The organism is Enterococcus sp. 10F3_DIV0382, from assembly GCF_002140245.1.
GTDB lineage: Bacteria > Bacillota > Bacilli > Lactobacillales > Enterococcaceae > Enterococcus_B > Enterococcus_B lactis.
Genome location: NZ_NGMF01000002.1, coordinates 48941 through 106611 on the forward strand (window position 1 = coordinate 48941; position 57671 = coordinate 106611).

Sequence of the window (57671 nt, forward strand, 5' to 3'; positions counted from 1 at the left end):
TTTAAAAGTTGATTATGTATAATAGAAACAGATGGGAGATTATTATGATCTTCTGTTACAAAAAAGTGATTCTTATCACGAAAAGGAGTGGTGCACGTTGTTAACATTATATACTTCCCCAAGTTGTACTTCCTGCAGAAAGGCTCGTGCGTGGTTGCAAGAACATCAGATTCCATTTGTTGAACGTAATATTTTTTCAGAACCATTGAACAGTTCTGAATTAAAAGCGATTTTACAAATGACAGAAGACGGAACAGAAGAAATCATCTCGACACGTTCCAAAGTATTCCAAAAACTGAACATGGATTTAGATGATCTGCCGTTACAAGAACTATTGGAACTTGTGCAAAACAATCCTGGATTGCTTCGCCGTCCAATCATGATTGATGATAAACGTCTACAAGTTGGTTTTAATGAAGATGAGATTCGTCGATTCCTGCCGCGCGATGTACGACAATTAGAATTGCGTCAAGCACAATTGATGGCTGGATTATAGAAGATAAAATGAAACTTGGAAAAACTATTACGATGATAGTTTTTCCAAGTTTTTTTGTTTTTATAAATAGCGTTCTTTATTGTGGGCACAAAAAAGGGTGTGAGAGTGGTCATGGTATGAAAAACAGAAGTGATTGATTAGCTAAAAAGTCGGCTATATAGTATTCATCTCCCAAAAATGTTATAGTTAAATAAGATAGCTTGAACGATTGAAAAAATCTGCTGGTTTTATTAAATTCACTTAACAGCGGGATTTTTTTTCTTTACATTTAAGCTGATTTCGCTACAATGAATCTATATTGAACATTGCGGCAAAGTGAGGTGTAGCAAAATGGAAATGGAACACATTAATGAAAATACGATCCGTGTACTGATAGGTCATGAAGATTTAGAAGAACGGGGCGTTTCATTTTTGGATTTACTTGGCAATCACAAAGAAATCGAAAATTTCTTTTATAGTATTCTGGAAGAAGTTGATATCGAAGAGGAGTTCCGAGGAAGCGAAGCTGTCACTTTCCAAGTTTTGCCAAAAGGAGACGGATTAGAACTGTTTATCAGTAAAAACCTGCCAGATGAAGAAATTTCTCAATCAGAAGATTCTGCTGTTGATTCAGAAGACGTGAGCGAATTTCTCCGTCAGCAAATTATTGGTAGCGATCCGGAAGAAGAATTATCTGGAAGCGCCCTAGAAGAACAGGAAAGACAAGCAATTTTTGCTTTTGAAGATTTTGAGCAAGTGATCCAGCTGGCAACAGACGTTGAACTAGAGTCTGCTTGGACTGATTTGTACTTATTTGAAGAGCGTTATTACCTAGTCGTTCATTTCTGGATGGAGAATCTCAACCAAGCGGATGTAGAGAATCAGATTGCTCGAATTTTGGAGTTTGCAGAAAAGAGCGATCGTACACCAGAAACATTGAGTGAATATGGAAAGTGTCTGATGGCGCGTAATGCTATCGAGCGTACGAAATTTTATTTTGTATAAATCACTATTATAGTAAGAGCCATATCGATCATATATCGATATGGCTCTTTTTCGTGTAAATAAATGGCTAGACGTAAATAAGTTCAGAGGGAGAAAAATGCTGCTTGCGATGAATGAATATCATGAATGCTGTTCTGCTAAATATGCAGAAAAAGAGAAAATGTATTATTGTCGTAGTTGTCGGAAAAGAGTGGTTTTGAAAAAGGGAAAGAAAAAATGTGCTCATTTTGCCCATCGAAAAACCGAAAACTGTTCGGTTTTTAGTGAGGGGGAATCAGAAGAACACTTGCAGTTAAAGGAATGTTTCATGGATTGGCTGGGACAGTCAGCAGAACCTGTATTTTTGGAAGCTTATTTGCCAAGATTGAGGCAGAGACCAGATATTTTATTGGCTAATCTAGCATTAGAAATCCAATGTTCTAGGTTGTCTCATCAGAGATTTTTTGAAAGAACCAAAAATTATTTGAACAACGGTTACCAAGTATGGTGGATACTTGGTCATTCTTTTCTTGGACAACGGCAATTTTCATTGATAGAAAAAAGTTGCTGCTATTATAATAGAAAAAGGGGAGTACATTGTTGGAAAGCTGACCTTAAGAACCAAAAACTTTATTTATATCATCATATTACAGAGACTGTATCAGGTCACATTTCTTTTTTCAGTAGCTGCTGGACTTTTTCTGGTAATGATCTTAAAAAAATATTTACTAATAATGAGATCAAAATAAATCAGATGAAGAAAACAGACAAGTTAAGCGAGGATGGGAAGAAGTGGTTGGCGCGCCAGCTGATTTACAAACAAAAAAATACAGTATCCATACAAGAACAGTGCTACTTGCGTCACAAGCACCTTTTGTATCTATCACCGTGGATCTATCAAAACAGTCGGTTTTTCTTTTATTTACGAGAACAGGTTTTTCTTTATCGAATGTTGTACGAAGAATCCTTAAAGCAACAGAAAGTACCTGATTTTAGCTCATGGTTTTGCCAAGTAAAAGAATATAAAAGGGAGTGGCTTTTCCCTATGATTGAGGAAGAGATGGTCTATCGGCAATTTTTTGATGAATGCACACATTTATCCTCTTGGAAAATATAGTAAGTATAAAAAATAGAACAGGAACCGGTTTTCTATGTAAAACAAGTTTCAGTTGTGCTAAAATTGATAGAAGCAGACACATAGATTAGTAGAAAAATCAGACGCTGTAACATGTGGATGTGAGACGAGGATCTATTTTGAAAGACCGAGACAAAAGGATATAAAAAGGAGTGGATTTCATGGAAGTAAAGCAGTTGCCAAAACGCGAAGAATTGCCTGAAAATTTAACTTGGGACTTGACCAAGATCTTTTCAAGCGACAAAGAATTTGATGAGAAATATCTAGAATTATCAGAAAAGTTAAAAAAATCTGAAAAATATAAAGGAACACTTAATCAAGGCGCTTCTCAATTTCTTGATGCGATTGAATTTGTGTTGAGTGTTTATCGCCAAACCGAAATCATTTATGTCTATGCACACCTTAAAAACGATCAAGATACTGGGAATACAGAATATCAAGCGCTTTATGCAAGAGCAAGTAGTTTGTTTTCAAAGGTTAGTGAAGCTGTTTCCTGGTTTGAACCAGAAATATTGCAGTTATCAGATGAACGGATTTGGCAATATTTCAAAGAAGAACCGAAGTTAGAAGTCTATCGTCACTATATCCAGCAAATAGTAGATAATCGTGCCCATGTTTTATCTGCCGATCAGGAATCGCTTCTTGCAGGAGCAGGAGAAATCTTTGAGGCTTCAAGTGATACATTTGCTGTTTTGAATAATGCAGATTTAGTTTTCCCAACGATCGAAGGAGAGAATGGTGAAAAAGTCCAATTATCTCATGGTGTGTACGGTCAGTTGCTAGAAAGCACGGATCGAAGTGTTCGCGAAGCCGCATTTAAAGGGTTGTACAGTGTTTATGAGCAATTTAGAAATACGTTTGCTTCTACTTTAAGTACGCATATAAAAGGACATAATTTTAAAGCAAAAGTTCGTAATTACAGCTCTGCCAGAGAAGCATCTTTGAGCAATAATCACATTCCTGAAAGTGTATACGACACTTTGGTAGATGTAGTAAACAAGCATTTGCCTTTGCTGCATCGATATATGGAATTACGGAAACGTTTATTAGAAGTGGAAAAACTGCACATGTACGATCTTTATACACCGGTCTTAGGAGAAGCTCCAATCACCTTTACGTATGAAGAAGCAAAAGAGAAAGCTTTGGAAGCACTGAAGCCAATGGGCGAAGAGTACATGACTATTGTAGAAAAAGCATTCTCTGAACGTTGGATCGATGTTGTCGAAAATAAAGGAAAACGAAGTGGTGCCTATTCTTCGGGAAGCTATGACACAAATCCATATATTTTATTGAATTGGCATGATACATTGGATCAATTGTTTACGCTTGTCCACGAAATGGGACATAGTGTCCACAGTTATTTCACACGATCGAGCCAACCTTATGTATACGGTGACTACTCCATCTTTTTAGCAGAAATAGCTTCGACAACGAACGAAAATATCCTAACAGAATATTTATTGGAAACAGAAAAAGACCCTCGCGTCCGAGCTTATGTGCTCAACCATTACTTGGATGGATTTAAAGGAACAGTTTTCCGCCAGACACAATTTGCTGAATTCGAGCACTTCATGCATACGGAAGATGAAAAAGGTGTGCCATTGACTAGTGAATATCTAAGTGATAGTTATGGTAAATTGAATGCAAAATATTATGGTCCGGCAGTCGAAGAAGACCCAGAAATCAAATTTGAATGGTCACGGATCCCGCATTTTTACTATAATTACTATGTCTTCCAATACTCGACTGGTTTTTCTGCTGCTTCAGCGTTGGCGAAAAGAATACTTAGTCAGGAACCAGATGCGCTAGAGAACTATTTGGCTTATCTAAAAGCTGGTAACAGTGATTATCCTGTTGAAGTGATGAAAAAAGCAGGAGTAGATATGACACAGGCTGCGTATATCGAAGATGCAATGTCGATGTTTGAACAACGACTAAACGAATTAGAAGAATTGATTGATCGTTTATAAGATTTTTGATTTTTTCGAATAGAAACGAAAAAAATACGTCGGCTCTCTTGTAAGGGAGTCGACGTATTTTTTTAATTAGAAAGCAAGTGTAAATGGCTAGTTCGTGAATGGAACTGAGAATCATTTGTATGTAAATGTTCACCATTAAAAACTTGATACGAGTTATCTGTTGTTTTACACAGCTCTTTGATTCTCCAAAGGCTGCTTGTGCCTTCTACTTCTACTAAAACACCAAAATCACGATCGCAAGCGTAATTGTAAACGACTGCGGAAGGATGTTTCGTGATGCCCATTTCTCGAGCAATTTTTTGATCGGAAAAGAATACTTCTTTAACAAAGTCAGATTGCCGATCTTCTTTAAACATATTCAAATCGCCGCCAATCTCTTCAAATATCGATTCAGCAAGTGCATGAGAATATGGTATGTTATTGCAGCCGACTGCTTCTTGCAGTTTGATCAAAAAATGGCGGCCTTTTTTCTTTCCTTGGAATTGAGCCGCTTTGCAGTCTAATGCGGCAGAATAAGTCGTTGAGAATAAGTGGTTGCGTTTCTCAAGATTGTTTTGAGAAATTCCTTTTTGTTGCATGACATCCCCAATTGTCTGCAAATTGACCAAAGGAAGAAAGCGAAATTGCATCTTTTCTTTTGATGGTGTTCCGTACTCTTCTTCAATAAATTGTAATAACTGTTGCTCCATTTTGAAACAATATTCCCCTAAAGGATTAACAAATAAATAGATTTCGATCATATGAATCTCCCCCAAAATAGATTCTATACAACTAGTGACTAGATTCTTTCACATCCTATAACTTAACAGAAAAAAGTAAAAAAATGAACTCAAGTGCCTCGTGAAAATGAAAGGTTTCTAATTTTTAGCCTCAAGCATACGTTGAATCTTGTTCTTAGCAGGACGATAAGGCAAAGAAAAACGTTTTAAAAAATTTATAAAAGCAATTTTTCCCGCAGATGCATCCACTACCTCTAGTTCTAGTTCAAAATCGTGAAGATTGTCTCCCCAGCTTTCATCGATAGCTAAAAGTCCTTCTTTAATGGGGAACTCAGCCCGTTTTGTTGTAAGCTTTCCTGTTTGGATCAATGAAGCAGGATCGATATTCAAATCAGAAAGTTTTTGAAAAACTGCGCCTGAGCGAGGCAAACGTTTTTGAAAGATGAATGCTTCTGCTTCTTCTGTTACAAAGGTATCCGTCGTTTCGAGACGACCTTCCTCAGCAGGTGTTTTTAATGTATATTCAGCTTGATGACCAACGAAACGGATTCGTAGGCCACAATTTTGTTTCTTCAGCTGTTCATCAACGGTATCGAAGTAAATATTAGTCTGTACACGGAAATCATTATCTGTTAATTGATAGTGAGCGATGAATATCTCGTACTCTTGCTTTGTCAGCATAGATTTATATTCGATTTCAAGCATTTGCGTCATTTGATCGACTCCTTTTTGTCTATTTTGCCTAATTTTCTTTTTTTGGTCAATGCATAACTCAAGAGTACGAAAAAACTTTGCATATATGGTAGAATAAACAATGAATGTTAATGAAGTAGAGGTATCAGCTATGGAACGAGATTGGAAAGCATTTTTAGCACCATATGAACAAACTGTATCAGAATTGAAAGTGAAACTGCGGGGAATCCGTAAACAGTTTCGTGAACAAAATCGTCATGTTCCAATTGAATTTGTCACTGGGAGAGTCAAACCAGTTGACAGTATCGTAACAAAGTCACAGTTACGTCATATTCCAATGGGACGCTTAGAAGAAGAAATGTCTGATATTGCCGGCTTAAGGATCATGTGTCAGTTTGTAGAAGATATCCATCAAGTTGTTGAGATTATCCGTAAAAGAAAAGACATGAAAGTTCTTCAAGAACGGGATTACATCACTAATAAGAAAGCAAGCGGCTACCGTTCGTATCATCTGGTGATCGAGTATCCTGTACAGCTGATCAGTGGTGAGAAGAAAATTTTGGCGGAAATCCAAATACGGACCCTTGCGATGAATTTCTGGGCAACGATCGAGCATTCGCTGAATTATAAATATCAAGGCGTTTTTCCAGAAGAAATGAGCGAACGACTTCAGCGTGCGGCAGAAGCTGCGTATCAACTGGATGAAGAGATGTCCAGTATCCGTGAAGAAATCCAAGAAGCACAGCGATTGTTCTCCCATGGAAGAGGAAAATCAGATGATGTCTACTATCGAACGCTTTTGAAGAAAGAAAGCGAAAGAGAGGAGGCAGGGGATGAAAGTAGCGATCGTTCACAATAAAGAAGCAAAGACTATAGAAGTGGCTGAGCGCTTGAACACACTATTAGAACAAGCTGGGATCCAGAGAGATGATCATGAACCAGAGTTGGTCATCTCAATTGGTGGAGATGGCACATTATTATCGGCATTTCATCACTACAGTCATTGTCTGAATGATGTGCGTTTCTTAGGCGTGCATACAGGTCATTTAGGGTTTTATACTGATTGGCGAGATTACGAGCTGGAAGAACTAGTAGACAGCTTGCGAACAAATCTGGAACAAAGTGTCAGCTATCCCTTGCTGGATGTTCGGATCAGTTATTTGGATGAAACGCCTGATCAGCATTTTTTAGCACTAAATGAATCAACGATTAAACGGGCCAATCGTACGATGGTAGCCGATGTATACATTAAAAATGAATTGTTTGAAAGTTTCAGAGGAGATGGATTGACGATTTCTACACCCACTGGTTCGACTGCCTATAATAAAAGTGTCGGCGGTGCAGTGATCCATCCTAGTATCAATGCCTTTCAATTGGCTGAGATTGCTTCGCTGAATAATCGAGTGTTTCGTACTTTGGGTTCTCCAATCGTGATTGCCCATGATGAGTGGTTAGAAATAAAATTGGAAAATACAGAAGATTATCTTGTAACGGTTGATCAATTGAATGTCGCAAAAGCCGATATCCGTTCTATTTATTATCGAATAGCAGAAGAACGGATCCATTTTGCTTCTTATCGACATATGCATTTTTGGCATCGCGTGAAAGATGCCTTTATTGGTGAGGATTAATATGCAGTTTACATGGGATTATGAGAAAGATCATTCTCAGCAGGTAAAATATTTTTTAAAAGAAAAAGGGATCTCAAAAGGTCTGTTAGCGAAAATAAAATTTCAAGGCGGTCAAATCAAAGTCAATGATCAAGTAGAAAATGTCTTGTTTTCTCTAGCCAAGGATGATAAGGTAACCATTGTGATTCCTGCTGAAGGAGAACATGAAACCGTACTTTTGGACGAAACGCCGATCGATATCGTGTATGAAGATGAACATGTTCTGGTAGTAAACAAACCAGCAGGCGTTTCGTCCATTCCTGCCCAATACCATCCAAATGGGACAATGGCTAATCGTGTAAAGGCTTATTACAAAAAACAAGGGTACGAAAACCAAGTAATCCATGTAGTTACACGACTAGACCGTGATACGTCTGGCTTGATGCTTTTTGCCAAGCATGGGTTTGCGCACGCAAAATTAGACACGCAACTTCGTGAAAAGAAGTTTGTAAAAAAATATCAGGCATTAGTCAGTGGGATGCTTTCAAATTTATCGGCACATGGTCATATCGATTTGCCGATTGCCCGAGATTATTCTTCGCTACTGAAGCGAATGGTCTCTGATGAAGGACGTTCTGCACAGACGGAGTACTGGATAGAGAAGCGACTAACAGAAATCGCGTTAGTTGATATCCAGCTGCATACAGGAAGGACACATCAAATAAGAGTTCATTTTTCCGCCATTGGCTGTGCACTGCTCGGTGATGATATGTATAGCGGACGAATGGATCTGGGAATAAAAAGACAAGCCCTTCATTGTTATGATCTGCGTTTTTACCACCCATTTACAGAAGAGCTGCTAGAGTTCAAGCAGCCTTTAGCCGCAGACATGGAGGCAGTTGTGAGACGGTTTGAAGAATAAGGCGAGGTGAGATTGGTTTGGATGAAAATCAAGAATTAGAGGAAAGATTTGCCCAGTTGACTCAAGATTTAAGGGAAAATAATATTCAGGCATTCAGAAACAGTTTTTTAGAGATGCATATCTATGAGCAGGGGCAATTCTACCAATCTCTTACAGAAGAGAACAGGCAGCTGATCTATTCCTATCTGTCGCCTAAAGAATTAGCGGATATGTTCGATGTGATTGAAGAAGACAACGAACATATGAAAGAATATCTGGATGAGATGCGTCCTAGCTATGCAGCAGATATGCTTTCTGAGATGTATACAGATAATGCTGTCGATTTGCTTAATACGTTAGATAAAAAGCAAATTGCTAAATATTTAAGTTTGATGTCTGCAGACGATGCCAGTGAAATCAAGGAATTGCTCCATTACGAAGACGAAACAGCTGGTGCAATCATGACTACTGAATTTGTTTCGATCGTAGCAAATCAAACCGTTCGCTCTGCGATGTATGTGCTGAAGAATGAAGCAGATGTTGCTGAAACAATCTATTACATCTATGTCGTTAATCAAGAAGGTCAACTAGTGGGGGTTATTTCTCTACGCGACCTAATCGTGAATGATGATGATGCTATGATTTCTGATCTGATGAGCGAGCGGGTGCTTTCAGTTCATGTAGGCGACGACCAAGAAGATGTGGCACAAACATTCAGGGATTATGACTTCTTAGCTCTTCCTGTTACCGATTATGATGATCATTTGTTGGGAATCGTCACAGTTGATGACATCATTGACGTTATTGATGATGAAGCTGCCAGCGATTATTCAGGACTTGCCGGGGTCAATGTGGAAGAAATCAATGAAAATCCAGTAAAGGCAGCATCTCGACGTTTGCCTTGGCTAATCACTCTGTTGTTTTTAGGTATGTCTACTGCTTCTTTGATCAGTCATTATGAAGACTTGGTAAGTGAAGCGAGCATTTTAGCGGTCTTCATTTCGCTGATCACAGGAACAGCTGGTAATGCTGGAACCCAGTCGCTGGCTGTGGCTGTCCGTCGACTTGCAATCTCTGATGACAAAGATCACGGGTTTGTCCGACTTGTTTTGGCTGAAGTCTTGACCGGCGTCGTAACAGGAGCTGTTACAGGGATGACGATTTTTCTGATTGTGGGCTTTTGGAAACATAATTTTATCTTAGGATTTGTGATAGGGATGGCCATGTTGTTTGCGATAACAGTGGCGAATCTTGCAGGTAGTTTGATTCCGATGCTGATGGATCGTCTAGGATTTGATCCAGCGGTAGCAAGCGGTCCATTTATCACGACCTTGAGTGATTTGACAAGTGTACTGATTTATTTCAATATTGCCTCTTTATTTATGGGGTATTTTATGTAAAAAGCAAAAACATTGGCAACAAGCAGTATACTTGTTGCCAATGTTTTTTGTTTATAAGATTATGGCTGAAGTTCAACGATTTTAGTTCCGTGGACTTCACTCACGTTTAATTCTTTAGCTACATGTGCTGCATTCGCTGCTGTTACGCCACCACCGGGCAAAATGATCAAACGGCCATCTGCATAGTCAATCAATTCTTTGAGCCGTGGGAAATGTTCTTCAATCGTTTGATCAGCAGGGCCGCCATGCGTTAAGATACGGTCAACACCGTGCGCTGCTAGCCAATCGATTGCTTCAAATTGCCGTTCTTCAGGAATACTGTCAAAAGCCATATGGAAGGTGATCTGTACGCCTTCTGCGGTTTCGATCAATAGTTCCAATGCTTCTTCGTCTAGCCATCCTGAGGGAGTAAGACAACCAAAAACTACGCCATCCGTCCCTAGTTTCTTTGCTTCAATCAAATCAGTATGCATAATTTTCAATTCGATATCGTTATAGACAAAATCGCCCCCTCTAGGACGGATAATCGTCATTACAGGGATATTTTTTTCCCCTGCGTAACTTAATGTTTCTTCGATCACACCAGTACTTGGGGTCGTTCCGCCGACCGCTAAGTTGTCACATAATTCGATTCGGTTAGCTCCTCTGGCAATTGCCAGAGGAATAGATGTGTAGTTTTCAGCACAAAATTCTTTGATCATCTGATCTTCTCCTTTGTCTTTCGCTTTCTTCTAGGCATTGTATCATATTTTTACCAGTTGCCAAAGTGAGCATCTAACGGTAAGATAAAACAGAAATGAGGGGGAACTATGTTAAAAAAAATTGACCGAGGACGCCAGTTTTTGGCAGAAAAACATCAGCTGTTCCGCTGTCCAGTTTGCCAAGAAGAGGTAGAAAAGTCTGATAATGGCTTGATATGCAAAAATAATCATCGTTTTGATCTGTCCAAAAAAGGAACACTTTACTTTTTATCCCACGCGGTTAAAACAGAATATGATCAAGAAATGTTCGTTCCAAGGCGTAGAATGATCCAATCAGGCATGTATCAGCCCGTTATTGAGACTATCGCACAGTATCTGCCTAATGAAATCTCGCTATTAGATGTCGGCTGTGGAGAAGGAAGCTTCTTGAATGAACTTTCAAAATTGAAAAAGATTCAAACTGCTGTTGGATTTGATATTTCAAAAGAAGGGGTCTATGCAGCTACGGAACAATCTGTCGAGGCATTTTGGTGTGTAGCGGATTTGACCAATTTGCCATTTGCTGATCAGACATTTAACACGATCTTAAATATCTTTTCGCCTTCTCATTACCAAGAATTCCAACGTGTACTGTCAGAAGATGGAGAGGTGCTGAAGGTAGTGCCGCAAGAAAATTATTTAAAAGAACTGCGTCAGGCTTTTTATCCGAATCAACCTGAAAAGCAAAGTTATTCTAATGATCGTGTAGTCGCAAAGTTTACTGAATCGATGAAACTAACTGAACGTCAGCGTGTGACTTATGAATTTGAGATACCAGAAGAAAATCGAAAAGATCTTTTAGCAATGTCGCCCTTAGAGTGGCAAGTCGAGGAGGAAATCAAAGCAGACTTGTACAAGAATCCTTTGAAAAAGATTACAATTGACATAGAATTATTAAAAGGAACTAAGAGAAAACGGTTTTCTAGTAGTTTTTAAAGAGTAGAGGTTGCAAAAGTAAGTTGAGGGTGTTATAGTAGCAACAAGTTGTTTTTTCATTGGTTTTTATCAGGTTCCTGTTCTGATAAAAGTTAGTGAGAAGAGCTTCACTAACGTAACGACTCGCAGTGACTGACACCGAGTTGATACGTTTTTTTTTATGCAAAAATCAAATTGTCAGAAAATAGAAACGAACATAAATATGAGAGGAATGATCCTGATGAATCATATCGTTTTATTCGAACCGTTAATACCTGCAAACACCGGAAATATTGCCCGTACGTGTGCGGCCACGAATACGCCGCTTCATTTAATTGAGCCCCTAGGTTTTTCAACGGATGACAAACACCTGAAACGAGCAGGGTTAGATTATTGGAACGATGTAAATATTACTTATCACAGTGATTTAGAAGCTTTTTTAACATTTTTAGGTGATCGTAAACTACACTTGATCTCAAAATTTGCTCATAAGGTATACAGTGAAGAAAATTTTGCTGATGGAGAAGAGCACTTCTTTTTATTTGGAAAGGAAACAACTGGCTTGCCAGAAGCGTTTATGCGCGAAAACGAGGAAAAGTGTTTGCGCATCCCTATGAATGATGAGCATGTTCGTTCATTGAATTTATCGAATACAGCTGCAATGATTGTGTACGAAGCACTTCGTCAGCAAGGATTCCCTAATTTAGAATTAACGCACCATTATGAAAATGACAAGCTGGATTAGACAGTTTATTATAGAGTAAAATAAAAGAAAGACAGGAGTTTGCTGCGTATGGAACTATATTTTACCCGACATGGGAAGACACAATGGAATCAGGAAAGACGTTTTCAAGGGAGCAATGGCGATTCTCCGCTTTTGCCTCAAAGTTACGAAGAAATCAAAGCATTTGGGAAAAAAGTAAAATATGTTCCTTTTAAAGCAATTTATTCCAGTACAGCAAAACGAGCATGCGATACAGCAGAAGGTATCAACAAAGAGCTTGCTAGTCCGGTAGAGATTTTCTATACAGATAAACTGCGAGAACTAGGGCTAGGTACTTTAGAAGGACAATCAATCGATGAAATGTATCAGAAATACCCAGAGAATTTGCCGAATTTGCGTAATCACTTAGATCTATATGATCCTTCTCCTTTTCATGGAGAAACGATTGAATCAGCAATCACACGTATTGAAACTGTTGTAGCGGATGCGGTTGCTCAACATAAAAACGGACCTCTTTTATTCGTAGGTCATGGGGCCTCATTAACTGCTGCCATTCAATGGATGACAGGGAAAGAGCTAAGTGAGTTGCGGGAAATGGGCGGTTTGTTCAATAGCAGCCTGACGATTTTAGAGACTGAAGAGCCTTGCAAATTATTGCCGTATAAACTGAAAGTATGGAACCAAACAGATTTTTTAGGAACTGAAACAGCACCAGAACCTTTACTATAGAAGAAGGAGGCGGCTTCCGATGCAGCCAGAAGAAATGCCTTATTTCGTTGGTACAGTTGCCGCGATTTTTTTTCAAAATCCTAGTAATTTTTACAAAGTGCTTTTGGTACACATCAGCGAAACTACAGCTGATTACCGTGAAAAAGAGATTGTAGTTACCGGAAGCTTTGGCGATATTCAAGAAAATGAGACCTATCGTTTTTATGGAGAACTAGTGGATCACCCTAAATACGGAAGACAGCTTAAAGTCGAAAGATATGAGCAAGAAAAACCAACAACTGCGAATGGGATCGTAGCTTATCTTTCCAGCGAAAAATTCCCTGGGATCGGTAAGAAAACAGCAGAGAAAGTCGTCGAGTTGCTGGGAGAAGATGCTATCGAAAAAATCATTGCTGATCCTTCGGTATTAAAACAAATCGCTGGTTTAACGAAGCCAAAAAGAGAAATGCTTGCTGAAACGATTCGTCTAAATCACGGGATGGATCAAGTAATCATGGGATTGAATCGTTATGGATTCGGTAGTCAGTTAGCTTTCAGTATTTATCAGACCTATAAGAACGAGTCTTTGGATATCATCGAAGAAAATCCGTATCAGCTAGTCGAAGACATAGAAGGAATCGGGTTCAAACGCGCAGATAATCTAGCCGAACAAATCGGTATTGCAGCAGATTCACCTAGAAGAATCCGAGCAGCCATCTTGCATCAGATTTTTCAGCATGCTGTTCAAACAGGAGATACATACGTACCGGCGGAAACATTGCTTCAGCAAACCATCCGTATTTTAGAAACAAGTCGTCCAATAGAAATTCTGCCTGATCAGGTTGCTACTGTGATTATCCAGCTTGTTGAAGAAGGAAAAATCCAGCAAGAAGAAACGAATCTTTACGAAAACAGTTTGTATTTTTCTGAATGGGGTATCGGCAATTCCATCCAACGTCTGCTCAGCCGTAAAAAAGAAATCCATTATCCTGAAAAAGAAGTGCAGAAAAATATTCGGCGTATCGAAAAAATATTTGGTATACAGTATGGACCTTCGCAAGAACAAGCAATCGCTGAAGCCATCCGTTCTCCTCTATTTATTTTAACAGGAGGACCAGGTACGGGGAAAACTACTGTGATCAATGGGATCGTCAATCTTTTTGCAGAGTTGAATGGTCTGGAATTGGATCCGTCAAAATATACCCAAGAAATTTTTCCTATTCTGCTTGCAGCACCTACTGGCCGGGCAGCTAAACGAATGAACGAGACAACAGGTCTGCCTGCCAGTACAATCCATCGTTTACTTGGGCTGAATGGACGGGAAAAAACACCTTCAGTCAGCACGAAAGAATTAGAAGGCGGACTTTTGATCGTTGATGAGATGTCTATGGTCGATACATGGCTGGCTAACACATTATTCAAAGCGATTCCGACGAATATGCAGGTTATTCTAGTAGGGGATAAAGATCAGCTTCCTTCTGTCGGTCCTGGACAAGTGCTACATGACCTTTTGGAAATCGAACAAATTCCTAAAATGGAACTCAATCAGATTTATCGACAAGGTGATGGTTCTAGTATTATTCCTCTTGCCCATGAAATCAAAGAAGGACGTCTACCAAAAGATTTCACAAAGAATCAAAAAGATCGTTCCTATTTCCGAAGCGATGCTTATCAAATTGAACCCTTGATTTCTAAAATTGTGGAAAAAGCGAAAAATAAGGGATTCCGTGCACAAGATATCCAAGTATTAGCACCAATGTATCGGGGACCAGCAGGGATCGACGCGTTAAATAAAATGATGCAAGAGATATTCAATCCAGGGAGACCTGGGAAAAAGGAAGTACATTGGAACGACACCGTTTATCGGATAGGAGACAAAGTACTCCAGTTAGTCAATACTCCTGAATTGAATGTATTCAATGGAGATATGGGAGAAATCACGGGGATTATCTTGGCAAAAGATTCGGAAGATAAAGTGGATGAATTAGTTATCCAGTTTGATGCAAATGAGGTCACTTATAAAAGAAACGAGTGGAATAAAATTACTCTTTCTTATTGTTGTTCGATCCATAAATCACAGGGCAGTGAATTCAAAATGGTCATTTTGCCCATGGTTCATCAATATCAGCGAATGCTTCAGCGTAATCTACTCTACACGGCTGTTACTCGGAGTAAGGAACTGTTGATTTTGTTAGGGGAAGAGCAAGCGTATGCCACTTGTGTAGCGAATGAATCGGCAAGCCGAATGACTACGTTGAAATCAAGAATCATCGATAATGGAAAAATGACTATCACTCTGCGGACAAAACTAGCAGCTTATGAAGATTCTTTGATTGGAAATGATCCATTTGAAGATGGGACCTATACAAAAGAGTCGCAGGACATAAAAGAAAAGTTACCTATAAAAGACGACAGTGGAACGAATGAATCGAAAAACCAAGTAATGGAAACAGTGGAACCAGATCTATTTTCTTCATCGGTTGTAGAAGAAAAGAAAGAAGAGATAGAACCTGCTGTTCCCAAGGAGTTCGTTCTTACTGCAGAAGCGATTAATCAGAAATTAGTAGATCCAATGATTGGCATGGAAAACATTACACCGTATACATTATAAAAGAATCTGACGATACGTATGCGCTATTTGTCGGCAATATTGATCACTTAAAAAGCGGATGTGACACGACTTGTGCCTCATCCGCTTTTTGAAATTATTCTTGGTGACTTGTAGTGAAATTGTAGGCTCATGCCGTCTTGGTAAACGGTGTTCAAAAGACAGTTTCTTGGTATGAAGTCAAATTTTTGCAAAAATGTGAACAGGCATTTCCACAAAATTTTTCTACAAACTCGAAACTACTTGAAAAATAACTGGTTTTTTGTAGAAAATTGCAGATCAAAAGGACGAGGAGCGACATCTTCTCCATCTTCTTGACCATATTGCGGCGTTGGTGAAACGATTCGTAATCTGTTTGTTGTGTAGTGATGGAAATATTTCGATTTCAATTGTTTTTTCTGCATAAGTAAAAGGATAAGCCATATGATTTTAAAAATATTGATTCGTTCGACCATGACAAAATCAATGACTGGTTTAGTCGCATCTGCAGTTGGAGCGATTGCGATTCCTCCTCCAAAAAAAGGATGCTTCGTTGCTGTACATAAAAATGCATTTGAAAAACTTAACTGCTTTCCTCCTGCATCCACTAGAATTGGAAATCCTTTTTGAGTAAATAAAGTCCGGAGAATAGAGAACAAATACGAAAAAGAACCTAAGTTGTATTTGTTCAATCGTTCTTTTGTAGAAGAATGATTTGTCGCGTGGACGATAGCTGCGTCTAATCCAATACCAAAATTATTAACAGCTATTCCTTTTTTTTCACTTATTTTTTCTTCATAAGCCATTATATGGACTTTATCTGGTGATTGAGCTGCTAAAATCAGCTGAAGTGCTTTTTTAGGATTCTTAGGAAGTCCCGCTCCTCGAGCAAAATCATTTCCAGAGCCTGCTGGAATATAAGCGACAGGAAATTCAACTTCCATCTGATAGAAAGTATCAAGTACCTGATGCAAGGTTCCGTCTCCTCCTACGATGATCAAAAGAGGGAAAGTTTCGATTGTTTCCTGTTCTTCTGTCCAAGGTACTAATGTTTCTTTTGCCAGAATTTCAGCAATCTCCGCATCATGTCCTTTGTATTCACTGTAATGAAGGGTATAGTTGACATGTTTGTTTTTTAATATCGGCAAGATTTTTTCTGCTACTTTATGGCCGTTTCCACTGCCTGCCGATGGATTGATCAATAAATGATAATGGAATTTCATATTTTCCTCCTGCTATTCAATAAAACAAGATATTTTAATCATCCTGTTTGCTGGTTAACCAATAATTAGCAAGTTTTTTCTATTTTTGGAATGAAAGAAACTTGTTTTTACAAAAAAACACCTGTTACAAAATTAATTCTTGGTTATTATAGCAGAAGACTAGGAGAATGAAAAAGGTCTGGAGACCGAAACACACAAAAAAGCCTAGCAAGCGCATCATCCATTACTTACGTAAGGAGAAGTTCCAAGGTTCGGTATGTCCACTTAGACCTTCAGCTGCCTGCTAGACTATTCTCTAGTAAGAGGTTGCTCAAATTCCCACATCCTTTTTTATTTATTTAAGTTTCACAACAATTCTGTTCGTGCAGAACCTACTTCGTCTGCTTTACTGGGAATTCTTATGACCCCTTACATTTATCTTATACCATATTTTGAGACTTTTAGCAAACGTTTACATTTTTGCTTGTTTACTTTTTTCAAAAGTAGATAAGACAGATTGAAATAGATGAAAAGTCTGTTATAATTATTGTTTGTTTCACATAATCGCGGTTCATCAACCATCCCGCGTTAAAAAAACTAGGAGAAATGAGGAGAGAAAATGCAAAAAACGAAAAGCAGACAACGGTTGTCCGTAATCGTTGTCAATGGTATCATCATGGCTCTTTATCTAGCGCTAACTATTTTAGTTGCGCCTGTATCCTCAGGGCCAATCCAGTTTCGTATTTCAGAAAGTTTGAATCATTTAGTTGTCTTTAACCGTAAATTACTTTGGGGAGTTTTGGGCGGGGTCATCGTCTATAATGCCTTCTTTGGATTTGGTATCATGGATGTGGTTTTTGGTGGTGGCCAAACATTGCTTTCTTTAGGTCTGACAGCTTTGCTGCAAAACAAAGTGAAAAATGTAAAGATGCGTTTAGTATTGAACACGATCTTCTTTACTATCAGCATGGGATTGATTGCTTACATGCTAGTTCCGACAGGTGGCCAAGCATTTTGGACAACCTATGGTACACTTGCATTAAGCGAGTTCATCATCATGGCTGTTTCAGCACCACTGATGTATTATTTAGATCGTTCGCTTGATTTTGAAAAGCGTGTCTAATTGTAAAAAAACGACAAAAGAAAGCAGCTGAGCTGTATTTCTTTTGTCATTTTTATTATGCTTCTTGGTTTTGCAAATTTTCGATTTCTACCACTTTATAATTCTTTTTCTCTAAGTGGTTGATGATCGTTTCACATACTTTCGGTTCAGTGTTCGCCGGCAGCGTAATCAATGTACGTCGGATGTATTCGTCTTTTTCAATATCAAGAGTAATGCAGCTGGCAATGCTACTGTATTTTGAAATGATTTTTGCGATAGCAGCCAGATCTCCTTGCTTTCCTGTAGAAGCAATTGTCAGCACATAGCTTCCTTGTTCTACGCTCCAAGATTGAGAGAGCATATTAAGTAATGTGCTATGTGTCAAAATACCATAAAAATGATTTTCACTGTCAAGGACAGCAATATAAGGAAGCTCTTTGATCGTAAAGAATACTTTGAAGAAAGAAGTATCCAGATAAATGAACTTTGTGGCATTTTTCAAAAGATGAGTGACAGGAAGCGTCATATCACCGCCGTTTGCTTTATGACGATAGATGTGCATTTTGTAAATATTTCCACGGAAAATATTCCCTGAAGAATCTAAGATCGGTACACAACGGTATCCGGAAGTTTCTAAAATTTTTAATGCTTCTTCTAATGTACTAGTCTCTGTAACGGTTGTCAGATCTTTTTTCTTATATACAAGTGTTTTTAATAGCATCGCTATACCTCCAATTGTCTCATTTTAGCTTAATTTCAAATTAATCATATCATAATTTTATCTAAAACAATAGATAGTTTATTTCACAAATTGACAAGTAAAAAGTTACGTGATACTGTTATTAAGTATAAGTCTGATTCTCAGCAAGGGGGCAGAAGTAAATGGCAAAGAAAAAAGCAGCACTCGCTTGTTCCGTTTGTGGGTCTCGTAACTACACAAAATCAGTCAGTGAAGGAAAAAGCGGTGAACGTTTAGAAATCAACAAATTTTGTAAATATTGTAATCAATATACATTACATAAAGAAACGAAATAAACAGCAAAGGAGGGTGTCTCATGAAATTTCTAAAAAGCGTAAAAGATGAAATCAAACAAGTAACTTGGCCAAACAGAAAACAACTTCGTAAAGATACGTTGGTAGTTATCGAAACTTCTATTCTTTTCGGGTTGATGTTTTACGTAATGGATACAGCAATCCAAAGTTTATTTGGCTGGATCTTAAAATAACTCGCTAGCCACAACGTGCTTTTAGTGCTATAATGAAGCGAAAGAAAAACTTCGGGTGTACTGAGGTTTTTTTATTTTACAATGAAATGAGGAGCCTTCAATGGAATCTTTTGAAAAAAACTGGTATGTCTTGCATACATATTCAGGATATGAAAACAAAGTAAAAGCAAATATCGAATCTCGTGCGCAAAGTATGAAAATGGCCGACTTTATTTTCCGTGTCGTTGTTCCTGAAGAAAAAGAAACAGAAGTCAAAAATGGGAAAGAGAAAGAAATCGTTCATAAAACATTTCCAGGATATGTTCTTGTTGAAATGATCATGACAGACGCTTCCTGGTATGTTGTCCGTAACACACCAGGCGTGACAGGATTCGTTGGTTCACACGGAGCTGGAAGCAAACCAGCACCACTACTTCCAGAAGAAGTCAATCATATCTTGCGTTCTATCGGCATGAGTCTACGACAAAATGATTTAGAAGTAGAAGTTGGCGAAGTTGTGAAAATCATCGAAGGCGCATTTGCTGGATTAGAAGGACAAGTAACAGAAGTTGACGGAGAAAAAGAAAAATTGAAAGTCAACATCGATATGTTTGGTCGTGAAACAAGTACAGAACTTGATTTCGATCAAGTAGATAAAATCGATTAATAAAGAGACTTGAAATGTCGATCATACGATTGACCTTTCAAGTCTTTCTTTTTTCTATATGGAAAGGAAGAGGCGAATGACAAATCGAATCAAAAATGTATGCAAACATGCGGCTACAGCAGCTTTAGTGCTTATCAGCTTGTTTGCGATAAGTGGTTGCCAGACGACGAAGACTACTGCAGTTTCTGATAAAGAAAAAACGGTAGAATCCAGTAAAGTGATAGAAAAAACCACTATTCCAACACTTTTTTTCCATGGCTACAGCGGGACAGAAAATTCCTTTAAAGGGATGTTGCAACGTTTGGAAAAAAATCAAAAAGCAGTAAAAGAATTGGTTCTAATAGTAGAAGCCGATGGACAAATACAAGCAGAAGGAGACTTATCTGGAAAAGCAGACAATCCGATGGTCCAAGTATTGTTTGCAGATAATAAAAACAACGAGTGGAATCAAGCAGAATGGATCAAATCTTGTCTTTTGTATCTGAAAGAAAACTATAGCATAGACAAAGTCAACATCGTGGGACATTCAATGGGAGGAGTTAGCGCGTTACGCTATTTAGGAACATATGGACAGGATACGTCATTGCCGCAAGTTCAGACATTTACGGCAATTGGTGCACCTTTTAATGATTTTGTCGATGACAGTGGGCAATCTCTGACAGAGGAGTTAGCAATGGGTCCTGCTGTTGTTTCTAGCCGCTATCAAGATTATCAGCAAATAATCGGAAATATGCCTACAACTACTCGATTTTTCCTGATTGCCGGACAATTGGACGAAGCAGACTTGAGTGATGGGACAGTACCGTTAAACAGTGCATTAGCTGTCTATGCGTTGTTGAAACAACACGGAAATGAAGTAGAAGAAAAAATAGTAAAAGGCGAAAATGCCGCTCATAGTATGCTTCATGAAAACCAAGAAGTAGATCAGCTTGTTAGTCGATTTGTTTGGAATGAATAGCAAGAAAAGGATCCGAGAGTAAATGTTTGCTTACTTTTTGTAAGAATAGTATGATTTACATGTAATCAAGAAGATGAAAGAAGGATCTACTATGACTTATCATACAAGTAATGAAGAACATCCAATCGATATTGTAAACATTGCTTCACTAGAAGGTCGTGTAAAAGAGCGAATGGAAGCAGGAGCTTTTGGCTATATTCGCGGTGGTTCTGAAGATGAGTGGACGATGAAAGAAAATACGACTTCTTTTAATGCAAAAAAAATCATGCCACGGATATTACGCGGAATCGACTCAGCAGATTTGCATACATCAGTTTTTGGAATTGAATTAGACACACCGATTATCCAAGCGCCATCAGCGGCCCAAGGATTGGCGCATGAAAAAGGGGAAGCTGATACAGCTAAAGGGGTAGCTGCTGCTGGATCAATCTTTTCCATCAGCACTTATGCGAATACGACAATCAAAGATGCAGCAGATGCAGCGCCAGGTGCACCGCAGTTTTTCCAATTATATATGAGTAAAGACGATGGGTTCAATGAGTTCATTTTGAACAAAGCAGTAGAAGCAGGGGCTAAAGCCATCATTTTAACGGCAGATTCAACGCTCGGTGGTTACCGCGAAGAAGATGTGATCAATCAATTCCAATTTCCATTACCAATGCCTAATTTAGCTGCTTATAGCGAACAAAGTGCAAGTGGGAATGGCGAAGGAAAAGGAATTGCAGAAATCTATGCAGCTGCAAAACAAGGCTTGACACCAGATGACATCAAAACAATCAAAGAAATCACCAATCTTCCAGTCATCGTAAAAGGAATACAATCGCCAGAAGATGCAGTCATCGCTATCTCTGCAGGGGCAGATGGTATCTGGGTATCTAATCATGGGGGACGACAATTAGATGGAGGTCCTGCTTCCTTTGAAGTATTGCCAAAAATTGCCGAAGTAGTCAATAAACGTGTACCAGTGATTTTCGACTCTGGCGTCCGTCGAGGAGAACATGTCTTTAAAGCTTTGGCAAGTGGTGCTGACTTAGTTGCGATTGGCCGACCAGTAATCTATGGATTGAATCTAGGTGGGGCAGAAGGAGTAACCTCTGTTTTTGAACACCTGAACAAAGAATTGTCGATCACGATGCAACTTGCAGGAACAAAATCGATCGATGAAGTAAAAAATACGAAATTGATGGATTAATAAAAAAAACGAAGAGAGGCCTAACTGTGCGTCTCTTCGTTTTTTTGTGATAGAAATAACTAATCTCTTAATACTCGAAACTAGGCAGCTTTTTTACGACCTCTTATTTAAAATCTCTTCTGTAAGTCGCTTAGCAGTTGGCGTAACAGCTAAGCCGCCTTCTGCTGTCTCTTTGAAAATCGATGGCATTTGTCGTCCGACTTGATACATCGCAGCAACGACTTCATCCGGTGGAATGACACTTTCGATACCCGCTAATGCCATGTCAGCAGAGATGAAAGCTTGAGAGGACCCTAAAGCATTACGTTTGACACAAGGTACTTCAACTAAACCTGCAACAGGATCGCAAATCAGTCCCATCATATTTTTCAATGTGATGGCTACTGCTTGAGCTGCTTGATGAGGAGTCCCGTTTTTTGCACAAACCAAAGCCGCCGCCGCCATTGCACTTGCAGAACCAACTTCTGCTTGACAACCCCCTTCTGCGCCACTAATAGAAGCGTTGTTCGCGATTACTAACCCGAAAGCGCCAGCAGTAAACAAGAATTCCAATTGCTGTTCATGTGACAAACCAAGCCGATCTCGGACAGCCATTAACACACCAGGAACAACCCCCGCACTTCCAGCAGTCGGCGTAGCACAAATCAATCCCATTTTTGCATTGACTTCGTTAACAGCTACAGCATTGCGTACAGCCTTTAAGATCGTTTCTCCGCTCAAAAAATCTGCTTCGTTCAAATAATCATCTAATTTTTTTGCATCGCCACCGGTAATCCCTGTGACGGAGGTGACACCTTCTTTTCCCTCGTTGATCGATTGTTCCATTACTGAAAGATTTTTTTCCATAATCGCAATGATCTGACTACGGGAACGGCCGCTCATTTCCATTTCAACTGCAATCATCAATTCTGCTACACTTGAATAAGCTTTCGCTTGGTCTACTAATTCTTCAATCGATAAAAACATTTTTTCAGCTCCTTAATCGAAATAGTTTACGCTGTCGATATTTGGCAGATGTTTGAGTCTTCTTACTGTTTCTTCAACTTGAGGATTATCTACTTCAATGATCATGATGGCGCTTTCGCCTTTTGATTCCCGTGTCACTGTCATAGTACCGATATTCGTATTGGTTTCAGAAAGTATACCAGTCACTTTAGCGATCATCCCTGGAACATCTTGGTGAACAACGATCAAGGTAGGTGTTCCCATGCTTAAAGAAATTTTGAATCCATTCAATTCAGAAATCTGGATATTGCCACCGCCAATCGAAATGCCAGTAACTGAAAGCTTTCGTGTTCCTTTTTTTAGAAGCATCTTTACAGAATTCGGATGTTCGGCTTTTTCACTCTTAGGAACAAACAAGACTTCCATGCCAGCCTCATATGCCAATTTCAAAGAATCAGCTAAACGTTCATCATCAGGTTCCATTCCTAATAGACCACCAACTAATGCAATGTCTGTTCCGTGACCTCGATAGGTTTTTGCAAATGATTCATATAGATAAATATCTACAGAATCAGGTTGCTCGCCAAATATACTGCGTATGATCTTCCCAATTCTAGCTGCTCCGGCTGTGTGGGAGCTACTTGGACCAATCATCACAGGTCCAATAATATCAAAGACACTTCTATACCTTAAATCTTTCATTTTCTCCACCTCATTTTGTTATGTAGGAATCTTTGTACAAGGGTCTAAAAAACCGTGTTATTGTTTGCTTTCATCTGTTGAACCATGCTAGCGCAAGTGTAACATAAAAGAAGAAATGGGAACGAAAAATTGTTGTTTTTTTAGAATAAATTTAGCGTTTATTCAAGCAAAATGTAAAAATAGCAGAAAAAAATCTTGAAAAAACAAATAAATTTGCTATACTGTACCAGTGTGCATTGTTTTGCACATTATTTGTCTGGATTTTTTCAGATCAGATAAAACGTGGGAGGAGAAATATGCATCTCCAATTAACCACATCACGGACTTAAGGAGGTATGTCTCGTGGCAAAGAAAGTAGAAAAAATCGTTAAATTGCAAATTCCTGCAGGGAAAGCAACTCCAGCTCCACCAGTAGGTCCTGCACTAGGTCAAGCGGGTATCAATATCATGGGATTCACAAAAGAATTCAACGCTCGTACAGCTGATCAAGCAGGTTTGATCATTCCGGTTGTTATTTCTGTATACGAAGACCGTTCATTCACATTCGTTACAAAAACACCACCAGCTGCTGTTCTATTGAAAAAAGCAGCTAAAATCGAAAAAGGTTCAGGTGAACCAAACAAAAATAAAGTTGCGAAAGTTTCTAGCGATCAAGTAAGAGAAATCGCTGAATTAAAAATGGAAGACCTAAACGCAGCTAACGTTGAAGCAGCAATGCGCATGGTTGAAGGAACTGCACGAAGCATGGGGATCACTGTAGAATAATCTCTATACCCTAAGACAGCAGCTTCTCAGTTGGCTCTATATTGAAAGATATAGAACACGTGGGAGGTACAACCGTTATAACCACAATCAAGGAGGAACCAAAATGGCTAAAAAGAGCAAAAAAATGCAAGATGCATTAAAAAAAGTTGATTCAAGTAAAGTTTATCCTGTTGCCGAAGCAGTAGCTTTAGCAAAAGAAACAAACATTGCAAAATTTGATGCAACAGTTGAAGTTGCATACCGTTTGAACGTAGACCCTAAAAAAGCAGACCAACAAATCCGTGGTGCTGTTGTATTACCAAACGGAACTGGTAAAACACAAACTGTTTTAGTTTTTGCTAAAGGAGACAAAGCAAAAGAAGCTGAAGCAGCTGGTGCAGATTTCGTAGGTGACGACGACATGGTTCAAAAAATCCAAAACGGATGGTTTGACTTTGACGTAGTTGTTGCAACACCTGATATGATGGCTACTGTAGGTCGTCTAGGACGTGTATTAGGACCAAAAGGCTTAATGCCAAACCCTAAAACTGGTACAGTTACAATGGATGTAACAAAAGCAGTAAACGAAGTGAAAGCTGGTAAAGTAACTTACCGTGTAGACAAAGCTGGAAACATCCATGTACCAATCGGAAAAGTTTCATTTGATGATGAAAAATTAGTTGAAAACTTTGCAACAATCCATGATGTATTGCTAAAAGCTAAACCATCAGCAGCTAAAGGTCAATACATGAAAAATGTAACGATCACAACAACATTTGGACCTGGTATCCATGTTGACCAAGCTTCTTTCTAATCAAATATTAGAACGTTGATTGATCCAACTGAAAAATAATTCTTGACTCAACTAGTTTAGCATGCTAAGCTAGTTGAGGTTAATAATTAACTTGTACCGAAGACAGTAGGTGGCGCCAAGCCTTAATTTCCTACCGAGGACGTTTATTGAATATATTCAATAGTCCCTCTATGTCTGCGGTGGCATAGAGTTTTTTATTGTGAATCACTATGAACGAAGAGAATAGATGATGAACAATACTGGTTGAGCAAAGAAACTATACAAGTGATTTGCCTTTTCAGTTCAAAAAACTCTTCCATCAAAATTCAGGAGGTGAAACTCAAAAATGAGTGAAGCAATTATCGCAAAAAAAGCAGCAATCGTTGATGAAGTAAGCGAAAAATTTACAGCAGCTGCATCAGTAGTAGTCGTTGACTACCGCGGATTAACAGTTGATGAAGTAACACGTTTACGTAAACAACTTCGTGATGCTAACGTAGAAATGAAAGTTATCAAAAACTCAATTCTTTCACGTGCAGCTAAAAAAGCTGGCCTTGAAGGCATGGACGAAGTATTCACTGGACCTACAGCCGTTGCATTCAGTAACGAAGATGTAGTTGCACCAGCGAAAATCATGGACGAATTTGCTAAAGAAGCAAAAGCATTAGAAATCAAAGGCGGTATCATCGAAGGTAAAGTATCTTCATTGGAAGAAATCACAGCATTGGCAAAATTGCCAAATCGCGAAGGACTTCTATCTATGTTGCTATCTGTACTACAAGCGCCAGTCCGCAACGTGGCTTACGCTGTCAAAGCAGTGGCAGACAAAGAAGATGGAGATGCAGCTTAATTGCCGCATAAAGTATTAAATAAAAAAGAACATTTAAACGGAGGAAATTATAATGGCATTGAACATTGAAAACATCGTTGCTGAGTTAAAAGAAGCAACTATCCTAGAACTTAACGACCTAGTTAAAGCTATTGAAGAAGAATTTGGCGTATCTGCTGCTGCTCCTGTAGCTGTAGCTGCTGCTGGTGGCGCTGCTGCTGCTGAAGAACAAACAGAATTCACTGTAGAATTAACTGCAGCTGGAGACCAAAAAGTTAAAGTTATCAAAGCAGTTCGTGAAGCAACTGGCTTAGGCTTGAAAGAAGCTAAAGCTGTAGTTGATGGCGCTCCTGCACCAGTTAAAGAAGGCGTATCTAAAGAAGAAGCTGACGAATTGAAAGCTAAACTTGAAGAAGTTGGCGCATCTGTAACTGTTAAATAATTTTTTAACTATTTAAAAGCACTGAGATCCTATCTTGGATTTCGGTGCTTTTTTGTTTTTATGTTAAACTATTATTTAATGAATATAGTTTTTTTCAGGAGGTAATATGAAAAAGAAAAAAATCCGATTGATTTTGATCACGTTGGGAATCGTTCTGATACTTATGGTGGGCTATCGGTTGTATTTGGAATATCAGACAGATATACAATTATTTTTAAACCCTAGAGCAAGTAAGGAAGAGCTGCTTGCACATATTCGTTCTCATGGTTTTTCTGCATCGCTACTCTTGATTGTGTTGACAGCGGTGATGTGTGCTGTTCCGGGTATCCCTACTTCGGTTATTGGTGTCATTGCCGGATTGAGCTTTGGTCCGTTTATTGGGGCAGGTATCAATGTTTTAGGGAATGCTCTGGGCAATATTTCCGCTGTGTTTTTGATGCACCGATTGAAGTTTTTAGACAAGAAAACTGAAAAAAATCATTGGGTGCAATCCATTCGGCAAATGAGACATCCCAAAATAGGCGTCATGTTAGGTTACATGATACCGGTGATCCCATCTTCTATGGTCAATTTTGCTGCAGATGCGATGAAATTGCCTCTTCAGCAAATCGTAATGTCGATCGTGATTGGAGTCATCCCTTCATCTGTGTTGTATGCGTGTGGGGGAGAAGCTCTGTTTCACGGATATAACAAAACTGCAGTCACGTTGGTTGCAAGTGTTACTGTGTTAGTAGGGTTAGTTGTCTTCATTTATAAAGATCGCAAGAAAAAACAAGGAAAACAAAGACAAAAATAATAAGTATGGCGAATAGTTGTATTTTTCTATTTCCAATCTTTTCCATAAGTTGTAAACTAAGATAGGAAATGGGGGAAATCAATGGAGAGTAAAGAAAAAACACCTTTAACAACATCGCTTATTTTATTATTATCAATCACTTGCGGCGTCGTTGTTGCCAATATGTATTATATCCAGCCGATTGGAACAAAAGTAGCAGCTAGTTTATCTGTTAGCACAAGTGCAGTCGGGATATTGACAATGTTGACCCAGTTGGGCTATGCACTAGGGCTACTGTTTTTAGTTCCTTTAGGAGACGTGGTGGATCGTCCAAAATTAATTATACGAATGGCAGCGTTATCTGCTATCTCGCTGTTGGCCGCTTTTTTTGCGCCTTCGTTTGCGTTATTTGCATGCGCTTCTTTTTTAATAGGATTACTTTCGATCGTGCCGCAAATTATCATTCCTTACGGTGCGGTACTAGCAGGACCAAAAGCAAGAGGAAAAGTCATGGGAACATTGCTTAGCGGTTTACTCGTGGGGATTTTGCTTTCTCGGACTGTATCTGGTATTGTTGCCAGTCTTTTTTCTTGGCGGATGATCTATTTATTTGCTTTATGTGCCGTCGGGATTCTTACACTTCTGCTTTACTGGAAGATGCCGCGTTCTGTCCAGCAAAGTAGTACATCTGTTTCATACCTTGATTCACTCAAAAGTTTGCCGCGTTTAGTTGCCTCTCAACGTTTATTAAGAGAAGCGGCAGTCAGCGGATTTTTTATGTTTGGCACATTTTCAATCTTTTGGTCTACGTTGATTTTTTATATCAGCAGTCCCGCTTACAATTGGGGGACTTTTGAAGCAGGGATATTAGCGATTTTTGGGTTGTCTGGAGCAGTCGCTGCACCTATCGTGGGACGACTGGCAGATTCTTATTCTGAAAGAAAAATTGTATATATGGGACTTGTTATGCAAACAATAAGTTTTATTGCTTTATTGGTTGGCGGAAGCCATTTGGCCATTTTGCTTTTAGCTATTATTTTATTAGACGTCGGGAATCAATTTGGTCAAGTCGCCAACCAAACACGAGTACAAGGACTAGGTGAAGCAGCAAGCAACCGAAATAATACTGTATTTATGTTTATGTACTTTATTGGAGGTGCGGCTGGTTCATTGCTAGGGACGACCATGTGGCAACAGTATGGTTGGTTAGGTGTAACGGTTAGCGGACTTGTTTTTCAGGGATGTGCGTTTTTCTTTCAGTTCGTTGTTTTTCGAGAGAAAAAAGAAAACTGAACAACAAAAAAACTGATGATCATGCTATCATCAGTTTTTTTGTCTTTTTGTCTCATTACTTTGGCTCGATCTCAATGACTCGTTGAACAAGATCTTGATAAAATTCTTGTTCATGAGAGACGATGATTACCGTTCCTGGAAATTTCCGAATGCCATCTTGTAAGCTTTCTTTTGTTTCTTGATCAATATGGTTCGTCGGTTCATCGAGAATCAGTAAATTACCTTGGTTCATTGTCAACTGTGCAAGTTTCACCTTGGTTTGTTCTCCACCACTTAGTGTAGTGAGAGGTTCGCTTGCTAATTGATTGACTAGTCCAGCTTTAGCTAATTGGCGACGTAATTCTTTGATAGTCGCTTTTGGAAATTGACTGCTTAAGTATTGCAGTGGTGTTTCTAATGGATTTTCCCAGTATAGATCTTGTGAAAAGTAATTGATTTTTGTGTTATCTGGGAAGTGGAAATCGCCACTTATTTTTTCGATCTCACCAATCAATGTTTTTAACAAAGTAGATTTCCCAATCCCGTTGAAGCCTCGAATGGCAATATTTTCACCAAACCGGATGGTCAAATTAATGGGTGCAAGTAACGGTCGATCATAGCCGATGACTAAATCAGTTGTTTCCACTGCCAACGTCGTGACAATAGGCGAGAATGGAAAATCAAAGACAGCTTTACTTGCTGAAGCGGGAGGCGTCAACCGTTCGATTTTATCTAATTGTTTTTGTCGGCTTTTTGCCATCGTTGATCGGGAACCGGCTTTGTATTTCCGAATATAAGCTTCAGTCTTTTCGATTTGTTTTTGTTGAGCATGATATTGGCGCAAATAGCTTTCACGATTTTGTTCCTTTTGTTTCAATGCTTGTTTTAGATGGCCAGTATACTTAGTAATCTTTCCAAACTCGATGTCTGCGATATGGGTGGTGATCTGATCAAGAAATTCTTGGTCATGGGAAATCACGATATACGCACCGTCAAAATCCTGAAGAAACTGCGTCAGCCATTGGATATGCTGATCATCTAAGTGATTGGTTGGTTCATCTAAGATCAGAACATCTGGGTTTTCTAAAAGTAGTTTTGCTAAAATCACCTTTGAACGTTGTCCACCACTTAGATTTTTTAACAGTGAATCTAAACCTAAGACATCGATCCCCAACCCGCTGCTCATCTCAGCAACTAAGGTGTCGATTTGATAAAACACTCCTTGGTCTAATTCCGTTTGGAGTTTCCCAGCTTTTTCTAGCAAGGAATCATCGAAGGTCTCGCTATATGTTTGGTAAAGAAAAGCAATTTTTTCTTCTTTTTCGTATTCTTTTGCGTACGCAGTTTTTAGAAATTCTTCGATCGATAATGTTTCATCGACTTCTACATATTGATCAAGGTAACCTTTATGAATATTTTTTTGCCAATGGATCTGTCCATCATCTGGCAGGATCTCACCAGTGATGATTTTAATCAATGTACTTTTGCCGGCTCCGTTTTGTCCGATTAGCCCAAGATGCTCGCCAGCGTTTAATTGCAGATCGACCCCTTCGTAGAGGATTTTATCGCCGAACTGCTGGGTGATGTTGTTTAATGTCAGTATACTCATAATAACTCCTTTTTCATAAAAAAACTGCAGACATAAAGTGTCCACAGTGAATCAATTGCTTGGTTTTCATGCAACATGGATTGTTTGATTGAACCATCTTATGAAACCTAACACGGATGCCCTTTTGTTGTCAAGAAAATGAAAAAAATAGAATTTGGTCTATACTGATTATTGTAAAAAGAAAAAAAGAATGCTATAATTGGGCTATACCAAAACACAAAGGAGCAATCACTATGGAAATCATTCGTGTAAAAAACGCTGAAGAAGGCGGAAAAAAAGCATTTGAAATCATCAAAGAAGGTATGAACAAAGGTGCAAAAGTATTAGGATTGGCAACAGGAAGCACACCAGTTACTTTATATAAAGAAATGACTTCAAGCGATTTGGATTTCAGTGAAATGACTTCTGTAAACTTAGATGAGTACGTTGGACTAGGTGGTTCAGATGAACAAAGCTACCGCCATTTCATGGATGTCCAATTATTTGATAAAAAACCATTCAAGGAAACATTTGTACCAGATGGGAAAGCAGAAGATCTGGAAGCAGCATGCAAAAAGTATGATCAAATCATCGATGCTCATCCAATCGATATCCAAATTTTAGGAATCGGGCAAAATGGACATATCGGGTTCAATGAACCTGGTGCTTCATTTGACGGAACAACTTCAGTAGTTGATTTGACAGAATCAACGATCAATGCAAACAAACGATTCTTTGATAAAGCAGAAGATGTACCAACAAAAGCTGTTTCAATGGGAATTGGCTCAATCATGAAAAGTAAAGAAATCGTCTTGATGGCGTTTGGCGAAAGCAAAGCTGATGCAATCAAAGGGATGATTGAAGGACCTGTAACGAATCATTTACCAGCAAGTGTATTGCAAAACCACGACAATGTCGTTGTGATCATCGATGAAGAAGCAGCAAGTAAATTGTAATTTACAAAAGAGGCTGGGACAGAAGCGTTTAACTCCAAGAAATAAGAAGGAATTCACGAAAATTGCTTTTCAAATTTCTGTGAATTTCAGCTTATTTCCGAAGGAGTTGCTTCTGCTTCCGCCGTTTACACATGTTTAGAGCGTGAGACAAAAGTTTTTCTTTACTTTTGTCCCACGCTCTTTTTCGTAAGAGGTAAAAATTGCACTTTTTTTGTCTGCTCCTTTCAGACATGATATATTGGACTGGAGGGTGTTTAGATGAATGATATGGTATTGACAATTCCAGAGATTATTTTACGTTTAGGGATCGCTATGCTATTTGGCGGAGCAATTGGCTTTGAGCGACAATATAAAAATCGTCCAGCAGGGATGCGTACGCATATTTTAGTTTGTATGGGAGCATGTATCATTGCATTGATCCAAGTCGAGATCGCTAGTGGAGCATTAAGAGATGCTTTAGCGTATCCACAGCTTGCTGGAACGATCCGTTCAGATGAAGCAAGGCTGATTGCTCAAGTAGTGAGTGGCGTCGGTTTCTTAGGTGCAGGAACGATCATCGTCACGAAACAATCAGTGACAGGACTTACGACTGCCGCTTCTTTATGGGCTATTGCCGGATTAGGGATCGCCATCGGCATGGGTTACTATTCCATTGCGATCATCAGTTTTATCGGGATTGCTATTGCACTCACAGTAGTGAAACGCGTGATCCATGTACCTACGACTAAAAAGTTAGAAATCCAATTTATCCATAGAAAAGAAACCAAAGATTTTCTTACCGATTATTTTGAAGAGAAAAATATCGTGATCGAAGATGTGAATTTTGATGTGAAATTCGTTGATGACTATCGTGTATATAAAAATATATATACGATCGATCTTCCTAAAGGACTCACTTATGCCGATGTAATCGAGGAATTGTCCGTGCACAAAAATATCACAAAGCTACATTTAGTCAGTATTGCGCAATAAACGATCTGCCCAAAACGATTTTTATTTTGGGCGGATCGTGTTTTTGTTGAAGTACTCTTCTGATCAGTAAAATACCTTTCCTTTTTTATTTTGTTTTTTTTAAGCAAATGAAAATCTCAGCGCGTAATTCTTTGTTAAATGATAGAATAGAAGTATCAAAGGAACTTGGAGGAGAGGTATGCAATCACGTTTTAAACAATCAAAATTATTTTTCTGGACAGTGGAGCTAGTACTCACGATCGTCGGTGTGTATTTCATTTTACAAATGCCGAATATTTTTAGTCCAATATTGAAAATGCTTTCGGCTATTTTTTTGCCGTTGCTTGTTGCTGGTTTTATCTATTATATGTTCGATCCAATCGTTATTTTTCTCGAAAAACATCGGATTCCGAGAGTGTTGGGTTTTTTATTGACATTTTTGGTCGTAATCATTTTAGTTGTTTTGGCTGTCATGAATGTAGTACCTCAGTTAGTGGAGCAGACGATTCAATTGACTCAGAGCCTGCCAATCTATGCAGATGAAACAAGCAAATGGCTAAATGAATTGGCGCAGCGAGAAGAGTTTAAAAATTTCAATTTGGAAGAACAATTAGCATCAGCGAATTTATCTCTCAGTAATTTGTTCAATATCATATTGGTCAGCTTATCTGCAAGTGTCACTAAAATCATTTCATTCATGATGCAATTTTTTATTTTGTTATTTACGGTTCCATTTATTTTGCTGTTTATGTTCAAGGATGGACACAAATTTATTGATGCGTTGTCTCATTTCTTTCCGAAAGCGATTCGTAAAGAGTTGCGACAAACAGTGAAAGAATTAAATGAAACATTATCTGCCTATATCAGCAGTACGATCTTAGATGCTTTGATTATTGGTGTGATGAGCTTTTTGGCAATGAGAATATTCAATCAGCCTTATAGCTTATTGCTTGCGGTCATTTGCGGCATCACGAATATTATCCCATATGTCGGCCCTTTTATTGGAGCAGTACCAGCAATCATTGTCGGTTTGTTTATCTCTCCATTTCAAGCTTTGTACATGGCGTTGTCGATTTTAGTGATTCAGCAATTAGATGGAAATTTGATCAAGCCGTTGTTGTTTGGAAAATCAATGAATATCCATCCACTGACGATCATCTTGGTATTGATTGGAGCAGGAAGTGTCGCAGGAATATTAGGCATGCTGATTTGTATACCTGTCTATGCAGTGATTAAGACAATAATATTAAATATTCGGAAAATCTATTTATTGAGAAAAATGGAACATGTTTCTGAAAAGTTAGATAGTCCAAAATTGCTGGAAGAAACAAGTGAATAAGCCTATTTAAAAAGGGATCTTAGCGTTCATTTTATTTAGATGTACGTTGAGATTCTTATTTATATGATCCAGTTGATGCTTTTTTATAATCTAATCGATCCGTCCTGTTTAGGGTGGACGAATGAGCAAATCATGGGGTAAATATTGTTTACTGGAAATGGCTCAAAGGTATATTAGATTTCTTTCATTTTAGATAGAGTAAGTAAAACGAAGAAACCACAAGAAATGCTTCCAAGAGAAAACAATACTAAGTGTGTTAACATATTAAGTTTTGACTATCCTGTTTTCTCACTCATTTCATTTTCATCTCACTCAGAAGTCTCTCCTGAAACCGATTTTCTACCATGGTATCCTAAAGAAAAAGAATTCGGAGGGTTGTCATGAATCAGTTAAAACAAAATCTATTTTTGACGCGGCGCGATTTTGAAGAAGCACTAGAGGAGATAATTTTGCCTTTAAAACAGGAACTATTCAATAGTGAAAAACCAGGAGTACGTCTAGGGAGTAGCGGCGCGGTTTATGACGAGAAGAGAGCAGAAATGGAGGCATTTATTCGTCCATTATGGGGATTGGCACCTTATTGGATGAACCATGAGACGAAAGATGAGTTGAAAGACGTCTATCGAAAGAAAATCTTGAAAGGGATGAATCCAAAAGATTCTTTTTATTGGGGGGATATTAACGATTATGACCAATATATCGTAGAAATGGCAGCGTTATCTTTGAATCTGTTATTGAATCGAAACTATTTCTTTGATGAACTGTCAGGCACTTCCAAACAACAGTTGATTCATTGGCTAAAACAAGCCTTAGATAAAAAAATACCTAAAAATAATTGGACATTTTTCAAAATTTTGATCCGAATCGCTTTAAAACATTGTGGTGAATCATTAGATAAAGAAAAAATGGAAGCAGAATTACGCTTTATTGATACGATGTATGTAGGAAAAGGCTGGTATATCGACGGTAAATCTTCGCAAAAAGATTACTATGTTCCTTTTGCTTTTCATTATTATGGATTGATTTTTGCCAAGTTAATGAAAGACGACTTTCCTGAATGGTCAGAAAAATTCATCTATCGTGCAAAAGAGTTTACGAAGGACTATATTTATTATTTCGACTCCGATGGAGAAGCGTTACCTTATGGACGAAGTCTCATCTATCGATTTGCACAAGGTGCTTTTTTTTCTGCATTGATTTTTGCAGAAGTGGAAGCAATCCCTTGGGGTCAGATAAAGACGCTTCTTTCCAACCATTTGAAGCAGTGGATGACACACGATATCTTTACTTATGACGGACGGCTATCCATTGGGTATCATTATGAGAACCTTGTGATGGCAGAAGGTTATAACGCACCGGGGTCTCCCTATTGGGCATTAAAAGTATTTTTATTACTAGCAACTAAAAAAGAACATCCGTATTGGGAAGCCAAACCTGAACCAGTCAATACCAAAGAGAAAAGATTGATTGATAATGGAAATATGCTTTTGTGTCAGGCAAAAGAAGGAAAACATGTACTTGGTTATCCACATGGTTTGATGATCGATGGCCAAGCGCATGCCCCAGCGAAATATAGTAAGTTTGTCTACTCTACTAAATTCGGCTTTAGTGTGCCAAAAGCGGGAATCACATATGAAGAAGGGGCATTTGATAATACATTAGCTCTTTCAAGAGACGGTGAATATTTCAGGACAAAGAAAAAGGTACGAAGTAGTGAAGCAACAGAGACTTTTGTTATGTATGAATGGCAACCATTCCAAGAAGTGCTGATCCAAACAGAAATTTACCCATTTGGTGAATGGCATGTTCGATTCCATGAGATATATACGACGATTCCTTTAGAGATAAGAGAAGGCGGATTTAGTCTTTTGGTAAAAGAACCAGAAATAACTTTGTCGAAAGACTGTGCGAAAATAAAAGAAACGCATGTGTCTCAAATCATTGCAATCGAGGGGTATGAAGAAGCAGGTATTCAGGTACTAGAACCAAATACTTCTGTATTCTTTCCAAGAACCAATCTTCCCTATTTGAAAAAGAAAATCGAACCTGGCACCCATCGCTTTATTTGTTTAGTTGGCGGAATAATAAATGGAGGAGCAAAAAATGATCCAAATTGATCTAAAAAATAAAAATAATCAAGTAGTTATTGGCAAAATCGATCACGAGAAAAAAGAAACCGTATTTTCTGCAAATGGAGAAGAAATAGCAGTTTTAGCAATCAAAAATCACACATATGAAGTAGGAGACAAACTGGTCATAACGAAAGAGAAAAATGATTACTATTTTGTTGTGCAATTAGATGAAACATTGGCACCAACACTTCTTTATATTCCAGAGAAGAAATGGGAATATGTGATTCCGCTAGAAGAAACGAAAGCTTCAGTAGAGACGGGATTTCGTTCAAAAAGACATCACATATATGTTCGTAAAGCCTATGATTTTGAAGTGGAAAGCTATCGAAATGTATCTACAAACCCTCATGATCAAAAATTGATCAGTGGAGCATATCCACATGCATACGCTAATGTAGAGACGAGAAATGATGTGACTTTTTTTGCTAAAAATGCGATTGACGGAAAGTTTGGTAATCGCTCACACGGATCCTATCCATTTACTTCTTGGGGAATCAATCAACAAAAAGATGCAACTTTGACGATCGACTTTGGACGCTCAATCCAAACCGATCGAGTAGATCTTTTGTTTCGAGGAGATTATCCACATGATAGCTATTGGACAGAAGTTTCTATTTGTTTTTCTGATGGAGAAACAATAAAAGTATCAACAACAGATACGCTTGAATTTCAATCGTTTTACTTTCCCGAAAAAATGACGAGTTCAGTTACTTTGAAAAATTTGAAAAAAGCAGAAGATACATCACCATTCCCAGCATTAACACAAATTGAGATTTTCGGACGAGAAGTAATCACTTGTACTTGATTAAGAGAAATAATGATAGAAAAGCTATTCACTATATAAGGGAATCCGCTTTGAAAATCGAACAATGATTTTCGTAGGACTCCCTTTTTGTATAAGCTAATTTACAGGATGATTATTTTGGATCATTCATGACAAATCTTTTTTTATTGGTTGATCTGAAAAAATCAATGTATCAATTGATATACCTTCTGTTTCAAAAATAACCACTTCATTTCTGCCTTTTTTTAGTACATCTTTTGGACAATATAGTGATAAAACAGGCCCATGATTCCAGTACCTCCCGAGATTGAATCCATTGACGATGACGATCCCCTTACCATATAAAGAACAATCGATATAAGCATCTGCTTCTTCAGCAAGATCAAACTCAAATTGATAAAAAGAAGGCTGTGATGGGTCTTTGCCAGCGGAATAGTCGATTTTATCTAGTTGAGCTTGTTCGAAAGTCAATGGGTAATGGCGGTATCCAAGATGGAAATGGATATCTTGCATGACACCATTGCGAATCCCTTTTGATTGGGAGGGACTATTCAATTTTGCACCGTAATTAACTCTTCCTAAATTCTCAACTAGAACATCTAATGCGATAGTGGGCTGATTTTTTTGTCCTTCAATCATCATTTCATCACCCAGTGTTTCTTGTGTTTGCGTTTGTTCGTATTTGCCGTCAATATATATTTGTGCACGATCGTTTGTTTCGATTAAACGTAATTTATTTTTATGTCCGTAATTTTTTAAGGTAAGTGAATATAATAAATAGCCGTAGCCATTGCTTGCTTGTTCCATTGTCAAAGGGTAATCTGTTTTGATTTCTTCACAGATCTGTTCTTTTATATGAAATAGAGAAACGCTTCTATTTACCGGATAAGTCCCTAGATTTTTTAACGTTTTTGTTCGGGGCTCTGCTTGCCAAACAGATGGACAAACTTCTTTGATGACCCTTTGAACTGCATAATATTTCTCAGTAGGTTGTCCAGCTTCGTTTAATAGTGCATCGTAATCATAGCTTGTGATTTGCGGAAGATCTGTATTGCCTCGAGCAGAACACCCATTATAAAAACCAAAATTTGTTCCCCCGTGGAACATATAAAGATTCAAGGAACCAATTTCTAACATCTCTTTTACTTCAGTTGCTAATTCTTCGGGATCACGCGTAATGATAGGTTCTCCCCATCGATTAAACCATCCATCCCAATACTCCATACACATGATCGGCCAATTTTTTTGATGATTCTGCATAAATTCTTTTAAGACCTGCGCATTTTCTTTTGAGTGGCTTCCAAAATTACCAGTCACAAAAATGTCTTCATCAATTAATGTACCAGCATCTAACACCTCTAGCCAAGCACCATCGGAGGTAAATAAAGGAACATCAATCGAATGTGCAAGCATCAATTCTTTTGTTTGGCGTAAATAAGATTTTTCCATTCCGTAAGAACCGTATTCATTTTCGAGCTGCATCATGATGACTGGACCACCTTGTGTGATCTGAAGAGGTGCAAGTTTTGGTAGAAGTACTTGATAATAATTTTTCAATTTTTCCATAAATCGAGGATCGGTAGAACGTACTCTTATATTAGGTTCTTTCAATAACCAAGCAGGTAATCCACCAAATTCCCATTCAGCGCAAATGTAGGCGCAAGGACGTAAAATTACCATCAAGTCTAATTCTTGTGCAATTTTTACAAATCGAACGACATTTTTGAATCCGGAAAAATCAAAGGAACCTTCTTGTGGTTCGTGAAGATTCCACGGAATATAAGTTTCAACCGTATTTGCTCCTAGTGCTTTTAAATTATATAAACTGTGCTCCCATTGAGAAGGGGGTATTCTGAAATAATGGATTGCCCCACTAATGATTTTTGTAGGAATACCGTCGACTAAAAATTCGTCTTTTATTTTAAATGTTTGCATGTCTATTCATTCTCCTTACCAGTAAGTGTTCCATTCAGGTTTTGCTAAACGCATAAGCGCTTCTAAATAAAAGTAGTCGCCCCATAGATTTGGCTCATCGACTCCTTTTCCTTCCGCATGAGCATAAACGCCATGTAAAAGAATTCCTTCATTTTCTGGATCATTTTTAGCAGTATAGTGTGTTCCTAATTGATAAATCATTCCTTTTGCTATTTCTTTTGCTTCAGGATACGCTTCCATTTTTTCTGCTTCTAATAATCCACATGCAGCAATCGCTAGAGAAGAACTGTCTTTATCTGATGGAAAATCATCATTGAAATCAAAATCCCAGTAAGGTACAAGATCTTGAGGTAAATGTTCTAAGAAAACATCGACGATCGCTTTGTAGTTCAACGGAAAAGGAGCAGAATGCAAGTATCGCTCGTTTAGTGGAATCCCTAAAATCGCCCAACTTTGCCCTCTAGCCCAGATCGACTCATCACTATGACCTTGATGTGTTGCACCATGTGTTGGAACTCCTGTGTTTGAGTCAAAATAATAGGTATGGAAAGTCGTGGCATCTTCACGAATCACGGTATGCAACAATGTCTGGTAATGCTTGAAAGCCACTTCTTTATAATGTGGGTCATTAGAAAGCGTACATGCTTGGAACAACAAAGGAAGATTGATCAAAGAATCAATAATCAAGCGGTATTCGAGAGGATCACCGTATGCTCCCCAAGCTTGGATAAAATTCCCTTTGTTCTGAAATCTTGCCACTAAAATATTCGCAGCTTGTAAAAGCGATTCTTTACACAACTGACTATCCACGACTTTATACCCGGCTCCAGCAGATAAACTATAAAGAAAACCGATATCATGATGATCAAGGATGAAGTGTTGGTCTAAGCGTTTTTGAAAGCTATGGATATTTTCCATTGCACGTACTAGAAATTTCTCTTCTTTTGTCCATTCATAAGATAACCAAAGCATTCCCGTCCAAAAACCATTTGTCCAATCATCATTTTTTTTGATTCGATATTTTCCGTTTGTTGCACAAGCTGAAGGGAAATCTAACCCGAAACGAACCATATTTTTTTTGATACGCATCATGCACCATTCAAATTGTTCATCCAACCAATTTTTATCTACAAATGTTCCCAATTCAATCAACATTTCCTTTTTTTGTTGAAGATTCATAGCTACCTCCTCTTAAAATGTTAACATATTAACTTGAAAATAGTATAACGTATTTAGAAAAAAAAAGCGAGTATTCAAGAGGATTTAAAAAAGTTTCTTAGAAGAGAGCAAACAAAAAAGTGAAAGCTATTCCGCTTCCACTTCAATTTTTGTTTTAAAGTATTTCCAATGTTTATAACTGATGATATATTCTGCTACACTTTGATCTGCTAAGTAAGAGTGTTTGATTTGTTGTACAACAGGTTCTCGGAAACTTAGATTCAATAGATTAAGTAGTTCTGCATGCTCTGGGAAAACAATTTCATTTGTTTCCACAGAAGCAAGGGAAAAAAGATCAATCCCAAAATCTTTACGAACTTTTTCGTATATACTTGAATAGACAGAAATATCTTTTGCTATTGGTTCTTTCACTAATTTTTTTGGTAAGTGAGTGATGTGGACCAAAAAGGGTGTGTCTTCAAAGAAACGAACACGTTTAATTTTATAGTAAGAAGCATTTGCTGGTAAGCCTAATTCCTTTAAAATATCCATTTCATTTTCTTCCTCAATCGAGAGTACTTTAACTTTTTCTTTATCTAAAGAATGTAGTTCGATATCAGAGAATTTCACACTTTGAGAAACTTTTGATTTTGAAACGAATGTTCCTTTTCCTTGGATACGATAGAGATAGCCTGCAGCAGTTAGTTCATTGAGAGCCTTGACTGCAGTAATTGAACTAACAGAATATTTCCGTTTGATATCTGCTTCTGAGTAAAATTTATCACCAGGAATAAAGTGGTGGTTTTTGATTTCTTCAAGTAAGTCTTGCTTGATTTGCTCGTATTTAGGAATCATACTAGAAGTCTTCCTTTCTTTCATCATCATTATCTAATAGGATAACATGTTAACATATCCAAATCAATTAAAACCCATAAAGTCTGCTATTGCAGAAGTAAATAAAATTATGACGGTAGATAAATTTAGTGGAACTTTATAAAAATAATAGAAGTAAATTGGGATAAAACATCACATTTTAGAAAGCGGATACAAAAATGTCTGATGCAATGGACAAATTTCAGTGAAACAGATGGGGTAAAAATGGTTATGATAAAGATACAAAGGGGGAAGGATCATGACTAGTCAAATGAATCGAGAAAATAAATTAGTGCTACTATTGTCAAAACAAAATCATTACATGACTTCAGAAGAATTAGCTGATTTATTAGATACCTCGACTAAAACGGTCTACCGCTTAGTAAAAAAAATAAATACAGAATTTCAAAATGGTCACTTGATTTTATCAGAAAAGGGGAAAGGGTATAAATTAGACTACGAAAAATTTATTGAACGAAACAAAGAAACAAATAATCTATCAATTAGTCTATCGCCAAATGAACGTCAGAATCGTGTAATGGAGGAACTTTTACTGTCTTCACCAAGAGCAATCAGGATATCTGAGCTTTTTAATGCCTACGAGGTGGGTGATTCGGCAATTTCCAATGATGAGAAAAGTATCGCCCAAAAGTTGAGGAAGTTTGATCTTCAATTGATTCGAAAAAATCGGACATTAGCCATCAAAGGTTTAGAAGAAGATATACGTAGCGGGCTTGCAGAAGTTATTTGGCGCATGAATATCCTTGATATAGATGAAATAAATGCTTCGAAAACGTTCAATTTCAATCGTTACGATGTCTTGTTCGTTTCAGATCAATTAAAGCTAATCGAAAAAATATTAGAAGGTGGACTTCCTTATCCTTACAATGTCAATATTTTTTCACATCTGTATATCTTGATCAGTCGCTCAAGGAAAAGGAGTGCTCCCGCCAGAGAAGAGGAACTAACCACGGAACAAATTGAATTCTTTGAAAAAGATAACCAAATTAAAAAAACAGCCGAAATCGTTATACAAAATGTTGAAAAATATCTGGCAACTTCGTTATCTGTGAATGAATCTTACTATCTCTATCAGTATCTAGTTTCCTCAAGAATGGAAAAAACAACAAAAGAAATAAAAAAATTTCCAGAAGAGGTAGAAAAAATCACTACTTACTATTTAGAAAAAGTAGGCAAACGAATCAATATGAAAGTGACAAATGAAAGTATTTTTATTGATCTAGCCAATCATATCAAACCAATGATCAATCGCTTAAAAAACCGTATCCACGTAAAAAATGGCTTGTTGGACCAAATTCAGCTGACCTATGAAAAAATCTATAACAGTGTGTCTGAAGTATCTAAAGAAGTCAGTCAGCACTTCAATTACCTCTAATCACTGCAGATGAGATTGGCTTCATAACGTTGTATTTCGCACGGATGTTAGAAACACAACAATTACCGATTCAGACATTGATTATGTGTACGACAGGTATTGGAACTTCTGAATTGTTGAAAGCAAAAATCATCAAAAAATTTCCAGACTTAAATATAGTAGATGTCATTGCGACAAAAAACTATCGTACGGCTTTAGAAAAAAATCCGAACATCGAATTGATTTTGACAACAGTTGGAATCCGCTCACGATTAGGAGTCCATACATTACTTGTTAGTGCGATGCTAACAGCAGATGATCAATCACGAATCCAGAAAAAGATTGGGGAAATCTATAATGAAAGATGAGTTCATCGAAAAAATCGAAGTATCCGTTACTTCTCAACGAGAGGCATATCATTGGTTAGCAAGTTCACTTTACCCTGGAGAAGAAGAGAAAATAAGCATATTGATGGAAGCTTTTCTTATGCGTGAACAAAATGGAAATATTCAAATTGAAGAGGGGATCATTCTTCCTCATATTGAACATGAGTTGATCACTGAATCAAAAATCATCATTTTGTATCCCCAAAAAACCATTATTCAATGGAACGAAGCAATCGAACAAGTCGATTTGATTCTTTTTGTATTGCTTTCGCCAAACGAAACTACGGAAAAAAAGAAGAAAATAGCGAATTTCATGATATGTTTAGCTGACGAAAGATTTATTCAAACATTAAAGAAAAGAAAATAAGGAGAGACAAAAGATGAAAATCGTAGGAGTAGCCGCATGTACAGTTGGGATTGCCCATACGTATATTGCACAAGAAAAATTAGAAAATGCAGCCAAAAAAGCAGGACACGAGATGCACATCGAAACGCAAGGAACGATTGGAATCGAGAATGAATTAACCCCAGAGCAAATAAAAGAAGCAGATCTCGTGATTCTGGCAATTGATGTGAAAATAAGCGGCAGAGAACGATTTGAAGGAAAACGTATCATTCAAGTCCCCACTGAAATCGCCGTAAAGTCACCCAATAAACTGATCGAAAAAGCACAAGAAATAATTGAAAAACAACTTGCTTGATCATAAGGAGGGAAAAAAGATGGAAAAGATAAAAAAGTTAAATTTAAAGGGACATTTATTGACAGCGATTTCTTATTTGATTCCAATCGTTTGTGGAGCAGGATTCTTGATTGCTATCGGGGTGGCGTTCGGTGGGACAAGTCAAGGAACACTGGTACAAGGTGAATTTTCTTTTTTTGATGCTTTAGCAACAATGGGAGGCGCTGGTTTAGGGTTACTTCCTGTAGTCATTGCAACGGGGATTTCTTATTCTATTGCAGCAAAACCAGGGATTGCTCCAGGGTTCATCATCGGATTGACAGCGAATGCTATTGGGGCTGGTTTTATTGGAGGGATATTAGGTGGCTATCTTTCTGGATTTCTCGTGTTAGCTATTTTAAACCATGTGAAAGTCCCAAATTGGGCAAAAGGACTGATGCCAACATTGATTATTCCCTTTGTTGCTTCTATCCTAGGTGGGTTAATCATGGTCTATATCATTGGAACTCCTGTTGCCTTGTTTACGTCTATTCTTACGAATTTCTTAGAAGGATTAGGTAATTCGTCCTTGTTGATTTTTGGCGGTGTGATCGGCTTACTAAGTGGCGTTGATTATGGTGGACCAATTAACAAAACGGTTTTTGCTTTTGTTCTCACAATGCAAGCAGAAGGAATCAATGGGCCAATTACAGCCCTCCAATTGGTGAATACGGCGACGCCTATCGGGTTTGGATTAGCTTACTTTGTCGCAAAAATATTTCGGAAAAACATCTATACAAAAGTGGAAGTCGAAACATTGAAATCAGCTGTTCCAATGGGTGTGATCAATATTGTCGAAGGTGTGATCCCACTAGTGATGAATGATATCGTCCGAGGAGTGGTTGCTACGGCTATTGGCGGATTTGCTGGTGGTGCAACGACAATGATCCTAGGCGCCGATGCAACAGTACCCTTTGGCGGTGTATTGATGATTCCGACGATGTCCAGACCTTGGGCAGGCGTGATAGCAATCTTAGTGAATGTTCTTGTGACAGCCGTTGTTTTGGCAATTATTAAAAAAGATGTGGGAAAAGAAGTCGAATCCGTAGTGGAAAAGGAAGAAGAAGATATTGACTTGGGAGACATTCAGATTTTCTAAGTCCTTCATTTAGTCGGGGATTCAATCATTGATTTTTAAATAAAGGAGTCTTATATATGAGTAAAGTTTTGTTCTCACCATCTTTAATGACGATGGATCTGGATAAATTTAAGGAACAAATTGAGTTTTTGAATCAGCATGTCGATTCTTATCATATCGATATCATGGATGGCCATTATGTACCTAATCTGACATTGTCTCCATGGTTCATTGAGGAAGTGCGAAAAATCAGTCATTTACCAATGTCTGCCCATTTAATGGTCACAGACCAAAGTTTTTGGGTGAATCAATTGATTTCACAAAAATGCGAATGGATTTGTATGCATGTCGAATGTTTAGATGGGCTAGCCTTTCGATTGATTGATCAGATCCATGCTGCAGGACTAAAAGCAGGAGTCGTATTAAATCCTGAAACACCTATTGAAACTATTTTCCCTTATATTGATTTAGTGGATAAAATCACTATCATGACAGTCGATCCCGGTTTTGCTGGACAGCGCTTCATCGAAAGCACATTAGATAAAATCGTTGATTTAAGAAAACTTCGTCAAGAAAAGGGATATCATTATTTGATTGAAATGGACGGATCTTCGAATCGAAAATCATTTAAGCGAATTGATCATGCCGGACCAGATATCTATATCATCGGCCGTAGTGGATTATTTGGTTTAGACGAAGACATTGAGAAATCATGGGCCATCATGAAAAGAGACTATGAGGAAACAACTGGAAAAAGTATAGAATAAGGAAATAGTTAAAAAGGTGAGAGGCAAAAGTTTAAGAGTTACTTTTGCCTCTCACCTTTTTGTATGCTGATACTTTTTAGATAATTGTACAGAAATAAAAAAACATAATATGTTAAGATGTTAGGTTTACGAATGAGATAAACTATGTTATAGTGTGCTTGTACAAAAGATAATATGTTAAGTAGGATTTTATTTTTGGGGAGGAAAATTGATGCAGAATATTATATTGATTAGTCATGGCAGTATGGCTGAAGGCGTCAAGGCAAGTTTAGAAATGATCGTCGGAAAGCAAGATCATGTTCATGTCGTTGCGTTGACGCCTGATGGGGACAATCGGCAATTCGAAGAAGAATTATTAAAAAAAATGAAAGCCCTTAACGGCTCATCCTTGATTATTGCAGATCTTTTAGGTGGTACGCCATGTAATGTAGCATTAAGTAACTATCTAGAATCAGAAAATGTGGAAATTATTGCAGGGATGTCTTTACCATTAGTCATAGAAGCAACGTTGAATTCAACTGCTACGGTAAAAGAATTGATCCAAGCAGCAACAACTGGCATTGTTGATGTGAAGCAAAAAATGAAACAAACAGAAATCGAAAAAGAACCAAGCCTACCAAAGGATAATAGCCAATTGTATGAGGCATATAAAGGAAAAGAAAATATCGTGAATGTCAGGATAGACGAGCGTTTGATCCATGGACAAGTTGCGGGCATCTGGGCGCCCAGTTTGCACACACAGCGTATCATTGTAATCAACGATGAAGCAGCAGCAGATTCGTTACAAAAATCTTCCTTAAGAATGGCAGCGCCTACATCGATGAGACTTTCAGTTTTGCCGGTTGAATCTGCTGCGAAAAATATACGTTCAGGAAAGTATGGAAAACAGCGTCTATTCCTAGTATTCAAAAATCCAACAGATGTCTTACGTTATTTGAAAGCCGGAGGAAAGCTAACACACGTAAATGTTGGAAATATGAGTTATAAAGAGGGATCAAAAGACATAACAAAAAGTATCAAAGTATTAGAAGAAGAAATTGATGTGTTCGAATCAATTGCAGCAATGGATATAAATGTAACCGCTCAATTGGTACCAAATGATCCAGTTGTTGACTTCATGGATAAACTGAGAAATTAAATAAAAATGAGGAGGAAGAAAGTATGCACTTAGCAGCGTATCAAATTATTCTTATTACGGTTTATGCTTTTATTGCAATCAATGATTCGCTTATTTCAAATACATTAACACAACCAGCCATCGCAGGTATGATTTCAGGAATGATTATGGGAGACTTAAAAACAGGATTGATGGTTGGAGGTACATTGCAACTAATGAGACTAGGGATTGCGGCTTTCGGTGGGGCATCAGTTCCTGATTATTTCACAGGAGCCGTCTTGGGAACAGTATTTGCGGTTATCTCTGGGAAAGGTGCAGAGTATGGTATAGGATTGGCTGTTCCAGTATCTTTATTGATGTTGCAACTTGATGTAGTCGCTCGCTTTTGTAATGTTTATCTCTTGCATCGTGTAGATAGAGCAATTGATGATATGAAAATCAATCGTATACCGCGATTAGTCTTATCTGGCTCTTTTCTTTGGGGATTATCACGAGCCATTCCGATTTTATTGATGCTTTTAGTCGGTGATGCTGCTGTTTCAACGATCACAGAAAATACACCAGAATGGTTGATGAATGGACTAAAAACTGCTGGTGGGGTGTTACCAGTCGTGGGTGTGGGAATCTTGTTGCATTACCTTCCAACAAAACAATATATTCCTTATTTACTATTGGGTTTCTTTTTAGCCGCTTATTTACAAGTGCCAATGCTTGGTATCTCAATCGTCGGTGTGATTGCTGCAATTATTGTATTTAAAAAAGATAGTGAAAAAGCAGAACATCCGACAGTGACAGCCACAAATAATGGAACATTTGAAGGAGGATATGATGGGGATGAATAACCAGAAATTAACAAAACAAGAGCTGAATGCGATTAGTTGGCGCTATATTTTAGGAAGTCAGCTGAACTGGAACTATGAACGAATGATGAGTTCTGGCTATTTATATGGGATATTACCAGTATTGAAAAAATTCTATGGTAATGACGAATCACACTTACAAGATATGATGCGTACACATAATCAATTCTTCAATACCAACGCGATTTTCGGAAATTTGATCATGGGGATTGATGTGGCAATCGAAGAAGAAGATGGTTACAAAGCAAAAGACACAATCATTGCCTTAAAAACAGCTTTAATGGGTTCTCTTGCTGGCGTAGGTGATTCATTGTTCCATGTGATTTGGGGAACGATTTTTGGATCGATTGCAGGAACATTTGCTCAAAGTGGCTCAATTGTTGGATGTGTGATTTGGGTCATCGCGAATATCGTTTTGTTATTTGGACGGGCTGCGTTATTACCATTAGGATACAAACAAGGAGTCAAACTTGTCACAACTTTGAAAAACAAATTATCTGCATTCACTAATGCCGCAACAGTTTTAGGTGTCACGGTAATTGGTGCTTTGATTCCTTCCGTGGTAAAGGCAACGGTCCCATTTGTTTATAAAAAAGATGGTGTGGAATTAGTTATTCAAGATACATTAGACGCTATTTTACCCTCTCTTGTTCCGGTGTTACTTGTTTTATTAACTTATTGGATGTTGGGACAAAAGAAATTGAATTCCACACGAGTAATCTGGATCATTTTGATTCTTTCCATTGCATTAAGTGCGTTTGGTATTTTAGCTTAAAAAAGGAAAAGTGAGATACGTCCGTTCACATATTTGTCCAAAAAGTAGAGGTTAAGCGGTTTTCTCATTCACTAAGATAAATGTGATTTTAGCCTCTGTATATTCATACAATCTGATGAGAAAGAGGGAGCAAAGATGGAGAAGGAGAAAAAAGGTTTGGGTAGAAGGATTCTTTTGATGAGTATGCTTAGTTTAATTAGTTTATTTGGAATGAGTATATCAACCTTTGCCGAGGAAGATGAATTTCAAAAGATGGAAGAACGATGGAAAAGTCAACTTGTCTTTGAAAAAGAAAGTCCGGAAAATGAGTCATTAAGAGCATATATAGAAGCGTTATCAAAAGAAGCGGAAAATTTATATCAAACATTGGATCAATCACCTGACCGGACCTATCTATGGCCACTTGAATCGGGAAATACTTCTTCAGCAGATTTGACGACACAATTTACGAAACTCCAGAAACTTACTTATGCCTATAAGACAAAAGGGACAACACTTTATCAACAGCCAGAGGTTGCTGCAGCAATTAAAGAGGGAATCGATTTTATGATTACCAAAAAAGGATATGATGGGAAAAAGTATTATGGAAATTGGTGGGATTGGCAAATTGGTATCCCACAAAAATTTGTGAATATCCTTCTACTGTTGCACCAAGAGCTATCCAGTGAAAAAATCCAACAATATACAGCTATTTTAAATCAATATGTACCTGATCCATTCCAGCAATTATATACTAAACCACAAGATTCATTTGTAGACCTTGCATTTATCCCTAACTTTTCAACGACTGGTGCCAATCGAACAGACTTATCATTGACTGTTTTAGGAGTAGGTATTTTACAAAAAGATGCCACAAAAATCCATCAAGCAGTGAATGGGATCAAAGATGTTTTTCAACTCGTGACAAGTGGAGATGGGTTTTACGCAGATGGTTCCTTTATCCAGCATAATGATATTCCTTATACAGGTTCTTACGGGAATGTACTAATCAAAGGAGTCGGACAGATTTTTACGATTGTGGATGGGACTTCTTATGCAGCAGCTTCTGATGACATTCACGCTTTCGTAGAAAATGTAGAGAAGGCCTTTATTCCTTTGATTTACCAAGGTGAAATGCTTCCCATGGTGAATGGACGCGCTATTTCGCGTGCGCCTTCAAAGACGAAGGTAGGATACGGGTCTTCAACGATGTATAATTTATTGATTGTTTCAAAATTTGCACCAGAAGATAAGCAAAAGGAACTAAAAGAAGCAGTTAAATATTGGATGCAATTGAACCCTTCGTATTATATAACGAATGTAAGAGATTATAATGATCTGGTCATGACACTATCCTTATTAGAAGACCAGACGATTTTAGGGAAGGATTTACCATTCATAGGGACAAAAATGTATCATAAAATGGATCGTTTTGTTCAGCGTACCAGTAAGTATATGGTAGGAATCAGTATGTATTCGAACCGTATCTCTTCTTTTGAAGCAGGAAATAAAGAAAACAAACGTGGTTGGCATACATCGGATGGGATGGTCTACTTATATAATGAGGATGATGTACAATTCGGTAAGAGCTATTGGCCGACTGTCGATCCTTATCGATTGCCAGGAACAACGGTCGATACAGTCCCTTTAAAAGATGAAATCTCTTCTTTTACGACTGTGCGATCAAATGAGAAAGCCGTTGGCGGTGTATCAAATGAAGGTCAGGCAGTGGTAGGTATGGCTCTAAATAAAACTGGAACAAAGAATAATGGGACAGTTTTGCCAATGGATGTCAAAGGGAAAAAATCGTGGTTTGTGCTTGACGATCAATTGATTGCGCTTGGTTCGGGAATTACCGGTAACACAAATGCGTCTATTGAAACGATTATAGATAATCGTTTATTAAACGATCAGTTTACTTATAAAGTTGTAACAGAAACAGGAGAAATTACCCAGCCAACCGAACAAAGTGAAAAAGAATGGTTATTGTTACAATCAAGTCAACCAGAAACATCGATCGGTTATTATTTTCCTGAGAAAGAAACAGTAAAAGTGATAAGTGAAGCACGGCAAGGTAATTATAGGGAAATCAACGAATCATTTCCTAGTGATGAAGTTTATCATGGAAGTTATCGGAAGTTTTTGATCAATCATGGAAAACATCCAATCAATGAAGCTTATGCATATGTGATATTACCCGGAGTGAACGAAAAAGGTTTAAAAGAATATGCAGAAAAAGAACCAGTTACTATTCTTCAAAATACTCCAAAAATTCAAGCAGTAAAAGTAAAAGAATCCGGTTATTTGGGTATCAATTTTTGGGATAATACTGGTGGAGAATTAGATGGATTAAAAACAGATAAACCACTTTCTGTATTAAAGAAAATAAACGAACAAGAAAAAAGTTATACGTTTGCTGATCTTGCTCATACAAAGACGAAAATAACGATTGAATTACCAAATGATTTTGAAGCTATTCAAAGCATGAGTGAAGGAATTACCTATGATGAGCAGATGGGTCGCTTTACTATTGATTTTTCGCAAACATCGGATACACAAAAACAAATTGTCGTGGAATAAAAAAAGCGCACAAGAATAGAATATTCTTGTGCGTAATTTTTTATCCTTATTCCAATCCAATCAAATAATCGTCATCTTTCATCGCTTCTACATGACCTAACAAATAGCCGTTTCCGACTTGTGAGAAGAAGTCATGGTTGCTTGTGCCTGTTGAAATCCCGTTCATTACGATTGGGTTGACATCATTGGCAGTATCTGGGAAGAGTGGGTCCATCCCTAGGTTCATCAATGCTTTGTTGGCATTATAGCGTAGGAATGTTTTGACTTCTTCTGTCCAACCGATTGGATCGTATAATTCTTCTGTATAACGTTCTTCGTTTTCATAAAGCTCATAAAGAAGATTGTACATCCAGTCTTTCAACGTTTCTTGTTCTGCTTCAGGTAATTCGTTGAAACCTAATTGGAATTTGTAACCGATATAGGTTCCATGTACCGATTCATCTCGGATGATCAGTTTGATGATCTCTGCTACGTTTGCCAATTTGTTGTTTCCTAAATAATAAAGAGGAGTATAAAAACCTGAATAGAACAAGAATGTTTCTAAAAAGACGCTGGCAATTTTCTTTTCTAGCGGTGTACCGTGTTTGTAGATTTCATTAATACGCTCAGCTTTTTTTTGCAGATAAGGATTCGTATTCGTCCAGTCAAAAATTTCTTCGATTTCTTTTTTCGTGTTCAGTGTACTAAAAATAGAAGAATAACTTTTGGCATGGACGGATTCCATGAATTGGATATTGTTCAAAACGGCTTCTTCATGGGGAGTACGGACATCTTTACGCAACTGATCCATACCGCTTTCAGATTGGACAGTATCCAGCAGTGTCAAACCGCCGAATACATGTCCTACTGTATCTTTTTCCAATTGAGACAATGTGCGCCAATCATCTAGGTCATTTGAAAGTGGGATACGTGTATCTAGCCAAAATTGCTCTGTCAGCTTCTCCCAAGTGGATTTATCAATGATATCTTCAATTTCATTCCAGTTTATTGCTTCATAATATGTTTCTGACATGAGAATGCTCCTTTAATTAAAATATGAATAAGCGAATCTATCTATGATATTAGATCACGCAGCTTTCACATTGATTGCTTCCGATTTCTTCTGCATCATCAGTAAAGGTACGTACATAATAAATGGATTTGATTCCTTTATGGAAAGCGTAATGTCTTAAAATATTCAAATCACGTGTCGTTTGCTTCGTTGTTGTCTTCCATTCATAAATACCTTCTGGGATTTCAGAACGCATGAATAAAGTCAAACTCATGCCTTGATCGACGTGTTGTTGTGCCGTTGCATAAACATCGATTACTTTACGCATGTCCATATCATAAGCAGAAGTGTAATATGGAATCGTCTCATTGGATAAATAAGGCGCTGGGTAATAAATTTTACCGATTTTCTTCTCTTGGCGTTCTTCGATCATGCGAGTGATAGGATGAATGCTTGCACTCGTATCATTGATATATGAAATTGAGCCATTTGGTGCTACTGCCAAGCGATTTTGGTGATATAGCCCATCTTTCATTACTGCTTGTTTCAAGGTATTCCAATCTTCAGCAGTTGGAATAAAAATCCCTTCAAACAATGCTTTGACTTTTTCTGATTTTGGCTGGAATTCTCCAGTTACGTATTTTTCGAAATAAGTGCCATCAGCATAAGCTGATTTTTCAAAATTATGGAAAACTTGTTTTCTTTCACGAGCGATATTGTTGCTTTCAACAAGTGTCCAATAATTCAACAGCATGAAATAAATATTTGTAAAGTCTAATGAATCCTCTGAGCCATATTCCATTTGTTCTTTTGCAAGATAAGTGTGTAAGCCCATGGCACCTAATCCAATCGTATGATTCAGCTTATTTCCGTTTTGGATCGGTGGTACGACATCGATATCAGATGCATCTGTAATAAATGTCAATGCACGAGTCATCGTACGCACAGATTGACCAAAGTTAGGGCTTTGCATCAAATTCACGATATTTGTCGAACCTAAGTTACATGAGATATCTGTTCCTAATACTTCATACTCCTGTTTGCCGTTGATCACAGAAGGCGTTTGAACTTGTAAAATCTCTGAACATAAATTACTCATGATAATCTTGCCGTCGATTGGATTCTCGCGGTTCGCTGTATCAATATTGATTACGTAAGGATAGCCAGATTCTTGTTGTAATTTTGAGATTTCATTTTCAAGATCACGCGCTTTGATTTTTTGTTTGCGAATGTTTGGATTTGCAACTAGACGATCATACTCAGCTGTAATATCTACATAAGAGAATGGAACACCATATTCTTTTTCGACACTATATGGACTAAATAAATACATATCTTCGTTTTTACGTGTCAATTCATAAAATTTATCAGGTACGATCACACCAAGAGAAAGAGTTTTTACGCGAATCTTTTCATCTGCATTTTCTTTTTTTGCTGAAAGGAAAGCAATAATGTCTGGATGGAACACATTCAAATAAACCACACCAGCTCCTTGACGCTGACCTAATTGATTAGAATAGCTGAAACTATCTTCGAATAATTTCATGACTGGAACGACACCACTCGCAGCACCCTCGTATCCTTTGATAGGAGCGCCGGCTTCACGAAGATTTGATAAAGTAATCCCTACGCCGCCACCAATACGGGACAATTGCAAAGCAGAGTTGATTGAGCGCCCGATAGAGTTCATATCGTCAGTGACTTGAGTCAAGAAACAAGACACCAATTCGCCCCGACGTTTACGTCCAGCATTCAAGAAAGAAGGTGTAGCTGGCTGATAACGTTGATGGATCATTTCATCTGCAAGAGCAAGTGCTAATTCTTCATCCCCGTTCGCAAAGTAAAGCGCATTGAAGGCTACTCGATCTTCATAAGTTTCCAGATAAGCGGAACCGTCGTTGGTTTTCAACGCATATTGAGAATAAAATTTGTAAGCAGCCATAAAAGATTTGAAAGAAAAATGTTGTTCGTCCAAAAATTGATATAGCTTTTCAATAAATGATGGTGAATATAATTGGATGAATTCTGCTTCTATATATTCTTGTTCGATCAAGTAATTGATTTTTTCCATAATAGATGGAAAAGTCATCGTATTTGGTTTGACATTTTCTTCAAAAAAGGCAGCCAAAGCTTCTTTATCCTTATTCAAAGGGATTTGACCATTGACTGGTCGATTGATTTCATTATTCAGCTTGAAATAACTGACATCTTGTAAATTTTTAAGACTCATACGTACGCCCAACCTTCATTTCGTATTTGATGATGCTTGATTGCAAATCATTGCATTGTTTTTAAGCTTTAAAAAAGGATTTGGAAGTTTGCGACAAAAACTGGTGCTGTCTCAAGCCCTTCAAATCCATGTATCTTGTTTTGATTCTTTTAGTCATGTTAGCTGGCAAGTTTACGCAACTGATCAGGACGGAATCCGATAACTGTTTCTGCATCGGAAGTAATGACAGGAACACTTTGGAATCCTTGTGCTTTCAACCAGTCTACTGCTTCCGGTTGTTCATCGATATTGACTTCTTCAAAAGCAATTTGATTTTCTGTTAAAAAACGTTTGACCATCTTGCATTGCATGCAATTATTTTTAGAAAAGATTTTTACGTTCATGATGAGTGCCTCCTCTAAACACATTCTTATTATCTATAATAGATAGTATAAAACTCTTAGTAAAAAAGTCAAACAACAAACACTACATATTGTGTTGTGGAAACTGTGGAATACTAAGTTTTGTGTTTTTGAAAAAAGAGCTGAAAACAAGTATCGTGTGGGAAAATAGCAAATCTAATAGAGAAAAAATTGTGGAAAACTATGAAGAAATATTTTTTTCTCATTTTTATCTATCAATAATAAAGAATCGCTCATAATATCACAAGTGTAATTGACATTCTCAATTACCGAGAGTATTCTATGTGAGAATGATTCTCATTTATTTGCGTAATACGTGAGAAAACTAGAACATAGAATGAAAGATTTCAATACATGATTTATTTCACAAGAGAGGAATCAATATGCAGACCTTAGCTCAGGCAAAGCAAAACTTCGTTTATCAAGTCGAACGAATCGAAACAGAAGAAAAAACAAAACGCCATTTGCAAAATATTGGGGTCGTTGCCGGAAGTAAAATCGTCGTCGTCAATTTATCAGGCAACAATGCCATTTTACTGGTAAAAAGTCATCGAGTGGCAGTAAGTCGGGAAATACTAAGTCAGATCTTTGTCAATAAAAAGATTGCTTCCTCTGAAAGCTGGACCTCTCTTGATCAATTAAAAGCAGGAGAGACTGGGATCGTCGTAGCCATCCACGGACAAGGCGCAGTGAAGCGGCGGTTGATGGATATGGGATTGACGCGAAATGTAAAAATAGTCATCCGAAAACTAGCCCCTCTAGGAGATCCAATCGAACTGACAGTGCGAGGATATGAATTGACGTTACGAAAGTCAGAGGCTGAATTAGTCTTGGTACAAAGGGAGGAAAACGAATGAATATCGCGTTAGTCGGAAATCCAAACAGCGGAAAAACGAGCTTGTTCAATCTATTGACTGGTTCGAATCAATATGTAGGGAATTGGCCGGGCGTAACAGTAGAAAAAAAAGAAGGATCGTTGAAAAAAAATCCGAACATTCATATTCAAGACCTACCTGGCATCTATTCTTTGTCTCCTTATACACCCGAAGAAGTGATTGCAAGAGATTATTTGGTTCATGAACAGCCTGAACTGATCATCAACATTATTGATGCTACCAATTTAGAGCGGAATCTATATTTAACTACGCAGTTATTGGATTTAGGCATTCCTATGATCATTGGTCTGAATATGATGGATATCATCAAAAAAGAAGGGAAAAAAATCAACCTAGAAAAGCTTTCCTATGGTCTTGGTGTACCAGTTTTACCAATCAGCGTATTGAAAAAGCAAGGAATCGAAAAATTAATCGAAAAGATTCAGGAGTCTGCAAAAAAACGGCTTTCTATTCCTGTTCCCTGTACATACGATCCGCGTTTAGAAGCAGCTTTACATGAAATTGAAGATGTACTAGGAGAAAAAAGTAGCAAGAAACGCTGGTATGCAATGAAATATTTTGAAAGAGATCAGAAGGTGAATGAGGATGATGAGATAACAAATTCTCAGCAAAAAGAAATCGAACAACTGATCCAGTTGACAGAGAAACTATTGGATGACGATAGTGAAACGATTCTAGTCAATGAACGTTATGAATTTATTACCCAATTATGTGCACTATCTGTCGTGTCAAATGATTCTTTCCAATTATCGATGAGTGACAAAATCGATCAGATTGCAACGAATCGTTGGTTAGCCTTGCCAATCTTTGCATTTGTGATGTGGCTGATTTATTACTTGGCTATTCAAACAGTAGGAACAATGGGGACAGATTGGATCAATGATACATTGTTTGGAACGTGGCTACCAGAACATGTTGGCAGACTGTTAGCTGAATGGCAAGTAGCGGAATGGATGCAGGAGCTGATCTTGAACGGCATCATCGCAGGCGTAGGAGCAGTATTAGGATTTTTACCGCAATTGATCGTATTGTTTTTATGCTTGAGCTTTCTAGAAGACTGCGGATATATGGCGAGGATCGCTTTTGTCATGGATCGACTTTTCCGGAAATTCGGGCTTTCAGGAAAATCCTTTATTCCTATGCTGATTGCCACGGGATGTGGCGTACCAGGGGTCATGGCTACTCGCACGATTGAAAACGAGCAAGATCGTCGTTTGACGATCATGGTCACGACATTCATGCCTTGTTCTGCAAAGTTGCCGATTATTGCCTTAGTAGCAGGGGCCTTTTTTCCTCACCAATCTTGGGTAGCCCCTTCTGCCTATTTTCTTGGGATGACTGCAATTATTTTCTCTGGAATCAGCTTGAAAAAAACGCGTTTGTTTGCTGGAGAAACAGCTCCGTTTATCATGGAATTACCCACATATCATTTTCCTCAATGGTCAACGATCCTAAGACAAACCTATGACCGCAGCAAGTCTTTTGTTAAAAAAGCAGGAACGATTATCTTTGTTTCTAGTATCGTGATCTGGTTTAGCTCTTCTTATAATTTTTATGCTCAACCTGTTCCTGAAGACCAAAGTATCCTAGCCTTTTTCGGACGAATCCTGGCTGTTGTTTTTCAGCCGCTTGGTTGGGGGAATTGGCAAGGAACTGTCGCAGCGATTACAGGATTAGTTGCTAAAGAAAATATTATTGGCACATTTGGTATTTTGTTTGGACATGCGGAAGTATCCGAAAATGGTAGAGAAATCTGGCAAGTGCTACAACACACATATACTCCCGCAGCAGCTTATTCATTGTTAGCCTTCAATTTACTTTGTGCGCCTTGTTTTGCGGCAATTGGGGCTATCCATCGGGAAATGAATGCCAAGAAATGGACTTGGATCGCCATAGGCTATCAATGCGGTTTAGCTTATTTAGTTAGTTTTGTGATCTATCAGTTGGGACACTTATTGGAGGGTGGACAGGTAGCGTCAGGGACGTATCTTGCTATTTTACTGATGATAGGACTCGTTTATGTTTTGTTCCGCCAGCCAAAATCCAAGAACCAGTTTTATACTATATTGTCATTAGAAGGAGAGGAATAGGATGGCGACATTCTTATTAAGTGTATTAATCTTTGGAAGTGCAGGAGCGATTGTCTATACTCGTTTAAAATCCGGAAAGAATTGTGATGACTGTCAAACAGCCTGCCCAGTAAAAAAGGAACAGATCAAGCGATGATCAGTCGTTGCAAGAGGCTGTTCTCCCCTTTTTTGCTTATTTTGCTAGAGCATAGTAAGATGAGGGAAAGTAAAAAAAGAAAGAGGAAAGAAAATGTCTGGAAAGAAAAAAATCGTCCGCCCGCGCTATCAGCAGATTGCTGTTGATTTAGCCGAACGTATCGTTGAAAACCGATATAAAGTGGGTGAGAAGATCCATGCTCGCTCAACGCTTGCCAGTACGTACAATGCTTCTCCTGAGACCACCCGAAAGGCTATCAATGTGCTGGTAGATCTTGGGATCATGGAAGTACGGCATGGGAGTGGGGCATTTGTTGCCTCGAAAGAAAAAGCAAAAGATTTCCTATTGCAGTATCAAGATGTACAATCTATCCAAGATACAAAAGCAGAAATCATGGCGAGTGTGGAGAAGCAACAAGATGAGCTGAATCATTTTTCTCAATTATTGGATCAGCTGGTCAATCAAACGAAGCGAATACATAAGATGAACCCTTTACTTCCGTTTGAATTGTCTTTATCAGAAAAAGCAATGCATCTGGACCGTTCGATTAGCGAGTTGAATATCTGGCAGGCGACTGGTGCTACAGTTATCGCAATTTCTCATAACGAAGAACTACTTGTTTCACCTGGACCTTATGCTAAATTTACGGCAGGGGATATCGTTCATTTTATTGGAAATGAGTATACGCTACAGCGTATGACAAACTTTTTTTACCCGGAACATCAGCTTGCAGAATGATTGTGTGAAATATTATAAAAATATTAACTTGGCTAAACCTTTTATTTATAAAGATTTAACCAAGTTTTTTTCTGTTTAGACAAGCAAATTTCTTTCATTTTTGACAAAGTGACTACATGATGTTAACATAGTGTGGTCACTTTTTTCAGAAAGAAAAATGAATTTACATAAAAAAGGAGAATTTGTTTGGTAAAAGTAGAAGTAAAACATTTAACAAAGATATTTGGTAAAAAGACACAAGCCGCTTTAGATATGATGAATGATCACCAGCCGAAAACGGAGATTTTAAAGAAAACCGGTGCGACGGTTGGTGTGTATGACGTGAATTTTGACGTAAAAGAAGGAGAAATCTTCGTGATCATGGGGCTTTCCGGGAGTGGGAAATCCACATTGATCCGTCTATTGAATCGTCTGATCGAACCAACTTCGGGCAGTATCT

General features: G+C 38.0%; 56 protein-coding genes, 1 pseudogene, 1 riboswitch and 1 other annotated feature (1 of these 59 cut by a window edge). Of the genes and pseudogenes, 43 read left to right on the forward strand and 14 right to left on the reverse strand.

The genetic code is table 11. From position 1 onward, the window contains the following. Window positions 1-97: 97 nt before the first annotated feature. The 4 genes from spxA to pepF all read left to right on the forward strand — a co-directional run bounded on the left by spxA (window position 98) and on the right by pepF (window position 4564). On the forward strand, window positions 98-496 hold the full coding sequence (gene spxA, locus A5849_RS10795; protein WP_002296384.1) for a transcriptional regulator SpxA: 399 nt from the start codon (window positions 98-100) through the stop codon (window positions 494-496). Window positions 497-826: 330 nt separating this feature from the next. Beyond that, window positions 827-1480, forward strand: coding sequence for an adaptor protein MecA (locus A5849_RS10800; RefSeq protein WP_002309970.1), 654 nt, complete (start codon window positions 827-829; stop codon window positions 1478-1480). A 97-nt stretch (window positions 1481-1577) separates the two neighbouring features. Further along, complete coding sequence (locus A5849_RS10805; RefSeq protein ID WP_002335219.1) at window positions 1578-2576, forward strand: competence protein CoiA; 999 nt, start codon at window positions 1578-1580, stop codon at window positions 2574-2576. A 179-nt stretch (window positions 2577-2755) separates the two neighbouring features. Then, window positions 2756-4564 carry an oligoendopeptidase F gene (pepF, locus tag A5849_RS10810; protein ID WP_002309974.1) on the forward strand — a complete coding sequence of 603 codons (1809 nt, stop codon included), beginning with the start codon at window positions 2756-2758 and terminating at the stop codon, window positions 4562-4564. Between the two features lie 71 nt (window positions 4565-4635). On the opposite strand, the gene A5849_RS10815 is transcribed toward pepF, so the two are convergent. Then, complete coding sequence (locus tag A5849_RS10815) at window positions 4636-5313, reverse strand: ClpXP adapter SpxH family protein (RefSeq protein ID WP_002309978.1); 678 nt, start codon at window positions 5311-5313, stop codon at window positions 4636-4638. A gap of 117 nt (window positions 5314-5430) precedes the next feature. Continuing rightward, entirely contained in the window at window positions 5431-6006 is a 576-nt protein-coding gene (locus tag A5849_RS10820) for a CYTH domain-containing protein (protein ID WP_002314142.1), read from the reverse strand. Between the two features lie 130 nt (window positions 6007-6136). On the opposite strand from A5849_RS10820, the gene A5849_RS10825 reads away from it, so the two are divergent. From A5849_RS10825 to mgtE, 4 genes are read left to right on the forward strand one after another with little or no spacing between them, the layout of a single operon-like run. Next, window positions 6137-6844, forward strand: a complete 708-nt coding sequence (locus tag A5849_RS10825; protein ID WP_086310099.1) for a GTP pyrophosphokinase family protein — start codon at window positions 6137-6139, stop codon at window positions 6842-6844. Next, entirely contained in the window at window positions 6819-7616 is a 798-nt protein-coding gene (locus A5849_RS10830; protein WP_002309983.1) for an NAD kinase, read from the forward strand. Before A5849_RS10825 ends, A5849_RS10830 begins: the two co-directional genes overlap by 26 nt. A gap of 1 nt (window position 7617) precedes the next feature. Then, window positions 7618-8517, forward strand: a complete 900-nt coding sequence (locus tag A5849_RS10835) for an RluA family pseudouridine synthase (protein WP_002335218.1) — start codon at window positions 7618-7620, stop codon at window positions 8515-8517. Window positions 8518-8534: 17 nt separating this feature from the next. After that, the gene (mgtE, locus tag A5849_RS10840; protein ID WP_002309985.1) at window positions 8535-9896 is read left to right on the forward strand and encodes a magnesium transporter; all 1362 of its coding nucleotides are present in this window, start codon (window positions 8535-8537) and stop codon (window positions 9894-9896) included. Window positions 9897-9955: 59 nt separating this feature from the next. Here mgtE and A5849_RS10845 read toward each other — a convergent pair whose 3' ends face one another. Then, on the reverse strand, window positions 9956-10597 hold the full coding sequence (locus A5849_RS10845; protein WP_002309986.1) for a copper homeostasis protein CutC: 642 nt from the start codon (window positions 10595-10597) through the stop codon (window positions 9956-9958). A 108-nt stretch (window positions 10598-10705) separates the two neighbouring features. On the opposite strand from A5849_RS10845, the gene A5849_RS10850 reads away from it, so the two are divergent. The 4 genes from A5849_RS10850 to A5849_RS10865 all read left to right on the forward strand — a co-directional run bounded on the left by A5849_RS10850 (window position 10706) and on the right by A5849_RS10865 (window position 15594). Beyond that, on the forward strand, window positions 10706-11572 hold the full coding sequence (locus tag A5849_RS10850; protein WP_002309987.1) for a methyltransferase domain-containing protein: 867 nt from the start codon (window positions 10706-10708) through the stop codon (window positions 11570-11572). 220 nt (window positions 11573-11792) lie between these two features. Beyond that, entirely contained in the window at window positions 11793-12296 is a 504-nt protein-coding gene (gene trmL / locus A5849_RS10855; protein ID WP_002320545.1) for a tRNA (uridine(34)/cytosine(34)/5-carboxymethylaminomethyluridine(34)-2'-O)-methyltransferase TrmL, read from the forward strand. 48 nt (window positions 12297-12344) lie between these two features. Continuing rightward, complete coding sequence (locus A5849_RS10860) at window positions 12345-13004, forward strand: histidine phosphatase family protein (RefSeq protein ID WP_002309989.1); 660 nt, start codon at window positions 12345-12347, stop codon at window positions 13002-13004. 19 nt (window positions 13005-13023) lie between these two features. Further along, window positions 13024-15594 (forward strand): ATP-dependent RecD-like DNA helicase, encoded by a 2571-nt coding sequence (locus tag A5849_RS10865; RefSeq protein WP_002314140.1) that lies wholly within the window; start codon window positions 13024-13026, stop codon window positions 15592-15594. 236 nt (window positions 15595-15830) lie between these two features. Here A5849_RS10865 and A5849_RS10870 read toward each other — a convergent pair whose 3' ends face one another. Beyond that, window positions 15831-16793, reverse strand: coding sequence for a diacylglycerol kinase family protein (locus A5849_RS10870; protein ID WP_002314139.1), 963 nt, complete (start codon window positions 16791-16793; stop codon window positions 15831-15833). Window positions 16794-17332: 539 nt separating this feature from the next. After that, a riboswitch (PreQ1 riboswitch) is annotated at window positions 17333-17379 on the forward strand. Between the two features lie 12 nt (window positions 17380-17391). Here A5849_RS10870 and A5849_RS10875 point away from each other — a divergent pair. Further along, window positions 17392-17895, forward strand: a complete 504-nt coding sequence (locus tag A5849_RS10875) for a QueT transporter family protein (RefSeq protein WP_002309992.1) — start codon at window positions 17392-17394, stop codon at window positions 17893-17895. A gap of 55 nt (window positions 17896-17950) precedes the next feature. On the opposite strand, the gene cbpA is transcribed toward A5849_RS10875, so the two are convergent. Beyond that, a complete protein-coding gene (gene cbpA / locus A5849_RS10880; RefSeq protein WP_002309993.1) occupies window positions 17951-18595 on the reverse strand; it encodes a cyclic di-AMP binding protein CbpA in 645 nt (214 codons plus the stop codon). A gap of 161 nt (window positions 18596-18756) precedes the next feature. On the opposite strand from cbpA, the gene rpmG reads away from it, so the two are divergent. From rpmG to A5849_RS10905, 5 genes are all read left to right on the forward strand, one after another. Continuing rightward, window positions 18757-18909, forward strand: coding sequence for a 50S ribosomal protein L33 (rpmG, locus tag A5849_RS10885; RefSeq protein ID WP_002294578.1), 153 nt, complete (start codon window positions 18757-18759; stop codon window positions 18907-18909). Between the two features lie 20 nt (window positions 18910-18929). Then, window positions 18930-19100, forward strand: coding sequence for a preprotein translocase subunit SecE (gene secE / locus A5849_RS10890; protein ID WP_002309994.1), 171 nt, complete (start codon window positions 18930-18932; stop codon window positions 19098-19100). A 100-nt stretch (window positions 19101-19200) separates the two neighbouring features. Continuing rightward, entirely contained in the window at window positions 19201-19746 is a 546-nt protein-coding gene (gene nusG, locus A5849_RS10895) for a transcription termination/antitermination protein NusG (RefSeq protein WP_002294580.1), read from the forward strand. A 58-nt stretch (window positions 19747-19804) separates the two neighbouring features. Continuing rightward, on the forward strand, window positions 19805-20704 hold the full coding sequence (locus A5849_RS10900; protein ID WP_002309995.1) for an alpha/beta fold hydrolase: 900 nt from the start codon (window positions 19805-19807) through the stop codon (window positions 20702-20704). A gap of 91 nt (window positions 20705-20795) precedes the next feature. Further along, window positions 20796-21896 carry a lactate oxidase gene (locus A5849_RS10905; RefSeq protein WP_002314137.1) on the forward strand — a complete coding sequence of 367 codons (1101 nt, stop codon included), beginning with the start codon at window positions 20796-20798 and terminating at the stop codon, window positions 21894-21896. Window positions 21897-21989: 93 nt separating this feature from the next. Here the strand turns inward: A5849_RS10905 and sdaAA are convergent, their stop codons facing one another. Continuing rightward, entirely contained in the window at window positions 21990-22862 is an 873-nt protein-coding gene (gene sdaAA, locus A5849_RS10910; RefSeq protein ID WP_002309997.1) for an L-serine ammonia-lyase, iron-sulfur-dependent, subunit alpha, read from the reverse strand. A 12-nt stretch (window positions 22863-22874) separates the two neighbouring features. Continuing rightward, a complete protein-coding gene (gene sdaAB / locus A5849_RS10915) occupies window positions 22875-23543 on the reverse strand; it encodes an L-serine ammonia-lyase, iron-sulfur-dependent subunit beta (RefSeq protein ID WP_002309998.1) in 669 nt (222 codons plus the stop codon). A gap of 342 nt (window positions 23544-23885) precedes the next feature. On the opposite strand from sdaAB, the gene rplK reads away from it, so the two are divergent. The 6 genes from rplK to A5849_RS10945 all read left to right on the forward strand — a co-directional run bounded on the left by rplK (window position 23886) and on the right by A5849_RS10945 (window position 28419). Further along, window positions 23886-24308 (forward strand): 50S ribosomal protein L11, encoded by a 423-nt coding sequence (gene rplK, locus A5849_RS10920; RefSeq protein WP_002291638.1) that lies wholly within the window; start codon window positions 23886-23888, stop codon window positions 24306-24308. A 103-nt stretch (window positions 24309-24411) separates the two neighbouring features. Continuing rightward, on the forward strand, window positions 24412-25101 hold the full coding sequence (rplA, locus tag A5849_RS10925) for a 50S ribosomal protein L1 (RefSeq protein WP_002291636.1): 690 nt from the start codon (window positions 24412-24414) through the stop codon (window positions 25099-25101). A 78-nt stretch (window positions 25102-25179) separates the two neighbouring features. Further along, window positions 25180-25307: a sequence feature (ribosomal protein L10 leader region), on the forward strand. 119 nt (window positions 25308-25426) lie between these two features. Next, window positions 25427-25930: a 50S ribosomal protein L10 gene (rplJ, locus tag A5849_RS10930; protein ID WP_002291634.1), complete on the forward strand. Its 504-nt coding sequence runs from the start codon at window positions 25427-25429 to the stop codon at window positions 25928-25930. Window positions 25931-25982: 52 nt separating this feature from the next. Beyond that, on the forward strand, window positions 25983-26351 hold the full coding sequence (gene rplL, locus A5849_RS10935; protein WP_002291633.1) for a 50S ribosomal protein L7/L12: 369 nt from the start codon (window positions 25983-25985) through the stop codon (window positions 26349-26351). A 106-nt stretch (window positions 26352-26457) separates the two neighbouring features. Then, complete coding sequence (locus tag A5849_RS10940; protein WP_002345548.1) at window positions 26458-27147, forward strand: TVP38/TMEM64 family protein; 690 nt, start codon at window positions 26458-26460, stop codon at window positions 27145-27147. A gap of 81 nt (window positions 27148-27228) precedes the next feature. Continuing rightward, a complete protein-coding gene (locus A5849_RS10945) occupies window positions 27229-28419 on the forward strand; it encodes an MFS transporter (protein WP_086310100.1) in 1191 nt (396 codons plus the stop codon). Between the two features lie 55 nt (window positions 28420-28474). Here A5849_RS10945 and A5849_RS10950 read toward each other — a convergent pair whose 3' ends face one another. After that, window positions 28475-30007 (reverse strand): ABC-F family ATP-binding cassette domain-containing protein, encoded by a 1533-nt coding sequence (locus A5849_RS10950; protein ID WP_002320501.1) that lies wholly within the window; start codon window positions 30005-30007, stop codon window positions 28475-28477. Window positions 30008-30240: 233 nt separating this feature from the next. Between A5849_RS10950 and nagB the strand changes: the two genes are divergently transcribed. The 5 genes from nagB to A5849_RS10975 all read left to right on the forward strand — a co-directional run bounded on the left by nagB (window position 30241) and on the right by A5849_RS10975 (window position 36169). Then, a complete protein-coding gene (gene nagB / locus A5849_RS10955; protein ID WP_002287787.1) occupies window positions 30241-30942 on the forward strand; it encodes a glucosamine-6-phosphate deaminase in 702 nt (233 codons plus the stop codon). 258 nt (window positions 30943-31200) lie between these two features. Continuing rightward, window positions 31201-31914: an MgtC/SapB family protein gene (locus A5849_RS10960; protein ID WP_002290559.1), complete on the forward strand. Its 714-nt coding sequence runs from the start codon at window positions 31201-31203 to the stop codon at window positions 31912-31914. A 178-nt stretch (window positions 31915-32092) separates the two neighbouring features. Then, window positions 32093-33232 (forward strand): AI-2E family transporter, encoded by a 1140-nt coding sequence (locus A5849_RS10965; RefSeq protein WP_086310101.1) that lies wholly within the window; start codon window positions 32093-32095, stop codon window positions 33230-33232. Between the two features lie 380 nt (window positions 33233-33612). After that, the gene (locus tag A5849_RS10970; RefSeq protein WP_086310102.1) at window positions 33613-35349 is read left to right on the forward strand and encodes a DUF2264 domain-containing protein; all 1737 of its coding nucleotides are present in this window, start codon (window positions 33613-33615) and stop codon (window positions 35347-35349) included. Then, window positions 35336-36169: a hypothetical protein gene (locus A5849_RS10975; RefSeq protein ID WP_002345545.1), complete on the forward strand. Its 834-nt coding sequence runs from the start codon at window positions 35336-35338 to the stop codon at window positions 36167-36169. Before A5849_RS10970 ends, A5849_RS10975 begins: the two co-directional genes overlap by 14 nt. A gap of 126 nt (window positions 36170-36295) precedes the next feature. Here the strand turns inward: A5849_RS10975 and A5849_RS10980 are convergent, their stop codons facing one another. The 3 genes from A5849_RS10980 to A5849_RS10990 form a co-directional block, all read right to left on the reverse strand. Beyond that, on the reverse strand, window positions 36296-38083 hold the full coding sequence (locus tag A5849_RS10980) for a beta-galactosidase family protein (protein WP_002310008.1): 1788 nt from the start codon (window positions 38081-38083) through the stop codon (window positions 36296-36298). Between the two features lie 15 nt (window positions 38084-38098). Next, the gene (locus A5849_RS10985) at window positions 38099-39262 is read right to left on the reverse strand and encodes a glycoside hydrolase family 88 protein (RefSeq protein WP_002310009.1); all 1164 of its coding nucleotides are present in this window, start codon (window positions 39260-39262) and stop codon (window positions 38099-38101) included. A gap of 126 nt (window positions 39263-39388) precedes the next feature. Beyond that, the gene (locus tag A5849_RS10990) at window positions 39389-40096 is read right to left on the reverse strand and encodes a GntR family transcriptional regulator (RefSeq protein ID WP_002290565.1); all 708 of its coding nucleotides are present in this window, start codon (window positions 40094-40096) and stop codon (window positions 39389-39391) included. 277 nt (window positions 40097-40373) lie between these two features. On the opposite strand from A5849_RS10990, the pseudogene A5849_RS10995 reads away from it, so the two are divergent. The 9 genes and pseudogenes from A5849_RS10995 to A5849_RS11035 all read left to right on the forward strand — a co-directional run bounded on the left by A5849_RS10995 (window position 40374) and on the right by A5849_RS11035 (window position 49750). Beyond that, window positions 40374-41857, forward strand: a pseudogene (locus A5849_RS10995) (transcription antiterminator). After that, complete coding sequence (locus A5849_RS11000; RefSeq protein ID WP_143353380.1) at window positions 41847-42242, forward strand: PTS sugar transporter subunit IIA; 396 nt, start codon at window positions 41847-41849, stop codon at window positions 42240-42242. Before A5849_RS10995 ends, A5849_RS11000 begins: the two are co-directional and overlap by 11 nt. Window positions 42243-42255: 13 nt before the next feature. Beyond that, a complete protein-coding gene (locus A5849_RS11005) occupies window positions 42256-42576 on the forward strand; it encodes a PTS fructose transporter subunit IIB (RefSeq protein WP_002345542.1) in 321 nt (106 codons plus the stop codon). Window positions 42577-42595: 19 nt separating this feature from the next. Next, the gene (locus tag A5849_RS11010; protein ID WP_086310103.1) at window positions 42596-43693 is read left to right on the forward strand and encodes a PTS fructose transporter subunit IIC; all 1098 of its coding nucleotides are present in this window, start codon (window positions 42596-42598) and stop codon (window positions 43691-43693) included. Between the two features lie 56 nt (window positions 43694-43749). Beyond that, window positions 43750-44439: a D-allulose 6-phosphate 3-epimerase gene (alsE, locus tag A5849_RS11015; protein WP_002314126.1), complete on the forward strand. Its 690-nt coding sequence runs from the start codon at window positions 43750-43752 to the stop codon at window positions 44437-44439. A 211-nt stretch (window positions 44440-44650) separates the two neighbouring features. Further along, window positions 44651-45577 (forward strand): PTS mannose/fructose/sorbose transporter subunit IIAB, encoded by a 927-nt coding sequence (locus A5849_RS11020; RefSeq protein WP_002316822.1) that lies wholly within the window; start codon window positions 44651-44653, stop codon window positions 45575-45577. Between the two features lie 23 nt (window positions 45578-45600). Next, window positions 45601-46398, forward strand: coding sequence for a PTS sugar transporter subunit IIC (locus A5849_RS11025; protein WP_002341162.1), 798 nt, complete (start codon window positions 45601-45603; stop codon window positions 46396-46398). Further along, entirely contained in the window at window positions 46385-47191 is an 807-nt protein-coding gene (locus tag A5849_RS11030; protein ID WP_174132315.1) for a PTS system mannose/fructose/sorbose family transporter subunit IID, read from the forward strand. The genes A5849_RS11025 and A5849_RS11030 overlap by 14 nt, the downstream gene beginning before the upstream one ends. A 135-nt stretch (window positions 47192-47326) precedes the next feature. After that, the gene (locus A5849_RS11035) at window positions 47327-49750 is read left to right on the forward strand and encodes a polysaccharide lyase 8 family protein (RefSeq protein ID WP_002314124.1); all 2424 of its coding nucleotides are present in this window, start codon (window positions 47327-47329) and stop codon (window positions 49748-49750) included. A 46-nt stretch (window positions 49751-49796) separates the two neighbouring features. On the opposite strand, the gene nrdF is transcribed toward A5849_RS11035, so the two are convergent. The 3 genes from nrdF to nrdH form a co-directional block, all read right to left on the reverse strand. Then, window positions 49797-50762: a class 1b ribonucleoside-diphosphate reductase subunit beta gene (nrdF, locus tag A5849_RS11040; protein ID WP_002287792.1), complete on the reverse strand. Its 966-nt coding sequence runs from the start codon at window positions 50760-50762 to the stop codon at window positions 49797-49799. A 49-nt stretch (window positions 50763-50811) separates the two neighbouring features. Beyond that, on the reverse strand, window positions 50812-52971 hold the full coding sequence (gene nrdE, locus A5849_RS11045; protein ID WP_002310024.1) for a class 1b ribonucleoside-diphosphate reductase subunit alpha: 2160 nt from the start codon (window positions 52969-52971) through the stop codon (window positions 50812-50814). 158 nt (window positions 52972-53129) lie between these two features. After that, a complete protein-coding gene (nrdH, locus tag A5849_RS11050; protein WP_002287795.1) occupies window positions 53130-53354 on the reverse strand; it encodes a glutaredoxin-like protein NrdH in 225 nt (74 codons plus the stop codon). Window positions 53355-53755: 401 nt separating this feature from the next. Here nrdH and A5849_RS11055 point away from each other — a divergent pair, with 401 nt between their 5' ends. The 5 genes from A5849_RS11055 to A5849_RS11080 all read left to right on the forward strand — a co-directional run. Next, a complete protein-coding gene (locus A5849_RS11055) occupies window positions 53756-54229 on the forward strand; it encodes a ferrous iron transport protein A (RefSeq protein WP_002310026.1) in 474 nt (157 codons plus the stop codon). Next, window positions 54226-56358 (forward strand): ferrous iron transport protein B, encoded by a 2133-nt coding sequence (gene feoB, locus A5849_RS11060; RefSeq protein ID WP_002314123.1) that lies wholly within the window; start codon window positions 54226-54228, stop codon window positions 56356-56358. The genes A5849_RS11055 and feoB overlap by 4 nt, the downstream gene beginning before the upstream one ends. Before the next feature lies 1 nt (window position 56359). Continuing rightward, the gene (locus A5849_RS11065; protein ID WP_002290587.1) at window positions 56360-56494 is read left to right on the forward strand and encodes a hypothetical protein; all 135 of its coding nucleotides are present in this window, start codon (window positions 56360-56362) and stop codon (window positions 56492-56494) included. Window positions 56495-56587: 93 nt separating this feature from the next. Next, complete coding sequence (locus A5849_RS11075) at window positions 56588-57232, forward strand: GntR family transcriptional regulator (protein ID WP_002287801.1); 645 nt, start codon at window positions 56588-56590, stop codon at window positions 57230-57232. Between the two features lie 186 nt (window positions 57233-57418). Next, on the forward strand, window positions 57419-57671 hold the start of the coding sequence (locus A5849_RS11080; RefSeq protein WP_002310029.1) for a glycine betaine/L-proline ABC transporter ATP-binding protein. 941 nt of this gene lie beyond the right edge of the window; 253 of the gene's 1194 nt are visible here — the first part of the coding sequence; it begins with the start codon at window positions 57419-57421; its stop codon lies off the right edge, out of view.

Bases quoted from the DNA above. Each gene is read 5' to 3' on its own strand.
- A5849_RS10800 (WP_002309970.1), top strand. From the start codon at position 827: ATGGAAATGGAACACATTAATGAAAATACGATCCGTGTACTGATAGGT.
- A5849_RS10805 (WP_002335219.1), top strand. From the start codon at position 1,578: ATGCTGCTTGCGATGAATGAATATCATGAATGCTGTTCTGCTAAATAT.
- pepF (WP_002309974.1), top strand. From the start codon at position 2,756: ATGGAAGTAAAGCAGTTGCCAAAACGCGAAGAATTGCCTGAAAATTTA.
- A5849_RS10815 (WP_002309978.1), bottom strand. From the start codon at position 5,313: ATGATCGAAATCTATTTATTTGTTAATCCTTTAGGGGAATATTGTTTC.
- A5849_RS10820 (WP_002314142.1), bottom strand. From the start codon at position 6,006: ATGACGCAAATGCTTGAAATCGAATATAAATCTATGCTGACAAAGCAA.
- A5849_RS10825 (WP_086310099.1), top strand. From the start codon at position 6,137: ATGGAACGAGATTGGAAAGCATTTTTAGCACCATATGAACAAACTGTA.
- A5849_RS10830 (WP_002309983.1), top strand. From the start codon at position 6,819: ATGAAAGTAGCGATCGTTCACAATAAAGAAGCAAAGACTATAGAAGTG.
- A5849_RS10835 (WP_002335218.1), top strand. From the start codon at position 7,618: ATGCAGTTTACATGGGATTATGAGAAAGATCATTCTCAGCAGGTAAAA.
- A5849_RS10845 (WP_002309986.1), bottom strand. From the start codon at position 10,597: ATGATCAAAGAATTTTGTGCTGAAAACTACACATCTATTCCTCTGGCA.
- A5849_RS10850 (WP_002309987.1), top strand. From the start codon at position 10,706: ATGTTAAAAAAAATTGACCGAGGACGCCAGTTTTTGGCAGAAAAACAT.
- trmL (WP_002320545.1), top strand. From the start codon at position 11,793: ATGAATCATATCGTTTTATTCGAACCGTTAATACCTGCAAACACCGGA.
- A5849_RS10860 (WP_002309989.1), top strand. From the start codon at position 12,345: ATGGAACTATATTTTACCCGACATGGGAAGACACAATGGAATCAGGAA.
- A5849_RS10865 (WP_002314140.1), top strand. From the start codon at position 13,024: ATGCAGCCAGAAGAAATGCCTTATTTCGTTGGTACAGTTGCCGCGATT.
- A5849_RS10870 (WP_002314139.1), bottom strand. From the start codon at position 16,793: ATGAAATTCCATTATCATTTATTGATCAATCCATCGGCAGGCAGTGGA.
- A5849_RS10875 (WP_002309992.1), top strand. From the start codon at position 17,392: ATGCAAAAAACGAAAAGCAGACAACGGTTGTCCGTAATCGTTGTCAAT.
- cbpA (WP_002309993.1), bottom strand. From the start codon at position 18,595: ATGCTATTAAAAACACTTGTATATAAGAAAAAAGATCTGACAACCGTT.
- rpmG (WP_002294578.1), top strand. From the start codon at position 18,757: ATGGCAAAGAAAAAAGCAGCACTCGCTTGTTCCGTTTGTGGGTCTCGT.
- secE (WP_002309994.1), top strand. From the start codon at position 18,930: ATGAAATTTCTAAAAAGCGTAAAAGATGAAATCAAACAAGTAACTTGG.
- nusG (WP_002294580.1), top strand. From the start codon at position 19,201: ATGGAATCTTTTGAAAAAAACTGGTATGTCTTGCATACATATTCAGGA.
- A5849_RS10900 (WP_002309995.1), top strand. From the start codon at position 19,805: ATGGAAAGGAAGAGGCGAATGACAAATCGAATCAAAAATGTATGCAAA.
- A5849_RS10905 (WP_002314137.1), top strand. From the start codon at position 20,796: ATGACTTATCATACAAGTAATGAAGAACATCCAATCGATATTGTAAAC.
- sdaAA (WP_002309997.1), bottom strand. From the start codon at position 22,862: ATGTTTTTATCGATTGAAGAATTAGTAGACCAAGCGAAAGCTTATTCA.
- sdaAB (WP_002309998.1), bottom strand. From the start codon at position 23,543: ATGAAAGATTTAAGGTATAGAAGTGTCTTTGATATTATTGGACCTGTG.
- rplA (WP_002291636.1), top strand. From the start codon at position 24,412: ATGGCTAAAAAGAGCAAAAAAATGCAAGATGCATTAAAAAAAGTTGAT.
- rplJ (WP_002291634.1), top strand. From the start codon at position 25,427: ATGAGTGAAGCAATTATCGCAAAAAAAGCAGCAATCGTTGATGAAGTA.
- rplL (WP_002291633.1), top strand. From the start codon at position 25,983: ATGGCATTGAACATTGAAAACATCGTTGCTGAGTTAAAAGAAGCAACT.
- A5849_RS10940 (WP_002345548.1), top strand. From the start codon at position 26,458: ATGAAAAAGAAAAAAATCCGATTGATTTTGATCACGTTGGGAATCGTT.
- A5849_RS10945 (WP_086310100.1), top strand. From the start codon at position 27,229: ATGGAGAGTAAAGAAAAAACACCTTTAACAACATCGCTTATTTTATTA.
- A5849_RS10950 (WP_002320501.1), bottom strand. From the start codon at position 30,007: ATGAGTATACTGACATTAAACAACATCACCCAGCAGTTCGGCGATAAA.
- nagB (WP_002287787.1), top strand. From the start codon at position 30,241: ATGGAAATCATTCGTGTAAAAAACGCTGAAGAAGGCGGAAAAAAAGCA.
- A5849_RS10960 (WP_002290559.1), top strand. From the start codon at position 31,201: ATGAATGATATGGTATTGACAATTCCAGAGATTATTTTACGTTTAGGG.
- A5849_RS10965 (WP_086310101.1), top strand. From the start codon at position 32,093: ATGCAATCACGTTTTAAACAATCAAAATTATTTTTCTGGACAGTGGAG.
- A5849_RS10970 (WP_086310102.1), top strand. From the start codon at position 33,613: ATGAATCAGTTAAAACAAAATCTATTTTTGACGCGGCGCGATTTTGAA.
- A5849_RS10975 (WP_002345545.1), top strand. From the start codon at position 35,336: ATGATCCAAATTGATCTAAAAAATAAAAATAATCAAGTAGTTATTGGC.
- A5849_RS10980 (WP_002310008.1), bottom strand. From the start codon at position 38,083: ATGCAAACATTTAAAATAAAAGACGAATTTTTAGTCGACGGTATTCCT.
- A5849_RS10985 (WP_002310009.1), bottom strand. From the start codon at position 39,262: ATGAATCTTCAACAAAAAAAGGAAATGTTGATTGAATTGGGAACATTT.
- A5849_RS10990 (WP_002290565.1), bottom strand. From the start codon at position 40,096: ATGATTCCTAAATACGAGCAAATCAAGCAAGACTTACTTGAAGAAATC.
- A5849_RS11000 (WP_143353380.1), top strand. From the start codon at position 41,847: ATGAAAGATGAGTTCATCGAAAAAATCGAAGTATCCGTTACTTCTCAA.
- A5849_RS11005 (WP_002345542.1), top strand. From the start codon at position 42,256: ATGAAAATCGTAGGAGTAGCCGCATGTACAGTTGGGATTGCCCATACG.
- A5849_RS11010 (WP_086310103.1), top strand. From the start codon at position 42,596: ATGGAAAAGATAAAAAAGTTAAATTTAAAGGGACATTTATTGACAGCG.
- alsE (WP_002314126.1), top strand. From the start codon at position 43,750: ATGAGTAAAGTTTTGTTCTCACCATCTTTAATGACGATGGATCTGGAT.
- A5849_RS11020 (WP_002316822.1), top strand. From the start codon at position 44,651: ATGCAGAATATTATATTGATTAGTCATGGCAGTATGGCTGAAGGCGTC.
- A5849_RS11025 (WP_002341162.1), top strand. From the start codon at position 45,601: ATGCACTTAGCAGCGTATCAAATTATTCTTATTACGGTTTATGCTTTT.
- A5849_RS11030 (WP_174132315.1), top strand. From the start codon at position 46,385: ATGGGGATGAATAACCAGAAATTAACAAAACAAGAGCTGAATGCGATT.
- A5849_RS11035 (WP_002314124.1), top strand. From the start codon at position 47,327: ATGGAGAAGGAGAAAAAAGGTTTGGGTAGAAGGATTCTTTTGATGAGT.
- nrdF (WP_002287792.1), bottom strand. From the start codon at position 50,762: ATGTCAGAAACATATTATGAAGCAATAAACTGGAATGAAATTGAAGAT.
- nrdE (WP_002310024.1), bottom strand. From the start codon at position 52,971: ATGAGTCTTAAAAATTTACAAGATGTCAGTTATTTCAAGCTGAATAAT.
- nrdH (WP_002287795.1), bottom strand. From the start codon at position 53,354: ATGAACGTAAAAATCTTTTCTAAAAATAATTGCATGCAATGCAAGATG.
- A5849_RS11055 (WP_002310026.1), top strand. From the start codon at position 53,756: ATGCAGACCTTAGCTCAGGCAAAGCAAAACTTCGTTTATCAAGTCGAA.
- feoB (WP_002314123.1), top strand. From the start codon at position 54,226: ATGAATATCGCGTTAGTCGGAAATCCAAACAGCGGAAAAACGAGCTTG.
- A5849_RS11065 (WP_002290587.1), top strand. From the start codon at position 56,360: ATGGCGACATTCTTATTAAGTGTATTAATCTTTGGAAGTGCAGGAGCG.
- A5849_RS11075 (WP_002287801.1), top strand. From the start codon at position 56,588: ATGTCTGGAAAGAAAAAAATCGTCCGCCCGCGCTATCAGCAGATTGCT.